This window comes from Nitrosospira sp. Nsp13 (assembly GCF_900101945.1).
Taxonomy (GTDB): domain Bacteria; phylum Pseudomonadota; class Gammaproteobacteria; order Burkholderiales; family Nitrosomonadaceae; genus Nitrosospira; species Nitrosospira multiformis_D.
Window position 1 is genome coordinate 230,687 of sequence record NZ_FMVD01000001.1, and the last position, 57,355, is coordinate 288,041.

The following is a 57,355-nucleotide window of genomic DNA, read 5'->3' on the forward strand; positions in this document are numbered from 1 at the left end:
TTATCAGCCGGAAGCCTATGTTCCTTCGCGCGACCTGTTTATCGAGAAGGATTCCAGCATTAATGAGCATATCGAGCAAATGCGCCTGTCCGCGACCAAGGCGCTGCTTGAGCGGGATGACGCCATAATTGTTGCCACCGTATCATGCATATACGGTATTGGCGACCCGGTGGATTATCATGGCATGATTCTGCATCTGCGCGAAAATGAAAAAATCACCCAGCGCGAGGCCATACAGCGCCTGATCGAAATGCAGTATGAGCGCAATGAGTTTGAATTCGGCCGTGGAACCTTCAGGGTGAGGGGCGACGTGCTCGACATATTTCCGGCGGAAAGCTCGGAAACTGCGGTGCGGGTATCGCTGTTTGACGATATCGTTGAAAGCATGATGCTGTTCGATCCGCTCACCGGGCGCACGTTGAAGCAAGTGTCGCGTTATACGGTTTATCCCTCCAGTCACTATGTAACGCCCAGAAGTACCACGTTGCGTGCCATCGAGACTATCAAGGAAGAACTGAGGGAGCGCATCGATTTTTTTCAGCAAAATCATAGGCTGGTGGAGTTGCAGCGTATCGAACAACGTACCCGCTTTGATCTGGAAATGCTCAATGAACTGGGGTTCTGCAAGGGTATCGAAAACTACTCGCGGCATCTTTCGGGGAAAAAACCGGGGCAGCCGCCGCCTACCCTGATAGATTATCTTCGCTCCGATACGCTGATGGTGATCGACGAGAGCCATGTGACCATTCCACAGACAGGCGGAATGTACAAGGGGGATCGGTCCCGCAAGGAAAACCTGGTGGAATATGGTTTCCGCCTTCCTTCCGCGCTGGATAACCGCCCGCTACGGTTCGACGAGTTCAGGCAAATGATGCCGCAAACGGTATTTGTCTCCGCAACCCCTGCGGAGTTCGAGCGGGTTCACAGCGGCCAGGTGGTGGAACAGGTGGTGCGTCCCACCGGCCTGGTGGACCCGCAGATCGAGATTCGCCCCGCAACTACCCAGGTCGACAACCTGATGTCGGAAGTCAGTCTGCGCACGGCCAAGGGCGAACGGGTGCTGGTGACGACGCTGACCAAGCGCATGGCGGAGGATTTGACCGATTATTTTTCCGATCATGGCATCAAGGTGCGCTACCTTCATTCCGACATCGATACGGTGGAGCGGGTGGAGATCATTCGCGACCTTCGGCTGGGAAAATTCGATGTCCTGGTGGGTATCAATCTGCTGCGTGAAGGATTGGACATTCCGGAAGTGTCGCTGGTGGCGATACTGGATGCCGATAAGGAAGGCTTTCTGCGTTCGGAACGTTCACTGATCCAGACAATAGGTCGGGCGGCGCGCCATATCAATGGCACCGCGCTTCTCTACGCCGATAGGATTACCGATTCCATGCGTCGCGCCATGGATGAAACCGAGCGCCGGCGCAATAAACAAATCCTGTTTAACCTCGAGCATGGCATTACGCCGCGAAGCGTGCACAAACGTGTCAAGGATTTGATCGATGGCGTTTATAACATTGAAACCGCGCAGCAACATCTAAAGGCGGCGCAGGTACAAGCCCGTTATGATTCCATGAGCGAGGTGCAACTGGCAAAAGAAATCAAGCTACTGGAAAAGCAGATGCTGGATGCCGCAAAAAATCTTGAATTCGAGCAAGCAGCTCAATATCGTGATGAGTTAAAAAGGTTAAAAAACAAGCTGTTCGTGGGATTTGTTGAACCTGAACCTGAGGTAAGCCGGGAAAAGACAGCGCCCCTCAAGAAGAGGGCGCTTAAATAACATAAAAATCAAGCATATAAACTTGAATATTAAGGTTAATTCTTATTTAACAATTGTCGCGGAATTGACGAAAATAATTTGATCGAAGGTACGATTCAGTGTGCTGCTTTTGAAATTTTTCATGACCAGACTTTGCTCGAACCGTACATGATCACCCACTTTTACCCGGGTAGTGGGCGCTGCAATCCAGAACCGTTTTTCGGTGGTGGCCAACTCCATGTAGGTATAGCCTGGCGCATCCAGGGTGGAGAGGACCTTGCCCTCATTGCTTGGCATTCCCGCTGCCACCGTTGTTGCACTGGTGTTCGCTTTCTCGGCAGCTGCGTGTAAAGGGCTTGCCAGCGCAATTCCGATAGAGAAAGCGACTGCAAAATAAGATATTTTCAAAACCGCCTCCGATAGGGGTAAATTTTCCAGACGGCATGATACACCTCAATTCCCTGAAGTTCCAATCGAAAATACCGGGTATAAATACTGAGCGTGTTGCTGGTAAAATCAAGATAATTCAATATTAGAGCATGGAGGGCTGGATCATGGAATTTGAATGGAAAGTAGTTGATGAACACCATCAGGAGGTATTTGTAGAGAAGCATATCAGAGGCCTGTTTATAGAAAAGCATGTCAGAGGTCTGCTATGGGTTACATCTGCTGGTTTCTCATTCTGGCATAGTTATCCTAACCCGGCGGTGGATCTCTCTCATGTAAAGAGTATTGACGAAGCAAAGAAAGTCGTGGAGACCGCGCTTTGTTTAGAGGAGTACTCGGCTCCCTCAGCTAACGACGGGCATTAAGGCTGCTGACACCCGAACGGGGCTCATAGGGTTAAGGTTTTCCAGTCCAGGGATCCGTTTGGGAATCTGTCCGGGAGCTAGTCCGGGAATCAGTTCCAGGAACACTCCGGGGATCAAAGACAAAAATGGAGGGTGCCGACCCGTCCAGGAATGTCGATGAGCCTGGTACGGTACGTTGCATCACGGTCACGCCCGGGCCCAGAAACGATTCCGTGGCAGGTTGTGCAGATTGTTGCGGGGATTGCCCGGCGCTGAGACCCGCCGGTTTATTTTTCTGTGCGCAGATCGCTGCGCCTTCCTCTGCACTCCTGCCCGCTTTTTGCTCCGCGGCTTCACAGGCCAGCGTTTGATAAACCGGCATGAATTTCGATGCTTCTGCGTAACGGCCGGTTTTCATCAGTTCTTGCACGTGAAGCTGGGCATCCCTGAATTTGCTTTGAGCATCTGGCGATTGATAAATTGGATTCGTTTCCTGGGCCTGTGCAGTGGCCGCAATCAGCGCCACGAAGATAGCCGCAATGATAAATTTCACGTCTTCTCCTTCTTATAAGAGGGGCTTGGCTCTAATCCCAGGAGCCATTGCCGATAGTTCTTGATAATTAGAATATTTATCCCGAAATATAGCTTAATCTTACTCTATTGGCAGATCTGCGTGGGGGAACGTGATTGCCAATTGCTAATGCCTTCTCACATTGCCGATTATCCCAAATCCGGCAATTGATCGCCATCTTTAGGTTAAGATTATGACTCACAATAGTTTTCTTGTCTTACTCGACCTTCATCTTTGATTGATGCGCGTATCGCTGCAAAAACCGTCACATAAAATTCACGTGGAATGAGTGCGCGATAAGATTATTTCCAGAAAACATATCCTTCCGCTTATTCGACGTATGGTAATGAGACGGAATTTTCGGCGGTTTTGGCTTATCCATCCCTAATAGCTGATCAGGCACATCAGGGCGAGCATTTCCGCGCCGGGAAAGAGCAAAATGAATACGCCGCAGGTAGCGAGCTCTGTAAATGAAAAACGGGAACCTGGGTTCCCGTTCCGGAGTGTTTCTTCCTGAATTAATTCATGGAAGCTTTACGGCGACGGCTTATTGCACCTATCAGCCCAAGACCCGCCAGTAGCATGGCATAGGTTTCTGGTTCGGGCACAGGTGCGGCATATATGAAATCATCCATGGCAACGACATCAATCACGTTATCCGGGCCAAAAGGGGCGCCATCATTGACTCCTGCACCCAGTGCCGTGTTTCCGCTGGTGATCTGGACATGCGAAATGATTGCGCCTTCGGTGAAGGATACCCCCAGGAATGACAAGCTCTCGGAGTCAACTGTGCCAACGGGCACATTGAAAACCCCCAGTGAAGCATTAGCAGCGTCGAAAAACTCAATCTTCGTTGAACTGGTCAGATCGACATCCGTAAATACCGACCCGAAGCCCGAAACCAGCGCAGGGGTAGTAGTGCCTGGTAAAAAGAACGAAACATCCACGACATTGCTACCCACGCCAGTAAAGAGGCGCTGCGAACTAAAAACTCGAAAATCTGATGAGTAAGTGGGATTGATATTATCGAATTCAACAGGGGCTATTCCGCTATTCGCACTCACCTGAACACCTGTCCCAGGCGCAGGCGTCGAAAACTCCGCGCCGCGCGGCGAATTGGAATTGAAGAAATTTCCCGGCAGGTTATTCGGGGCCGAAGAGCCGTCTGGCACCCCATCCCAATTTATTTCACGGCGCAAACCTCCAAACGAGCCATTCGGACCCGCCACGGTGCCGCCACCCAAATCGACACGGAATTGATCGCGGACACCGGTGATTGATGCGGGCGTAGAGTCGCCCCCGACTGAACGGACAATTGGCGTAGCTCCTGCAAGTGACGGCAACCCTAACGATACTGCCGACAAAGCTCCTAAAATCAGTTTCATTTGCATTTTCCCATCTCCCGAGAACGAAAAAGTAATTGCTGCAATTTGTTATCTACCGTTGCCGCAGTACAAAACCAGCCACAGCGTTATATGACGATACTCTTTATCCTGAGACGTTCGGTGCGCTATCTAACATAGATAGGGAATCGATGTGGATGGGCGGCGAATTGGGTACGAAGAGGAAAGCTAGGATTGAAACGGTTGGGGTGATTTGCTTTGAAACGGCGTAAAAGAGGCCCGGCAAGGAGTAGTTGGCCTGTGCCGGGCCAGTGGTATCTACTACAAGAGGGAGAAAAAAGCAGATACCAGTATGAATTATCTTCTCCCTTGATCCTGACTTCTGTACGGAGCCACACATAAAACGTATTTATCTTGCTTGATGGTCATGCGTACATTAAAACGAAATCATTTGCAGCCAGGCCAGCTGTTTCGTATAACTCAATATTTTCCCGATCCTGACTACCGGAAGCGGATGAACCGATCAAATTGACAGAGTCCCGGCATATTTAATTTGCGCATAATGTATATTATGTTAAATAGACGATAAATGGAGGCAAGCCAGCGCTGCAATCTTTTTGCATTATTCCTTCTTCTCTTCCGTAAATGCGGGCCACTTCGCAAACGCAATAACCCACAGCAGGATCAGGATACCTCCAGGGATGAGTGCGAGTAATGAAAATACGGGCTTGAAACCTGCCCGGGCGAAAATTCTCCAAAATGGCACGACAATAAAAATTGCGGCTCCTATCAGCCAAGGTACGATCTCAAATTCATCCATGTAACCTCCTGAAATAGATTGATGTTCGACAGTTATTAGCCAAGTGGAACATGTTAACGAGAATTGTCGGGCCGACTTCTTTTATATTCATACGTGAGAATGTGGACTGCATCCCTTTTTCTTTCCACAAAAAATATTAGATCGCCGGCCAGATCTTGCGCATCATGCTGTGCCCGCTTCAGTCGTTGCAAGACAGGCAGAAATCATCGGTCTGTTATGATGGACGGTAGCGAGCCAATAATATCATCCTGCTCATGCCGCATAAAAGGTCAAGAGGATACCGGGCTGACCGGGTGCTGTGCTTTATGTTTTAACGGGAACTGCGGCTATTATCGCTTGAAGGTAGCGGCCAGTTCTAATGCCCGGGTTCTTGTGCGTTGCGCGAGTGATGGTTATCGTTACGAAGACTCCCCTCCCTCCAGCGCGAATATTCCTTCTTATTCTTCTCCTTCATGAATCATCCTACAGTCAAGCGATATCTGCCTTGGGTCGTCGCTACCGCGTTATTCATGGAGCAACTGGACTCGACCATTGTCAATACCGCGATTCCTGCCATGGCGGCTAGTCTGCACGCAACGCCGCTGAGTCTAAAGGCTGTTGTTGCCAGTTATATTCTGAGCCTGGCCGTCTGTATCCCGGTGAGCGGCTGGATGGCCGACCGTTACGGAACACGGCGGGTATTCAGCATTGCCGTCATCATTTTTACATTATCGTCCATTTTATGCGGGTTGGCTGTCAATGTGCCTATGCTGATAGCGGCGCGCATTTTGCAAGGAATGGGTGCCGCCATGATGCTGCCCGTGGGAAAACTCGCCATCATACGAACCTTTCCCAAGTCCGAGCTGCTGATGGCGATGAATTTCGTAATCATACCGGCTCTGATTGGTCCGTTGCTGGGTCCTACGGTGGGCGGTCTTATCGTGCACTGGCTATCGTGGCGGGAAATATTCTTTATTAACGTTCCTGTTGGCCTGACGGCGCTTTATCTTATACATCGGCACATGCCGGATTACCGTGGTGACACGCCTCGCCCGCTGGATTTCATCGGTTTGGCTTTGTTTGGCAGTGGTGCAGCGCTCCTTTCGTGGCTGCTGGAAATATTCGGCGAGCACGAGATCGGCATGACTCCAGCCATTATTCTATTGCTCATTTCCCTGAGCTTGCTGGTTGCTTACGGCTGGCATGCCAACCATACGGCTTACCCATTGCTGCGGCTGACTCTATTTCGGGTACGCACGTTTCGCGTTGCGGTGGTCGGAGGTTTCATCACGCGTTTGGGTGTGGGCGGCCTTCCCTTCCTGCTGCCCCTGCTCTATCAGCTAGGCCTGGGCCTGCCCGCCTGGCAGTCGGGCCTTCTGATGATGCCTACCGCGGCCGCGGCCATGGGAATGAAACTCCTGTCAGGTCCGATATTGAGACGGTATGGGTACCGGCGGGTGCTGATTCTGAACACCGTAATGATGGGACTTACGATAAGCTTTTTTTCATTAGTGGATGCGGCCACCCCCATGGCATTGATCGTGGTTCTGGGATTGGCACAAGGCTTCTTCAACTCTCTTCAGTTTTCCAGCATGAATTCCATGGCCTATGCGGATATTGAAACATCAGACTCAAGCATGGCGAGCACCATTTCAAGCTCGCTACAACAAATGTCGTTGAGTTTTGGGCTTGCTTGCGGGTCGCTAATTACCAGCTGGTACCTGGGTGGATTACCACAAACCGACCACCTGGCCGTGACGAATGCGCTGCATTATGCATTTTTAACGCTAGGGGGACTCACCATTCTGTCATCCCTTTCATTCTGGACGCTGCATTCTCGAGATGGCGAGAGTGTCAGCAAGGGGAACTTGCAAGACGTGCAATAGGTTGAACACAATGTGCCTGCATGGGATTGGCTGATAATAGAAACACTTCAGGTTTTATTGAGGCATTCGCAGGAGAGTGAGCGCCTCGTCCGGACCCGGCTTTATCCACTCTTTTCCGCTTCATTGAGAGAGAAAGAGCTTCTCCCCAATTTCTCCACTTTGTTCCGTGCGCGAATATCGTGCATGTCTTTTTCGCGCACATCATATTTCAAGGATAATAACGGTGTTGACTCTGCAAACCAGGATCCCATTTTTTTCATGCACCTTTCAATTATCATTCCAGCTTTTAATGAAGAGCGTCTGATTGAATGCTGCCTACAATCCATTTCTGCATCACTCACCGCAAATGACAGGCCCGGTTTTACGTCCGAGATCATTGTGGTGGATAACAACTCCACCGATACCACGGCTGAACTGGCAAGGCAGGCAGGTGCCCAGGTCGTTTTTGAGCCAATCAACCAGATCGGCCGGGCACGTAATGCCGGCGCAGCAGTGGCGGCGGGCGACTGGTTGCTGTTTGTGGATGGCGACAGTATTTTAAGCCCCGGATTGCTTGCCGATATCTTGCAGCTGATTGAAGATGGCAGGAGTGTGGGTTGTGGCAGCACGGTAAAGATGCACGGGTTGCCATGGTGGGCACACTGGATGCTGCAACTGTGGACACGCGTATCGATTCTGTGTCGCTGGGCGGCAGGTGCACTGGTGGTGTGCCGCAGCGACGCGTTTCGGGATGTCGGGGGGTTCAATCAGGAACTCTACGCTGCCGACGAAATAGGTCTGAGTCAGCAATTAAAAAAGTGGGGGCGGCGACGCGGCCTTCAATTTGTTATCCTGACTAGGCATCCACTGGATACATCGTCGCGCAAGGTGCAACTTTACTCCGCGCGAGAGATGGCCAGTCAAATTCTGCGCGTTATCCTGCATCCACGCCGGTCCCTGCAGGATAGGACGCAGTTACCCATCTGGTATGACGGACGGCGCTAAGCTGATACGTGGTTTGCTCCGGCTATAATCGTCTCTTGTTAGCTCAATCCCCAGATCCCCAGATTCCTCAATCCCTTAAAGCGGCGCAAGCCAAACCATAGAGCAGCACCGCCAGAAGAATCACTGCGGCAAAACCCAGGTGAATAGCCAGCAAGGTGGCGAGGACAGCTCCTATCACCGAGGCAAAACCATTGATTGCCCATGCCCAGGGAATGGCGTCTTGCGCTGTGTGTGCGAGCCGCATCATACCCGTGGGAAAAGGGATTCCCATGCATACCGCCAGGGGTGCGATCAGCGCGATGGAAATAACTATTTTTACCGCATCGGGCAAATGGATGAGCGCCTGAAACACGTCTGGCAAGGCGACAAGGTAGAGTACTGCCAGGGCGCCCATTATCATTACCGCCAAGGTAACATTGCGGCTGCCGGCCATCCTGCTCTGCCACCGCTGGGCAAGCCAGCTCCCCGCGGCGGCGAACACCAGAAATGCGCATAACACGACCGCTACGGCATACAGGGGGTGAGCCAGAAACAGCACAAATTTCTGGATGAATGCGATTTCCATGAACATGAAGGCCAGGCCGATGGCAAGAAAATACAGTACCACCCGCGTGGTGGGTAATGTGTGGCGGCAACGCGACACCGCAAGTGGCATCAGAATAAGAAGGATACTTGCCACAAACGCTTGTCCCAGCGTTGCCACCAGCAGCGGATAGCTCCAGTCGAGCAGCGCCATACCGCCCTGCTCGCGCAGGGCAAATAATTCAGCGGCGGCGTTCCATTTGAATAAGCGGAAAAAATAAGGTCGATCATCTGTCGCCGGCTCGATATAGAATTTGTACCGGTCGAGAAATGCTTGCCGCTCCGTACCCAGCAGCGCAACCGCGCCCTCGAAGAAATAGGGCTGCACCAGCAAGTTGTAATGGTTCGCCTCGTCAGCGCGCATCCCGGGGTAGTAAGCCAGATCGAAAGACCGTGCACGGCTGAATTCCTTGATTGCTGCGATTTCGTTCGATGTGAAATCGCTGTTCTTCACCAGCAGCGTGACGGTTTTCCAGCCACGTATCATTGCTAGCCGCGCGGCGGGTTCGGATACACCGGCCCGTTCCAACGCAGTTACTGCTGTGGCAAACAGTTTCAGCGAATCGCGCGGCGGCAGGTTGAGCCAGCGAGTGACAGCCAGCATGCCGCCCGGAGTCAGACGGTTCAGATAGGTCTCCAATGCCTCAACCGTATAGAGATAGCTTTCGCTGAGGCCGTACAGTCCAGCGGAGGCAACACCAAATGAATCCAGCAGCGCCACCTGGATCAGGTCATAACGGTCATGGCTGATATTGACGAATCCACGCGCCTCGCCTTCATGCACACGTACGCCGGGCCGGGTGTAGGGGTCCCCGGCAAAATCATGAAAGCGGTGCTGAAGCAGATCGATGACATTGCGGTCAAGCTCCACGGCATCGATCTTGCTGGCGCCGTGATAAAGCGCCTGCAATACATCACTGCCCGCCCCTGCCCCCAGCACCAGCACGTGCGGCTGATCGTGCGGCTGCTCCAGCACATGATAAGGCAACGCCGAGGTAAGCTGGTCGAGATAGGCCAACGGCGCGAGATCGCCGTCAAATCGCGTGATGACCGCCGGACCGTTTCCGTCCACGAACACCGCCAATTGCGGTGGCGGTTCATCCGTGGCGTTGAAGCTCATTCCCGGCGCATGACGGAACGGAATTCGACTGCTTTCCACCACCGTAATCTGCCCTAGCGGACTGGAACGCTCCTCGATCACCCGCATTCCGGTAATATTCAAGGTCTGGCTCAAATCCTTGTAAAGGGAGGGTTGCGTCAGCAGCCAGTTGCCGGGCAGCGCCACAGGCGCCAGTATAGCCAGCCCAAAAAATATCTTCGCCATCCATTTCGGCCTCATTTGCAGCTCGATGACGGCCATGGCGGCGGCCAGCAAAGCCAGCGTCGTGAGGATGATCAGCACCTTGTGGGGCGGCACGATATAGAGCAGGCCGATAACGCCCAGGCTGCCCACCCCCGCACCAAAAATGTCGAATGCATAGATGCGTCCCGCGTTATCGCCGAAGTACCATAAGACCAGACCTATGCACAGTCCGCCGAAAAAGAAGGGCAACATCATCAGCAGATAAATGACGAGCAGTTTGGCGGGCTGGGTGCTATCCCACAGCAGTTCGAGTGGATTGAAGGGAACTTGTTGCGCCAGCAGAAACGCCATGGGCATCAGAAAGGCCATCCCTGCGGCGGCGATGAGATACACCGCACCGACGTGGGGCGCAATTTTTTCCTTGAGTAAGGTTAGCGCCGTACCACTTGCCCCAAAGCCCAGCATTGCCGCGCTGATGATCATATAGGCGAAGTGATGCCATAGCACGATACTGAATAAGCGTGTCAGCAGTACCTCATACGCCAGCAGGCAACCGGAGAGCAGCCCAATGGCAAAAAACGGCGGCTTCAGTATTGGCATAACCCCAGGCTACCAAGGTTCCAGATACCCGTCTAATGACCGCCAGTGAGCGGAACGAACGCCACCGGCGTAATTTGACGGCTGGTGATCGAACCATCCATATGTTTCTCCACCAGCATTAAATACTGGGTCATGAATTGTGCACCGAGCGGAATCACCATACGGCCACCTGGTTTGAGTTGTTTGATCAGAGGTGGTGGGACATGGCTCGAGGCGGCGGTCACCATGATGGCATCGAACGGAGCCGCTTCCGGCCAGCCATAGTAGCCGTCGCTCAGCCTTACTTTTACATTGCCGTAGCCAAGAGATTTCAACCGCTCGGCCGCTTCTTTTTCCAGTGGTTCAATAATTTCGATGCTGTACACCGATTCGGTTATTTCCGCCAGAACAGCGGCCTGATAGCCTGAACCGGTGCCGATTTCAAGCACCCTGTCGCCAGCCTTGACCTTTATCAGGCTGGTCATCAGTGCCACGATGACTGGCTGCGAAATCGTCTGGCCATGGCCGATGGGAAGCGGGCGATTGAGATAGGCAAACGCAGTCAGCCAGTTGGGCACGAAGCGATGCCGGGGTACCTTTTCCATCGCCGCCATAACGCCGGGGCTGAGCGTGAAACCATCGTTGGCGGCTATATCAGCCAATACTTCTTCCATCATTTTATGGCGTTTCGCGTCGAACTCCTCGCCATACGATGGAAAGGCGCAACAGAGATAAAGGAATGTGCCCAGAATGAAGTGCTTCATGTCTTCATTAAAGCAAATTCCTGGCGTGATGCCAGGAATCTCTGAATAATTCCATATCCGCCAGTTGATCGCTCATTTTCTTGCCGGGGGCTATGATTTACGAAAACTTAAAGGGAAATTAAAGTACGTTTACTGATTGTAAGCTTATGATCCCGTTTGTTTATGACCGATACCGATTTACAGGCCAACGAGGAGAATCAGATGACGATAGCTTCCAATCTCTTACATCAGCATATTCAGACGTTTGTCGCGAACAACACGCAATGGCAGACATTGATCGCCGATGATCTCTTGTGGGAGCTGCCTTATGCACCTTCCCTTGGCCATCCAGCACGGCTGACGGGACGACAGGAGGTGATGAATCATGTAACGTGGTTCCTGGAGGCAGTAGAGAATTTCCGTTTCTTCGACGCCAAGGTCTACGCCTCAACCGATCCAGAAGTGGCGATTGCCGAATTTAGTGCAGAAGGATTCATCAAGCCGACAGGACGTGTCTATATCCAGAATTACGTGCTATTTTTGCGGGCTTCAGAAGGAAAAATCATATTCCTCCGCGAATATTTCGATCCCGTGCAGGCGGCCAAGGCTCTGGATACGCCAATTCTCGGTATCGAATCCTGAGAACAATGGGTGCATCCAGGCGCGATGAATCGTCAAAAAGCATCTTCACGGTGATATGTCGATGCTGGAAGCGTACTGATCTTCACAAAAGCCATGGCCGGTTGCTGCCAGGGCTCTTGATTTCGATATTATGGATGCGACGCAAAGGCGGTTTTTGTGTTTACCCGATCGGAATTGCGGCGCGAATCGATGCTGAATGCGCCGGCTCCGAAAGCCATCACTTGAATCAAACCCCCCGTCATGGCGATATTCTTCATCAGGTGGATGAACTGATTCTGGTCGCCAATGACGTTATGAAACGCTACACCCGTGACCACGGAGAAGATCGCCAAAGCCAATGCGGTAATACGTGTTTGATAGCCCAATGCAAGCAGAAGACCGCCGATGACTTCCACGGCTACGGCGATCGCTAGCCCCAATGCTGGAAAAGGCAAACCGACGCGGGATTGCCCGCCAGCTGCCCGGAGGCTGTAAACGCATAATCCCAAGCATCCTGACGCGGCCTTTTAGCTTTGCCCAAACCGTTTTGATATTTTATACTCTAAAATCATGAGATTACCATAAGTCCCCCAGCACCCTGTTGATAATAAAAAGCACGACGGCGAGGGCAATCAAGCCCAGTAACGGCCGATTCTCTTCAATTACGTTAGTTGCCAGGTCAGATATTCGAGTAGATCGGCGGAGATAGTACAACGCAGCAATAACGCCAACTACCAGTGCCGCGTACAATAGTTCCACATACCCCGTTTCATAATACCATTCGTTGTTGTCCATGCTTAATTATCCCGGATCAGCAGTTGACCGCTCATTTATCACCGTTTTTCAGCCTGGTGCCACGATCCAGAAAATTCAGGCGGAGCGAAGCAGCTTCAGCAGCTCTTCTGCGCCAGGTCCCGAAGAGGCTGGGTTCTGGCCGGTTACCAGCTTGCCGTCCACCTGGACGTAGGGAACCCAGTTGGTAGTCTTGCTATAGATGCCCCCCCGTTCCTTTAGCCTGTCTTCCAGTAGGAAAGGTACCACCGTGGTGAGGTTCACCGCCTCTTCTTCCTCATTGGTAAATCCGGCCACACGCTTGCCTTTAACCAGATACTCACCATCTTCTCCGCGCACATTGACAAGCGCGACCGGTGCATGACATACCGCGGCCACTGGTTTACCGGCCTTTACGAAAGCTTCGATCAGTGCAATGGATGTCGCGTTTTCGGCCATATCCCACATCGGGCCATGTCCGCCGGGGTAGAAAACCCCATCGAAATCATCCGCCGATACATCAGCGAGCTTTTTCGTGCTGGCAAGTTCAGCCTGCGCGGCGGTATCCATGCGAAAGCGCTGCGTTAACTGGGTCTGATTTTCGGTTAAATCACTTTTCGGATCAAGTGGAGGCTGGCCGCCTTTTGGCGATGCCAGCGTGACCGCTACGCCGGCATCCTTCAGCACGTAATAGGGAGCGGCGAGTTCTTCCAGCCAGAAACCCGTTTTTTTGCCGGTGTTCCCGAGCTGGTCATGCGACGTGAGAACAATGAGCACCTTCATGGCGGATCCTCCTTTCTTTGAGAAACTTTTTCTGCTACTTCCTCTACTTGAGCGAGCAGCGCCTGTCGGAAAAATACAGTAACAAAGAATGGTTCAATAAACTACATTTTTATTGTGGTTTCCCGCATTGAATGGAGCTGAACCCAGATAATCCATTAGACGGCTTTCCGAGCCTACCCAAGTACAGGCAGTTAGTTTGCGGCCGTTTTTGCCGCCAGGTTATGGACTTTCTTCCAACCGGAAAAACTCCTCGCAGCCCGTCTCGCCATCACTCGCGTCCTAATGGACTATCTGGGGTCAAACCGGCTGTTTGCACCGGCGATAGAAGTGCGCGTATATCGGATTCCCAGCCCTTGAACTTTTTTGCCGCATGTTTTCTTTGTGCTGCGGTTGTGGTGCTATGGAGGTTTGCTACAAAAGCGCAGTTGTATCGCGATAATTGTTCTGTGTATTTTCGATAGTCATCATTAGGTGAGCGGTGAATACGCTCGACGTAAGCGCGCAGCATAGCCTGTGCCTTTTCCTGACTCAAGCCATTCCCCCTCAATTGACGCAGCACCTGCATGAAATCCTGCTGGCGCCGTTGACGTTCGGTATTCCATATACTGACGTCATAGGGCGAAAGGGTTACCAACCGGGTGATGAGTTCTTGTTGCGTTTTATCGAGGTCACCGTAGAAAAACTCCGCTCGTTCAACCGTGCGCTTGATCGATTTCTTGAGTCGCTGAGAGGCGTCGCCTCGCAGGTTTTCGTCCTGGAATTCCTTGTTGGACTTGGTATATCGCTGTTCGATATTCTGCATCTGCTGTGGCGTCAGCGTTGAGGCTATTTCCACGGTTGCCGGTGTGGCGCGCTCGAATGCCTCGTCCATGTAGCCGCGTACTTCGGTCCACAAGCCGCACGTACGCTCGGCGGTGATATCTTCCACTACGAGATTTTGCGCGTGAGCAAGCAGATTGGCGTATTCGGGCAAGTGCGCACGCCGATGCCAGGCAAACCATTGTGTGAGCGCCTCGCGGGTGCGCGGTTTTTGCGCATCGTTGAAATCCACAAACCCGTCAAGCCACCAGTAAGTCAGATAATCCGCCTGGTTGTAGCCAAGGCGCATTACACTGCATCCCGCAAAGGTAGACAAGACCAATGCGAGCATCACGATCATTGGCAACTTCAAAGAAGATTTAATCATGTCTATCATGTGCCGCACGGCAATCTGGATCTTATCCCGAATGTTTCATAAATTTGCGCGTCCTCGCTGGTGTTTTGTTTCGTATCGAAATTTTGTTCAGTCGAGCGTATGAATAACTACGCCACTCTTTCACAAAATCCTACTACAAAACAAGATCCTGTGCGATCATCACGCAAATTTATGAAACATTCGGGTTATATTTTCGATAGCGCTACGATACAGTCAACTCCAGCAGAAATCCATTTTCTGCTTTATTTGCTCTGACGGAAAGATGCAGGTAGGCTTTGCAAGAAATTCGGACGCTCCTGACAAGCAAATGACGGAAACCTACGACGTAGTCGTCATCGGTGGCGGCATCCACGGTGCGGGTATTGCCCAAGCGGCATCAGCGCGAGGCTTTTCGGTGATGGTGCTCGAGCAGACCGGGATCGCAAGTGGCACCTCCAGCCGCTCCAGCAAGCTCATTCACGGCGGGCTGCGCTATCTGGAAAGCAGGCAATTTTCGCTGGTGCGCGAATGCTTACGCGAACGCACCCTGTTGCTCGAGCTTGCGCCACAACTGATTGAGCTTAAACCATTTTACATTCCGGTATATCAGGATACTACGCGCCGTCCCTGGCTATTGCGCGCAGGATTGAGTCTTTATGCGGTGCTGGGTGGTTTGCATCCGGCAACGCGCTTTCGCCGCATACCGCAAGACCAATGGAAGCGCCTGGATGGGTTGGACACGGCTCACCTTGAAGCCGTGTTTCAGTATAACGATGCGCAGACCGATGATGCGGCACTGACTCGTGCGGTCATGCGCTCGGCGCAGCGGATGGGCGCGCAATTGAAAATGCCCGCCACATTTACCAGCGCCCATCTTGATGACCGGTACAACACAATCGAGTACCGGCACAACGGAACCATTGAAACATGCAGGGCGACGGTGCTGGTCAATGCAGCCGGACCGTGGGTGCGGCAGGTATTGAGCCGGATTACGCCGGCCCCTCCTCAGCTCAAAATCGAACTGGTCCAAGGCACCCACATCATGGTGCCGGGCACGCTCACGCAAGGGATCTATTATGTCGAAGCACAAGACGAACGGGTGGTATTTGTGATGCCCTGGCAAGGAAATATACTGGTGGGTACAACCGAATCCATCTATCAGGGTGACCCGGCGGATGTCAGACCGCTGCCGCAGGAGACCGCTTATCTGATGGAAACGCTCTCACACTATTTTCCATGCTATCGATCCGGGTTACCCATTCTTGAAGCCACTGCGGGTTTGCGTGTTTTACCCTCAAGCGGAGACGGAACTGAAAGTAGTGCGGTATCCGTCAATGCGCGTTTACGCGAAACAGTTTTGCAATCCGATCGGCGGAATCGCCCCCGTCTCCTTACCGTGTATGGCGGCAAACTGACAACGTATCGCTTGACCGCCGAGCGGGTGATGGCGCATCTGGCAGATGTGCTGCCGGTGCGTGAAATGGTTGCAGATACCCGTCATCTGAAGTTGACTTGAATCGATCAAGCCGTGGCGGCGAAGCCCCGGCCTGCGGTTTCTTCGTCCATAATCTACTTACGCCGGATGGACCCCAGCTCCTGGCCAATCTCGTTTACCGTCTTGATGCCTCGGAGTGCTTCCAGTACCACATTGGCCTTGAATTCATCTGCAAAATTCTTGCGCTTCATCTCACTCATCACCCGCTCTTTTTTACAGCAGGCTGCATCCCAAATTATTATCCGGAAATCGGGTCCGTTAACTGCCGGGATTTCTTATGGTGGCTGGCTATTTTGAATTTTAAGATCTATAAAACAAAGGAACAATGTTGTAAATCGCTCCTGAGTATTTGTCCACCAAGTGCTGGTTCAACCGTTATTCCCTATACTCATTCTTTTAAATTTGTTCCATGGAGAGTCTCATGTGTCTGCCTCTTTTACTACTCCCCGCAAATCGCCTGATTATCTCCGCTATGCTTTTTCTTGCGATCGCCTCCCCCACGGCGTTTGCGCAGGTACCACAACCCGCAGAGGCGCCGCAGCCCGCTGAAAAAACCATGAAAAGCATGATTTCAGCTATTCGGGCCAACTTCTTACCGGATTTCGTAGCACCCGGAGATGAAGCGTTTCAAGCTGGGATGACACGGGAAATGCTCAGTAGTATTAACCAATCCCTCGCCTCTCGTCTCACGCAGGGTTACACCACTACGTTCTTGACCAGGCTGAATCAGCAGGGATTCGAGGTTTACGTCTGGAAGTTGGAGTTCAAGGACGGCAATGATGATGTGCTTGTATTCATGGCCCTAAAGGACGGAAAAGTCGGCGGATTCTGGCTGAGGTAGTTTATCCATAAATACCTGACTCAGCAGCTCAACTATTCGTGCGAACCGGAGGCGTGAATGAAAAAGATCAAATGGATGTGCCTTGTCCTTATCCTGTTTGGATTGATTTCTGGCACTTCTGCATGGGCGCGGGGTGGTGGGGGCGGAGGCGGAGGTGGGGGATTTCGCGGTGGCGGGCACATGGGGGGCGGAGGCTGGGGGCATGGTGGTGGTGGACATCCCGGAGGGATGCATTATGGGGGTGGAGAGCATTTCGGTGGAGGCGTAGGTTATTATCGGGGCGGTGGCGTCGGTTTCTATCGTGGGGGTGGATTTGGCTACTATCGCGGCCCAAGAGGTTTCTATCGCGGTTATGGTTATGGTCTCGGATTTGGTTTTGGCGGATACGGGCTGGGATTAGGGTTAGGGTATGGACTTGGGTATAGCCTGGGTTATGGTGGTTATGGTTATGGGCCGCCTTATTACCCGTATCCACCCGTGGTAACCGTGCCTGCGGCACCGCCAGTATACATACAGCGACAAGACATGCCGCCACAAGACGATATGCAGCGCTCTATGCAGCCACCACTCAACTATTGGTATTATTGCAGAGCGTTAGAAGGCTATTACCCGTATGTCAAGGATTGCCCGAATGGCTGGGAGCAAGTGGCTCCGCAGCCGCCTGCCCAATAATAAGTAGCGGCTGCTGTAGATGGTCCTCCTCCCAACCTTCGGTCGACACACCATGCTGGCTATCGATATCCAGCACCCCGGAGGGCCGGAAGTGCTGATGCCTGTCTCACACCCGATCCCCCAACCCGCAACCGGACAGATCCTGATCAGGGTGGAGGCGGCCGGCGTCAATCGTCCTGACATTGTGCAGCGGCGCGGGTTGTATCCCCCGCCGCCGGACGTTTCGGAGATCCCGGGGCTTGAAGTTGCCGGAAGGGTTGCCGCACTTGGCCATGGAACGATCCGCTTCAAGTTGGATGAAGAGGTATGCGCACTCGTCGCGGGTGGCGGTTACGCTGAATACTGCGTCGTGCATGAAAGCAATGCACTGCCAGTGCCGCAAGGCTTCAGCATGGTGGAAGCGGCGGCCTTGCCGGAGACTTTCTTTACGGTTTGGACTAATGTATTTCAGCGAGGCAGGCTAAAGGGCGGCGAAACGGTGTTGATTCATGGCGGTTCCTCGGGCATCGGCACGACCGCTACAATGCTGTCGAAGGCATTTGGCGCGACTGTGCTGGTGACCGTGGGCTCGGAAGAGAAGCGGGAGGCCTGTCTGGCGCTGGGCGCCGATCTCGCGATCAATTACCGCACACAGGATTTCGTCGAAGAATCGAAAAAATTCACCGGCGGCAAAGGTGTCGATGTCATCGTCGATATTATCGCCGGCGACTACGTCGCGCGAAATTACAAGGCGGCTGCGCTGAATGGCCGCATTGTACAAATTGGGGTCCAGAATGGCGCTGCGAAGGAGTTGAATCTGATGACCATGCTAATCAAGCGTCTTACGCATACGGGGTCGACGTTGCGATCCCGCAGCGTTCCCGAGAAAGCCCTGATTGCGCAAGAACTGGAACGCCAGGTCTGGCCTTTGCTGAATGAGGGAAAATTAAAGCCCCTGATATTCAAGGTCTTCGGGTTGGAGGAAGCGGCCAAGGCGCATGCGCTGATGGAATCCGGCACGCATATTGGCAAAATTGTTTTGACCACTGCTCAGTATACAGATCGCGGTTTGTAATACTACGCTGAGGAATATCCCATACTCTCTATGGATTCGATGGAGCAGCCATCGATTGCCCGCGATGGACAATTATGCTCACCAGCGCCAGCCCGGCAAGCAGCATGGCATTCGTCTCGGGCTCAGGTACCGCGGTTATCTGCAAGGCAACGAACTGAGTAAATTGTGCGTTGTTGAAGTTGTTGTCCGACACGAGAATCAGAGTTTCCATGCCGTTGATTTTCGGGCCGAAGGCAATGCCTTCGATGTTGTCGAGCGCCAGCGGAGTGCCGTCGTCATGCTTCAGGTCGGATAGGTCAAGCAGCAGAGTTTTGGTCACGGCATTGATGTTTTGACCGGAAATCGATTCCAAGCCGGAAACATCGGTGGCGTTCCGCGCATCGGCGTAGAACAGGCGAATAGTATTGCCGGTGACCGGTGTGCCAGGCGTCTGGGCACCCACTGCAAAGGAGCGCTCCATCGTAATGAACTGGCGATCGCCAACCACGATAAAATCGGTCAGACCGTTGGTGGCAAACAGCCCTGCCGGAACGGGCGCGATGGCGACCGGCGACACATCATAAATATACTCGGCCTTTGATTGTCCTGTTGCAATGTCGAAGGACAGGATGCGCGAGCGGGAGCCGCTGGAAATGGATGCCGGCAAGCTGTCTTGGGTCAGACCATTCTCGGTGGCGGTATACAAGGTGTTGCCGTCTTTTGAAATAGCCAGATTCTCGAAGCCCAGGTTGTTGTGAACGCCCTTGTCACCTGCGGCAAGTCCGGCAGCAGAGCCGGAAGGATGATAGCGATGGGGTACGGCAAAATCGCGCACCTGACTGCCATCCATGTTCATTTCGCGTACAGTAGGATTCTGAAACCCAGCCCCGCTACGCTGGCCTTCATTGCTCCAGTAGATTCTGTTGCGGGCGGGATCGAAGCGTAAGCCCTCGGGGTCCACCGTGTTGGCGGCGAAGGCGCCGCCACCCGCTTTCTGAATGGTGGTAACCGTATTGAAGCTTACGCCGTCCTGGCCGGGAGCGGATGAGCGCCGAAACTTCTCAAGATCCAGGCTCAATTCATAAAAACGGGCCGGATTGATATTGCTGCGGTCATCGCTGATGGCAAGGTATCGACCCGTGCCATGATTGTAATCCAGGGAGGAGAGACCACCCACGGTGGTGCCATTGAAGGTTGTCCCGGTAGGGATGATTTGTTGACCCAGATAACTCAGTCTGGAATTTACTGAGAAATCGACTGCATGGACTGAGGCGACACTGATGGCAAATAAGCTGGCGGCAAATACGATGGCACACGTTTTTCGAATGAAATCCATTGCGGAAATCCTTGTTTCAGATTGAGACCGAACAAGTATTTTAGACCCTCCAGATGTCAGTTATATGATGGAAGCCATGTTCCAGATCAAACCGTCCAGGCAGCGGGGAGCGAGCTGTCTGACCAGATACCGCCCGTTGCACCTTCATTCAGAAAGATAATTAAAGAACTGAGGGCCGCTTACTTGACTTTTCCTAATAATTCGATGATTATAGAACTATGGAAACGAAAGAAGCAGTCATTGCCCTTGCCGCGCTAGCCCAGGAAACGCGCCTTTCAATATTTCGCCTCCTGGTACAGATAGGACCAGAAGGAATTCCTGTGGGGCAGATCGGTGAAGAGGTGAAAGTCGCGCCCGCCACGCTATCGTTTCACTTGAAGGAGCTCTATCACGCAGGGCTGATTTCATCGCGCCAGGAAGGCCGGTTTATCTACTACACGGCCAATTTCGAGCGTATGGCTGCAATCATGACCTTTCTCACCCAGAATTGTTGTCAGGGTATGCCGCAGGAGTGCCTTACCGTGGTTGAAACCGCTCTTGGAGGATGCTGTCCGCCGCAATCCAACCCTAAATCTACAAGGAGCCAATCATGAAACGTTTTCACGCTCACATTGCCGTTGATGATCTTGAAGCCAACATCCGCTTTTACTCCGCAGTATTCGGAGTGCCTCCTACGGTAGCAAAACCTGATTACGCAAAATGGATGATCGAGGATCCGCGGATTAATTTTGCTATCTCGAACCGTAGCGCAAAAACCGGGCTGGACCATTTGGGGTTTCAAGTCGATTCAGATGAGGAGCTGAACGAATTGCGCCAGAAAGTAGCCAATGCGGAGATTGCCGCGCTTGATCAGCCACTCTCGGAATGCTGTTATGCGCGTTCGGATAAATATTGGATCACCGACCCGCAGGGTATTGCCTGGGAAACCTATCATACGCTCGGCGCGGTCGAGATTTATGGGATGGATATGCCCAAAGCCGCAGAACCTGTCGCTGAACGGGCCGCATGTTGCACCCCCAGGTCCAATTCAATTAACGCCAGCCCGAAGCGCGCAAGCTGCTGCTAAAGATCATGACCATTCGCCCCCTCAACGTTTTGTTTCTGTGTACTGGCAATTCTGCACGAAGCATTCTTGCCGAAACTTATCTCAATGCGTCCGGACAAGGCCGGTTCCACGCCTACAGTGCTGGAAGTTTTCCAACGGGCAAGGTAAATCCCTATGCGCTTGAGCTTCTGGAGAAAAATCACCTTCCAACCGAAGGACTCAGGAGCAAGGCATGGGATGAATTTGCCAAGCCCGAGGCGCCGAAAATGGACATCATCATTACGGTCTGCGACCAGGCCGCAGGGGAAGTGTGTCCAGTCTGGCCTGGGCAACCTGTTACGGCACACTGGGGCGTGGAAGATCCGGCGGGAGGAGTTGGTGATAGTGATGCCAAGCGGGCCGCCTTTCTCCACGCCTTCTCGGTGCTACAGCGGCGCATTAACCTTCTTGTAAATCTCGACCCCGGCGCGGTTACCCGCATGGCTATGCGGCAGGAGCTGCAAGCGATCGGTGAAACACAATGAGGTAGCGTCGAATCCTGAAATATTACTGAATATCGCTTCTGGCAAACTCCACCCCCCGGACTCCCCGACACACCGTTTAGCCCGTTCTGTTTCAGACTCAGCTGCTAAAGCCTGCTAGTCACCGTGAGCGGTTGACCCGTTTAAAGGGAGAATGACATGCTTGTCGCCTTACTGATTTTTCTTGTCACCATTATTCTGGTGATCTGGCAACCGCGCGGGCTCGGAATCGGCTGGAGCGCTACGCTCGGGGCCTCGGTGGCGCTGCTATCCGGCGTGGTCCATCTCGCCGATATTCTAACAGTCTGGCAGATTGTCTGGAATGCAACGGCTACCTTCATCGCCGTTATCATCATCAGTCTGCTGCTGGATGAAGCCGGTTTTTTCGAATGGGCGGCCCTGCATGTGGCACGGTTGGGCGGTGGACATGGCAGGATGCTATTTGCCTTGATTGTCTTGCTCGGAGCGTCAGTTGCTGCCTTATTTGCCAATGATGGCGCGGCCCTGATCCTCACGCCTATCGTAATGGCGATGCTCCTGGCGTTGGGATTCAATCCGGGAACGACTCTCGCGTTCGTAATGGCGGCAGGCTTCATCGCCGATGTTGCCAGCCTCCCCTTCGTCGTTTCCAACCTGGTCAATATTGTATCAGCCGATTTTTTCAAGATCGGTTTCAAGGCGTACGCCGCCATCATGATTCCGGTGAATATCGCTGCCATCACCACCGCTCTGGCGGTGTTATTGCTCTATTTTCGTAAAAGTATTCCGACACGCTATGACATGAATCAGCTTAAACGGCCAAATGATGCCATTCGGGATAGAACTACATTCCGCACCGGTTGGGTGGTGCTCGTGCTGTTGCTGGTCGGATTTTTTGGCCTCGAACCGCTTGGGATACCTATCAGCGCAGTGGCCGCTGCCGGGGCCGTACTTCTGTATATCGTGGCTGCGCATGGGCATGTCATCAGTACCCGCAAGGTGCTTCGGGAGGCCCCCTGGCAGATCGTAATCTTCTCGCTCGGCATGTACCTCGTTGTTTATGGGCTGCGCAATGAGGGGCTTACCGACCATCTTACCAGACTACTCGATTACTTTGCACAAGGAGGGATATGGGGAGCCGCGTTCGGAACGGGCGTCCTTGTGGCGCTATTGTCCTCAGTCATGAACAATATGCCAACGGTGCTGGTGGGAGCGCTTGCCATTGATGCCACAAATGCAACAGGTGCGGTCAAAGACGCAATGATCTACGCCAATGTGATTGGCTGCGACCTGGGCCCCAAGATCACGCCTATCGGTTCATTGGCAACTCTGCTATGGCTTCATGTTCTGGCACGCAAGGGTATGAGGATTACCTGGGGCTATTATTTGAAGGTGGGGATAATACTTACCACGCCGGTATTGCTTGTTACACTGGCGGCGCTGGCATTACGTTTGTCTGAGCAATGAAGACGTGAGCATGCAAACCATGAGGGAGATATAGAGAAGTATCAAATAAGCATTTACTTTTGGGGGTTGGACTGGAGCCATGCCTCAAAACTCGTCGGGCCGATGCGCGCGTTATTGCCGGGGACGAGGGATTGATCATTCAACTCCGCACCGAAGTAACGTGAGTGGACGTCTGCGATTACCTTGCGTGCATCTCGCTTTGCACTCAAGAATCGCTGGGCAAGTTCGGCAAGAGGTACCCGCTCGGGACCCGCCACCTCGACGGTGCCGTTGACCGGCGCTCCCAACGTGGCGTCAGCCATCGCTGCAGCCACGTCATCCGAGGCGATGGGCTGCACAAGAGCGGGTGACAGGCGAACCGTTTGTCCATCCGTTTCCGCCTCAGCGACGATGCCACCCAAGAACTCAAAGAACTGCGTCGAGCGGACGATCGTGTAGGGAATCTTGGATGCCTTGATCAGCTTTTCCTGGGCCATCTTCGCGCGGAAATAACCATTCTCGAGAAGGCGGTCGGTGCCGACGACCGACAGTGCAACGTGATGTCCCACCCCAGCGGTCGCTTCCGCGGCCAGAAGGTTACGACCTGACGTCTCGAAGAATTCCAGAACAGCCTTGTCCTCGAATGAAGGCGAGTTCGCAACGTCGACGACCACCTGAGCGCCTGCAAGAGCTTCAGCCAGTCCCTCGCCAGTGATGGTGTTGACGCCCGAGGAGGGTGACGCCGCTACCACCTCATGGCCGTGCTGACGAAGCTTGTTCACGAGCTTTGTTCCAATGAGCCCGCTTCCGCCAATTACTATGATCTTCATGTTTAACTCCTTATTTCGTCGCCCGTAAGTCAGGGCTAGTATGTTCCGTTAAGGTTGCAGTGGATAAAATCATGGTTATCCCGTAGAACTCTGCTAAAGCCTTGGTGGCTGAACAGGCACCCATTCCACTTCGCTGTTTTAAATTTGGGTGGCTCTTTATCCATAGTCATGGAAGCTCTGGAAAACTCAATCCGATTGCTGTAGAACGTAGGTATGGATCAGCTTAGCCACGAAGAATTTAAGGAATTGCCATAAAGCGCCCGCTGACTCGCGCTTGGTAGCCGCATTGGTGGCGTGGACAGTGGTGAGCATCTTCATCAATTCGATCATACCAAGGTGCAAAATTCCTGCACCAACCACCGGCCCCGTGGAATCGATACCTTCGTGCAGCGTGCTATACAATGTGGTCGTCTCCCCCCACAGCTTCCAGAATCCACCCAGCCGTACCCGTTTTTTACCAGCCAGATAGTAGGATTTACCGCCATGTCGAAATCCCAGTTCATATACCATGTATGTCAACATCGGGTCGCCGCTAGGCATAAAAAGGCTGAATACGCCGGACTCGGCTGGAATCGCTAGACCAAACGGAGGGAAGTCAATGTGTCCAGTGAGACCAGCCTTGTGCTGGGGGTCGGCGAGGAAGATCTTAATGTCTTCAATGTGAATGGTTGCGTGCATCGTCAATAGGATAGTTGCCCGCGCCCCGATGCGTGGCTCAGTTACACCTAAAGTGAAGCTGCCAGCCATGGTTTCCCGGAAAGAAACGCCTGTACCGGATTCACACATTTGTGTTGCGCGAGGATCGAATGGCGTTGAATTCATCGCGATCTAATGTGCGATTTTTCGTCTCACTATTTGTCGTTCTTGACGATGTTTTTTTCGTTGGTATCGACGACGAAGACGGCCAGCAGGCGTGCGGGCTGAGTCTTACTATTATTTGCGCTGACGCCATGATGATCGCCAGGTAATTCGGCGAAGTTCTCGCCGGCGCGATAAACCTTTTCCGGTCCGTCATTGACTTTGCTACGAATTTCCCCCTCCAGCACTGTTGCATAGATGAAAGCCGACTTTGGATGGGTATGTGCGGGCGAGGAGCCACCCGGCTGATATTCGACAAGCACGCCTTTCATGCTCTTGCCGGGCACATTCGGAAGAACGTGATCAAAGACGACTGTTACTTTGGACTTATCACTGGGCAAGCTATCGGCTGAAGCTGCACTTACGGAAAGTGCTGCGAAGGCAACTCCGCAGAGAAATCTAGTAAACATGGTTTTCTCCTTTCGTTGATAAAAATTAGTGGATACAAGTCCACCACATGATGCCCCCCATCCCCATTTATTTAATCCGCGGATCAGAAGGCATATTCATTAATCGGGCCTGATCATGGGAAAAGTACTCTCAGGTGCGATCCGGGTTGTCGTCCTCCCTTACCGAGCCCCAGCCTCTCTCGGCAAGATAAGACTCCCATAACCGAAGGTTTTTGCTACCTTTATGGCAATTATCCAGGCATTTTTGGACAAAATGACTTTCCATTATGTTTATTGTGGTTTGAGGGTGGGGTACCCTTCGATATATACCCAGTCGGTTTGTTTTGCCGGCACATGGCAGGGAAGACAGCTTTCCAGATAACCTTTAGACGTGTTGATTTTCCGGTTTTTGGCTTCAAACAGCGCCCATCCCCAGCCTTCCCCCCAGTTGGCATTGCCTTTGAAACGACCTTTTGTATCCTTGATCATCACAAACCAGACATCTGTATCGCCTGCCCATAGCGCCGGTCCAGTGGTCAACGTACGTGAGTTGATCTTGCGGATTTCCTTGATTAAAACTGTGCCATCGGGAAATTGGCCGGTTTCAAGAAACGCCTTGACTACCTCCGGCTGTGTGTAAACATCGTGGAAACCGTAGCCGGGCGCCTTGGCATCATTAACCACCCATGAGCCTAAATGACTCCAATACGGTCTGTAGTTTTCAGGCACGCTGATTTCGCCGGTTTTATCGACATAAGTTGCATAGGTTTTGGTTGCAACATCACTTGCCTTGGATTGATAGGTAAATAGAACTCCGGTCAAGCCCAGGAATACAGCTAAAAAATAGTTCATCGTATATTTTTCCATTTTGCCTGTTAGAAGGTTAGCCATGCTTACGCCTTCACAGGATAACGGCTGGAAGTGGCAACGCGATTCCAGGCATTGATGACTATCGAAAGCCACTCGACAGCCGATATTTCATCCTTTGACAGATTGGCTGCTGCTTGCTCATAGATGGCATCTGGCACTTGCCCGTCAGAGATCAGTGTTATTGCTTCTACCAGTGCCAATGAGGAACGTTCCTTTTCTGTGAAATACCCAGCTTCCCGCCAAGCTGGCAAGACGCTTATGCGATCGCTTGACTCGCCACTGGATAAGGCATCTCGAGTATGCATCCTCACACAGAATGCGCACTGGTTGAGTTGGGATGCACGAAGGCGCAATAGATGTGCAAAACCAACCGGGATGCCTGCGGAAGCAACGGCCTCAACCGACAGCTTCTCAAGGCCCATGACTGCCTGGTAGAGGGCTGGAGCGGACTTACCAAGATTGATTCTTTCTGACATGGCATCTCCTTACGTGTATGTACAAGGCTAACGAATAAGCTCATCGGCCCGGCCGCTCAACACCTGCGTGATAACGACAAGCCGCCGAGCAGAGCGGGCTACAAAATAAGCGGTGTCAGCTTTCGTCATCGTCATCATCTTCATGGCCATGACTCTCATCATCGCAACAGGCGTCGATACCCTGGGCAATACAAGATCCATCATGGTGCTTCTCGCAACACCCCTTACGGCAATCGCTGCACTCGCAATCGCTCCAGATCGTGTAAGCCATAACATCGAGCGTTTTCACAGGGATCTCTGGATCATCGCTCATGATGACCAGTTCGCAGCATCTCGGGCATTTCTCAGTTGCCTTGTACCGGATCAAGACGCTCAGGCACGAACCGGGCACTAGCGTCGCCGGGAAGGGATTATTGATCAGCTTCCAGTGCTTGCTTTTGCGCTTGAATGCAACGCTTGTCACGTATAGTTTGCAGTCGCCTACGTTGCAGATGGAGATGGTACGCTCGCCGAGGCAACATGCCTTCACGCCCCCGATGCATGTAGAGCCGGTGACGACGAGCTTCCCGGAAGGCGCATTCCCGGAGACGGCGACGGTCTTTGCGCCTGCTGGATTGTCACTTTTGATTGTGATCATGGCCGCCCTTGGGCCGAAGCTATTCGGTTCAAACCGAATAGGCACCTGCAAGGAACCGCCAGCCGCTATAGCGATTGGATACGCCAGAACGTTGGGGGCAAGGAACTCGGCAGAAGAGGAAGTGATGCTGGTTATTGTGAGTGTGCAATGGCCGCTATTGCTTAAGGTCACCATCTCATCGACAAAAGATCCGATGCATGCATTACCAAAATTGCCTGCATTCGCGATTATCGCAACCAACCTTGGCGCCCCTACCGCTCCTGATATCTCCACCGATTTCGGACTGTTTGGATCGTTGCTGAACACAGTAATAGTTTCCGCTTTTGGACCGGGACTATTCGGTTGTAGCCGGATGGGTACTTCAATAGCGTCCCCTGCCTCAATGGTGACGGGATATGACAATACGCTCGGAACAAGGAACTCAGCGGAAGAGGAGGTAATGTTGGTTACGGCAAGCATATTGCCACCGCTGTTACTCAAGCTCAGGACCATATCCTGAAAGGCCCCGATGCATACCTCGCCAAAGTTACCGCTATCTGCGATCACCGTGACCAGTCTCGGTAGAATTGTTTCAATTATTGAACGTAAATCTGGCATCACACCAATGTTGCCAGGTACACCCCCACCTTGGGCAGTACCCGTAGCTGAATCTGACAACAGTGCGCGCATCTCGAGAGGCGATAGCGAATAACCATTATTTGCCTTGTTCATGCCCTGAACAATGAGCGCCGCTCCTGAAATAATAGGCGATGCCGAGCTAGTGCCATTAAAGCCCGCGGTATACGTCTTATCGTTATCACCACCGCCATTGTCGAGATCCCCATAACCTGCAGTTACAACGTTTTCACCCCAGGCATAACAGTCGACGCGGCTGCCAAAATTCGAGAAATTTGCGCGATTGTGAGGCAAAGGTGAAAGAGCGGCGCCCACCACGATTGCCCCTGATTCCTTGAAATCAGCGCTCCCTCGATTAAGTACGAAATTACCGCCTCCATCTGTATAGCTGTCCAGATCAAAAGAACCATTCCCCCCTGCTTCCACTACAACGATTCCGAGAGCCACGGCGAGCCGTATCGCGTCGAAATCTGCGGCATCGGTTTCAGTAGGTAAAAGACCTTTCTGAATCTCCAGCAATAATACGTCACCAATCTGCAGCGTCGGCAGAGCACCCGCAATCGCGTCAGCTACGTGCCCTGACGAGCTGCTGGCGGTATCCCAGTGACTTGTTACATTGACCGACGCTACCGAGGGTGCGATTCCGACAACACCCACCGTATTATCGTCAGCAATCACTTCGCCCAGCACTGCAGTTCCGTGATTACCTACATACCCATCCACGCCGTCGTGGTTATCACCGTACAAAAGAGTGGGTGATTTACTTGAAAAATCTTCGTGATTCAGAAACCAGCCTTGTTCCAAGTCAACAAATCCAACACCATTGCCTTCCCCGTTCGGTTGAGTCCAGGCCCAGCGTGCGTCGATTCCAACAGGAGCTGCGTCCTGGTAATTTTGATTGGCATTATAAGGATCGTCAGCCGGGTTAACCGCAGGATCCGTAGCCTCCAATTCGCGATATGCAACGTCCACTTCATTGAGGGCACTGAAACGTTTTACGATCTCTTCTGATTTTTCGGGAGAATGGCGAACATCGAGTTTCCAGTAAGAAGTGAGGCTATGTAATGGCGGTAGTTCGGTTTGAGCCGCCTGTTTTTCGAGTTCAAGTATCTTTTTTGGTGGCAACGCGCGTATCACTGGCCGTGTTTCTTTGATTTCATACAAATCAAGCAGTTTCTCGATACCATGCAATTTGCACTCAGCGGCAAACGATCGTAACGATTTTATCGACTCACTCGCAGAAGCGGCTTCCTGTGCGATTCGAATGACGATAAATCCGCTATAGCGAGGGGGGTAGACCTTTCCTGTTTCCATGTCGAACTCCTTTTAGGGATGCTGAAATCCAGCGGAATGAAAACGCTGAAGGGTTAATACCACCTTAGATCATCAATACAAATTGTCAATGAAGCGTATCCAAGAATCAGTCAAGGAAAGCGCAATCATGCCATTCGCCACCTTGTTCTATCACGCATTGCAACGTGCAGAACTCTGCTCCTGGTCAAGGATTTCAGGCAAGAACGGTGAGGTGTTGGCGCAGCCTTACCAGCAAAGCAGGTTCACACTCCGCGAATATGCTGCGTTGACTCCGCGGATGTGGGAGCACGTGAACCCATATGGACGGTTTGATCTGGACATGCATGTACGATTGGCTCTGTTGTGACCGTAATGGTGGCTGATGGCACGACTGTTGGCATACCCCTGATTGCGGAGCATGAAGATAATTTCTATCCCCTACTTCGCACTTCTTCAGAAAATGATAGTCAAAGTTCTTTAAGGAGGGGGATTTTAAGTACGGAGGTCATCATGAAAACGATGCTAGAGATTTTGATGACGGCACCGCCGGAACAAGTGACGCGATGCAAAATAGCTTTGGTGGAAATTGCGCACGGTCACTGGGATGCCGCCGCCTCGACAATGGAAGACGCGATAGATGAATCCGAAGTGGGAGAATGGGCGCTTGATTGCATGGAAATGCGGGATTTTTGCCTGACCATGGATAGAGTGAAATCCCAGGGGCTCACCGCCATAGAGAGGGCTGGATCAGACAGGGTTTATTTAGTAGTCTGAAAGCGTAAGCCAAGGAGTCGAAAGGATAAATGTTGTGCTTCGGTAGTTTTTCTACCGAGGAGAGGGATTCTTCGGAATCTCTTTTTTTATGCTTAGTGAAAATCGGCAACGGTGGCATCGTGGAATGTCCTGCCGCTATTAGCCGCCAGTCGTCGAGATACGAAACTCGCGAACCATTTCCAGCGTACGCAACGCTTCTGCAAGAGCGGATGCATTGTCAGGATTGGTCGTTCGAATATCCATGCAATATTCGAATAATCCGGCTTGGGTAATGCGATAACTTGTATTTGCAACGGTAAATCCATGATTAATCAGAAGGTTCTTAACTTCTTGCTCCGGCATCACGTTGTTCCTGTCGAAGCTGACGTAATATTGGGCATATGACTGCAGGGGAACCCGATCTTCAATCAGCTGAAACAAAGTGAGAATACCGAGTGTGAGAATGGTTCCTACAATGGCCGGAAAATAAAATCCTATACCCATCAGTATGCCAATCGCGGCCGTGATCCAGATGGAAGCGGCGGTTGTCAATCCGCGGATGCTTAAACCTTCCTTGAAAATCACTCCAGCGCCAAGAAAGCCTATGCCTGTCATGATTCCCTGGGCCATTCGGGTCGGATCTGTCCGTACGCTCCCTGCCGGCATGCCGGGAAGCCACATCCATTCATACAGCGCCACCAGCATCAGCAGACTGGACGCAAGACATACGAGCGCGTGAGTTCGGAAACCGGCGGGATGACCGTGGAGGCTTCTCTCGAAGCCGATGATCCCTCCCGCAATGAGTGCACCCACCAGATGCAGGGTGATGATGGAATATTCAGCACTCATACCAGCCTCCAAGTTATTGGACCCGGTGGCCTAGCAGCCTGTCGGACTTAAAGAAAATCGGCTGCAAAAGCATCTGACCGATCCATATTTCGCCGCTTTTTCAGTCAATAGAACAACTATGGGTCTTCAAAATCTACCCTCGTTCAGCCATTTTTTCGCTTCGATTCTTTAAGTCCGGCAGACTGCTAAGGTAATAAAACGTTACGTTTTCGGATAAGCGCTATTTTTTTCACCAGACAGCAATAGGGATTCCCGCAAATTCTTTTTTCTACGATTCAGATCTGGCGAGCCGATTTCGGATCACGCCACTCCGCCACTGGCGCTGATGTTCTGTCCCGTAACCCAGCCGGCGTCGTCACTTACCAGGAAAAGGACTACCCGGGCTATGTCTTCCGGCTCCCCCACACGGCCAACAAATGACATGCCCGCCATGCGCTTGATCGTTTCCTCGCTTTTGCCGGTGGTAAACATTTCCGTATTCACCGGCCCTGGCGAAACAATATTGGCGGCAATACCACGTCCGCCCTGCTCCTTCGCGAAGACGCGTGTCAATTGCTCCACGGCGCCTTTGCTGGCTGCGTAAGCACCATAATTTGGCAGCATCAGCCGGGTAACAGTACTGGACAGGCTGACCACCCGGCCGCCATCCGCAAGCCGCGTTGATGCCTCGCGTAAAGCATAAAAAACGCTCTTGACGTTGATATTCAAAATCCGGTCAAAGTCCTCATCGCTGATCTCGGCCATGTTCCTGGAAATAAGCACGCCCGCATTGTTGACGAGAATATCCACGCGGCTGAAGTGTTCGATTGCAGCATCGAAAAGTTTGCGCATTTCAGCCGAATTGCTGACGTCCGCCCTGACCGGAAGCGACTCGCCCCCTGCTTCCGCTATCGTGGCGCAAACGGCTTCGGCAGCCTTCCGGTTGCCAAGATAGTTGACAATGACTTTCGCTCCCGCGCCGGCCAGCGTGCGTGCAATCTCGGCGCCGATGCCACGCGACGAGCCGGTGATAATGGCAACTTTATCCTGAAGTGGTTTCTTCATTTCAGTGACTCTGGAGGGCATCTTGCCGAATCAACGCACTCAACATTTTTTTACGTTCCTGCATGATGGCAGATGCTGGAACCTTGTTCCCTTCCTACTCCCTTATACCTATGCACGTTGTTTCTTCGCAATCTCCGCCACATGCCTTCCCTGAAAACGGGCAATTTTCAACTCATTTTCCGAGGGCTGGCGCCTGCCGTCGGCACCAGCCAGTGTCCCTGCACCGTATGGCGATCCGCCGGTAATTTCATCCATGTTAAGCAGTTCCTGACAGGTATAGGGAACGCCCACAATAATCATGCCCTGATGCAGCAAGGTGCTATGAAAAGACGTAATCGTGGTTTCATGCCCCCCGTGTTGCGTGGCCGTGGAGGTGAACACGCTGGCGATCTTGCCGGCCAGACCGCCACTTAGCCACAACCGGCCGGTCTGGTCGAGAAAATTACGCATCTGCGCACACATGTTGCCAAAACGGGTGGGTGTGCCGAAGATGATGGCATCGTACGTAGGCAATTCGTCTACCGTGGCAATAGGTGCCGTCTGATCGAGTTTGGCGCCTGCTTTTCGCGCCACCTCTTCCGGTACCAGATCGGCCACGCGCTTGATGGTAACCTCAGTACCCTCCACACCGCGCGCGCCTTCGGCTACCGCTCCCGCCATGGTTTCGACGTGACCATACATACTGTAATAAAGAACAAGAATTTTTGTCATGTCATGTCTCCGTTTTAGAATGTACTGATGCATTGAGTATGGTCACAAGAAATAGAAGTATCAGAAGGTCCTCTCGGCAAAGTTCAATTCCACGCCGTTTCCTGCCGGATCTTTAAGGAATAATTGAGTGATCCCCATCGAGGGTACCTGGCCTGCCGTAAATGAAATGTTATTCCGTTTCAGGTGCGCTTCCATTTCTGCGCGGTTGGTGCAGGTGAATGCCACGTGATCAAAGGTGGTGGATGTGTGTGTGAGGCGCGTTTCATCCGGCTTTGTCTGGCTCAGGTGAAGAACGCATTGATTACCGGCGTAAAGCCAGTAGCCAGGGGTCCCAAGATCCGGCCGCTGGCCTTGTTCGAGGCCCACTATGTCGCAATAGAACGCTTTAAGTTCATCCATGAGTTCACGCGGGGCGCGCAGATTGAAATGGTTGAAGCCGATTGTGGTCATAGGGATTCCCGATAGTTGCGCCCAAGACGAAAAAGTCATTATTATGCCTATGCACCATTCATGTGGCGCCGGTTGGTAAGCTTAATCCCGGCAATCACTTACGGTCTGCTTTTCGTTGATTTATCGTCGGGTTACGCTTTGCCAACCCGACTTACTTCAACCAAAATGTCGGCATGATTGCTGCTGCAAGAGGTTTGCAGGCAGCCCAGTGATGGGCTGCGCTTTTGTTCTATTCATCATATGGAAAATCGGCCAGAGCCATTATTCGCTATTCCTTGGCTCCGCCGCTTTTCAGTAATTCGGCGGCGTTAAGATATTCCCTGCTCACCGCCCATTTCAGCGCGGTTCCGCCCGACTCATTGCGGATATTGGGGTCTGCTCCGTTTTTCAACAGGACTTTGATGGTGTCGGTGTGATTTCCCCTTGCTGCCATCATTAATGCGGTTGTCCCGTTCTCGGATGTGGAATTGATCGCCACGCCTCCATCCAATAATAACTGGATAATTTTCGGATGCCCGGTGGTTGCGGCATACAGCAAGGGATTCCATCCCGTATGATTGATCTCGGCACCCTTGACATAAAGTTTCTCCACGATATTGTAAAGGCCATTGTAGCTGGCAAGCATGATGGCGGTTTCACCATACTTGTTGCGCAGATTGAGCCGGGCGCCGGCGTCGATCAAAAGATCGACCAGCTTGGCATTTTTATGCCGGACGGCTACCATCAGCAGCGTATTCCCCCGCTCATCGGGTGTGTTGGGATCGGCGCCCCGGGCCAGCAGCTTTGCTATTTCCGAGGTTTGATCGTTTTCCACTGCCGAGCGCAAGTCTTCATAGGCTCCCGCCGCGGCAACCGGCGGTTGGCACAAACTGGCGGCGAGCAGAATGCAAGCCAGGGAAAAGGGTTTTCTTGACGCGTTCCTCATTCAGGCCGCCTTGAAAAGGTTGAAAAAATTAGCTGAAGTGGCGGAAGCGACTTCAGCCACGCCGATATTGCGCAATACCGCTATTTCTTCCGCAACGTGCCGTACAAAGGCGGGTTGATTCATCTTGCCGCGATGAGGCACGGGCGCGAGATAAGGCGAATCGGTTTCTATCAGCATTCTCTCCAGTTTGATTCTTTTGGCGACATCCTTGAGAGCAAGGGCATTCTTGAAAGTGACAATGCCCGAAAAAGAAATATGGAAATTCATTTCCATCGCTTGTTGCGCCACTTCCCAGCTTTCCGTAAAGCAATGCATCACCCCGCCGACGCTATCCGCGCCCTCCTCCGCCATGATGCGCAGTGTATCCGCCGCGGCTTCGCGGGTATGTATGATGAGCGGCTTGCCGCATTGTCGTGCCGCACGGATATGTTGACGGAAACGCTCTCGCTGCCACTCCAGATCACCTTTCATACGGAAATAATCCAGTCCGGTTTCACCGATGGCGATGACTTTGGGGTGATTAGCCAGAGATGCCAGTTGCGCTGCTTGCGGCTCGGCCAGGTTTTCATAATCGGGATGAACGCCGACAGAGGCAAACAGGTTGGAATGGGCTTCCGCCAGCGCCAGCACGCGGGGAAAATCTTCCAGATTAACGCTCACGCAGAGAGCGTGGCTGACATCGTTCTCCCGCATGTTATCCAGCAGTTCATTGAGATTGCCGGCAAGATCCGGAAAATCAAGATGGCAGTGGGAATCAACAAACATGGTTTATCCTAAGCAAATATCGCAAGTATCCGGGCAACCGGCGCATTCCCTTGGACAATCTCTCTCAATCACGATGCCTGCTTTGGCCGGGAGACGCGGGGGCAATCGACATCACGTAGGAAAACAGCATTTCCTCCAGAAATAACCTGGGGTTGAGGGGATGGCGCGCCAGCCGTTGCGTTGCATTCAAGGTGCGCAAGTAGGCTGCCAGCGCGCGCGGGTCGATTTCCAATGACAGTGATTTTATGGTGACAAGCATATTCAGATGGTAGCGGACTTTTCCGGTGGTACAAAAACTCATCAAATCATAGCACCATTTCTGCAGCCAGTTGACCAGCGTGGGCAAATCCAGCTTTTGCATTTCCTCGGCCAGCATGATCGGGTTAAAGTTTCCCGGTACGCTGATTTGCCTGATGAATGCCTCATGCCGCGCAAGATAATCGTCGTCGTTGAATTCCAGCGCGGCCAGCGGTGCGTAGCCTGCGGAAGCCAGACACGTCGCGGGGTCTTTGACCCCCTGCTGTTCAAGCCAGGCAGCCGCGGTTGCGGGATCAGGCGCTGGCATGGGAATTTGACGGCACCGGCTGCGCAGGGTCGGCAGCAAATGTTGCGCGTGGTGCGTTACCAGAATGAACAATGTCAGCGACGGCGGCTCCTCCAGATTCTTCAGCAACGCATTGGCGGCGGCAGGGTTCATTGTTTCTGCCGGATGAATCAGGATAACTTTGTAGCCGTTCTGGTGGCTGGATATATTAATGAAATCGGTAACGTCACGAACTTGCGCAACACTGATTTGTTTGCTGGGTTTCTTCCTGGATTTCGCACTGCCGGATTCCCCGGCGGAGGCTGCGAGGGGTTCCATTTCAGCACCTATCCCGGCGTCGGCGTTGTCCTCACCTGAACCGCCATCGGACGATTCCGCCATTGCCGTCATCGCTTCAGGTTCTATCAGGCGAAAGTCCGGATGACTTCCCTGCTCAAACCATCTGCAGCTTTGGCAATTTTCGCACGCATACCCTTCAATCGACGGATTCTCGCATAGCCAGAATTTTGCCAGCTGGCGTGCAAATACAAGCTTGCCAATACCTTGCCTGCCCCTTAGCAATAAGGCATGGCCCAGGGACGCGCTGTCTTGCGTCAATATTCGCCATGTCTCTTTTTGCCATGAGTAAATATTATTCATTAACAAATTGTTGAGATGATTTTATCAAGTGATTTCTTAACTTCTTCCAGAGGCTGATTTGCGTCTATAATGCTTATGCGCCGGGGAAACTTATGCGCCCTTTCCAGATAAGCGTCTCGTACTTTCCGGAAAAATGCATCGTGTTCTTTTTCGAACCGGTCAGCCGGCTTGATGGCACTTATCCGTTGCCTGCCTAATTCGACGGTTACATCGAAATAAAATGTGAGGTCAGGTTGAAATTCTCCCTGCACCCATTGTTCCAGACTGTCGAGCTTCTGCATAGCCAAACCTCTACCTCCTCCCTGGTACGCAAAGCTGGCATCGGTGAAACGATCTGAAATCACCCAGTCGCCCCGAGCCAGAGCCGGCAGAATCACCTTGTCCAAATGCTCCCGCCGGGCCGCGAACATCAGCAGCGCCTCCGTTTCGGCGTGCATTGTCCCATTATTGTCGAGCAGGAGTTCGCGTAACGCCTCACCCAGAGGGGTGCCTCCCGGTTCGCGCGTCACGACGACGGTTTTTCCCCTGCTCCGAAAAATGTTTTCAAGCCAGCCGAGATGGGTACTTTTGCCCGCGCCGTCTATGCCTTCGAGCGTGATAAATTTACCGAGGGTCATTCTTGAAGCCGTGCTAATAGTCATTGCTGAATGGCAGGAAGTCGTTCCAGACGATCATAGGTAATGTCTGCCCGTGTTATCTCTATGCACTGCGGTAACCTAAACTTAGGTTGCTGCAGTGCTGTTCCGTAGCTCTTCCGTCGAAAAATTTCTCGTTACCTTGACATTATCAAAATCATCATCTAAGTTAAATTTACAATGGGTCTTGGTATCGATTCTTTTCTAAATTCATGATTTTTTTCAGGACACAGCTTTTTATCCAGGCGGGGTTCATAGTTATTTGATAACTACGATTTGCTAAAAGATTATTCGCGTTCTTCCTGTAGTTGTACAAAACGCATCCACACTCTGTTTCCGATATAGGAATTTACTACAATTAAGCTCCATCAGGTAGCCAGCGTAGGTTTTAGTCGAAATATTCTAGTTCTTTTTAATAGCATTCTCATTCACTGCTGGTTTGATTTGGCCGGAAGGCTGAAACAGCTTTCTTTGGGGGATTGACTCATGTCTGTAACTGTAAGCTATCCTGGGGTTTATATACAGGAGGAAGCATCCGGCACCCGCGCGATTTCCGGTGTCGCAACTTCCATAGCGATGTTCGTCAGTATGGCCGAGCGTGGCCGTATGAATTTGCCGATCCGTCTCTTTAGTTTTGCCGATTTTGAGCGTGAATTCGGGGCGAGCACGAAGGGCGAATTGGCGGTCCAGGTGAGGCAGTTTTACCTGAATGGCGGCGGTGAGGCATGGGTGATGCGGATTGCAAAAGCTCCAGTGCACGCGACAGTGACACTGAAGGATCAAAGCGGGAGTGATGCCTTTACGGTGATTGCGCGCGACCCTGGGCTTGAGGGGAATCTGCTGCGGGTCGAGATCGACTACGACACTGCGAGTCCTGAAGAGACCTTCAACCTTACTGTCTTCCGTAGCCGTGTTCAATCCAACGGAACATACATCCGCGAAGCCGAGGAGAAGTATGCTGGCCTCTCGATGGACTCGAACTCTGCATTTTACGTGCAGAAAGTGATCAATGGTGTCAGCAGCTTAATCACAGTCGACGAGGTCAGCCCTCCTTCTGTGCCCATCAGGGGTATTTCGATAGCGGGCTTGGTATTGCCGTCGGATCAGGTGGAGGCTATTGCTCGTCTCCGCGCAATCGTCGAAAGAACAGCTAGCATTCGTGTTGTCATCGGCACAAACCCACCGGAAACGATAACTCTTTCCCGCATCAGTGACACCACTACTACCCTTGGGGATGTCGGAGATCTATGGGAAAGGAACATCACCGATGCGCTGATGAGTAGAGGCATTGCCTCGTCAATCACGGTCCAAATAAGCGACGTTGGGGCAGTCAATAGGGGGGTTCAGGGAGGACGGCTGTTAAGTATAGTCAGCGCAGATGCTTCGGTCAGGATCACTCCAGCTGCGGATGCCGATGCCTCGGTGCCACTGATGCTTGGCGCCGCCTCGGGAGGTATTGAGGGCTCATCCTTTGGGGATATTCGCCCCGCCCCGACAGGCCTAGTAGGCCGCAATGGAACCTCCGCGGATAATTTCCCGGCGCTGCGCCAATTTGCGGGAATTTTACGCAATGCTCTAATAAACTCCTCGCTGGAAGATGATCGTGGTGACCCGGTCGGTACGTCTAGCATTCCGCTCGGCAGTGAGGTTTTCATGTATGAGCATGGTGCCACGAAGACACTGAGTAACGTCCGTCAGGCGTTGGACGTGTTGGTGACGACGTTGAATGAAAATACTAATAGGCGCTGGCAGGCATTTCGCCACGGTCTAAGGCTCGCACTTAGGCCACGCTACGGTGACCACAATACGGGATTGGATGCGAAACTAACCACATCAACCTACAATATTGGGGGCCTCCAACAACCCTTTAATAATGAGGCATCTTTCAAAGCTTATAATGTGGCAGCCTATACGGTAGGCAAGATGGGAGGCGCCGGTGGACTCGGACCATTCCAAGCCGGCACGACAGCAACTCCGGGTGGAGATGGCGATGTTCCTACTATGAGAGAATACGCCAACGCCTATACGATCATTGAGCGCGAGGTCGGTCTCATCAATCTGATGGTGTTGCCGCGAGCGGAAGGGCAGACCGACGATCAACGAAAAGCACTCTGGGGGCCAGCTAGCGCATTTTGTGAGCGCAAGCGCGCTTTTCTGCTGATCGACCCAAGCAGTGGCTGGAACGACATCCGCAGCGCGGAAGTAGGGGTCGACGACATCCGCATCGGCGTGGAAACCCGCAACTCCGCTGCCTATTGGCCGCGGTTGCGCATCGCGAATGGTACGCCAGTCGGCAGGGACATCGATCCCTCAGGTTCGATAGCGGGTCTCATGGCGCGCATCGACGGTAATCGCGGTGTCTGGAAGGCTCCTGCGGGGCTCGAGGCAACAATTCGCGGTGTCATTGGCGTAAAACAACACATGACCGATCCAGAGAATGGTGTGATAAATCTCAAGGCGCTGAATGCAATTCGGGTTTTCCCTGCCGGAGTGGTGAGCTGGGGTGCACGCACCCTGGTCGGTTTCAATGATTCGGGCAATATCGACGACAAGTATATACCGGTCCGCCGCACCATGCTTTTCATTGAAGAGAGCCTCTATCGCGGTCTGCGTTTCGCGGTATTCGAGCCGAATGACGAACCACTCTGGGCTCAAATCCGTCTCGCCGCAGGGTCCTTCATGAATGGTCTTTTCCGGCAGGGTGCTTTTGCCGGGGGGAAGACGTCCGATGCGTATTTTGTCGTTTGCGATAGCACCACAACCACGCCGAACGATATCAATCTAGGCATAGTTAACGTCATTGTCGCCTTCGCGCCTCTGAAACCAGCCGAGTTTGTGGTTTTGACGGTCAAGCAGATCGCCGGCCAAGTCCACGTCTAGCTACTCATCGATAGGAGGAGTTACGCATATGTCACAGTTTACGGTTAATACTACTCGCATCGATCCTTATAAAAACTTCAAATTTCGGGTCGTTTGGGATGGCCAGCCGGTTGCCGGTGTGAGCAAGGTTAGCGGACTTAAGCGCACGACCGAGCTTGTCAGCCATCGTGATGGCGGCGATCTTTCGACAAAACACCATTCACCGGGGGTGTCCACCTTCGAGCCCATTACCATCGAACGCGGCATCACGCACGATACCGCCTTTGAACAATGGGCGTCCAAAACCTTTTCGATTGCCGGTGACGCTGCGGTTTCACTGAGGGATTTCCGTAAGAACATCATTATCGAACTCTACAATCTACAAGGGGTCAAGGTGCGCAGCTGGAATGTATTTCACTGCTGGGTATCGGAATTTACCGCGCTGCCCGAACTCGACGCAAATGCTAACGCCATTGCCTTCGAAACCATCGTAATACAGAACGAAGGCTTTGTTCGTGACGGGCAGGTGAATGAGCTACCCGAGTTTTAAGGACAAGTCTTCAAGGAAGCAGCATGCGCACTGTAGACCTTTCTGGAGACAATCGCGGGCCGCTAACCGTCCATTTGCGCCCCGTGACCGGTGCGGACGAATGGCTGGTATCGAGTGCGGAGCCTGCAGTTGTATTGGTCTTGCTGGGTAGGCTGGTGGTGAATACGGATCTTGCCGCACTAACCGTTTCCCAGGTTGACCGGTTGTTAGCCGCTGTCTATGACATGCTTTATGGAGATCGCGCAGAGTGTCAGGTGCGATGCAAGGCTTGTCGTGAAGGTTATGAGTTTACCCTCTCCCTTTCTACCATAATCGCGGCGCAAGACGCGGCATGGATTGGGCCGCCAGCTGCGGATGGAACCTGGACCCTATCCGATGGGAGGCGGCTGCGTGCTCCCAAACTCGGCGATCTCGAGGCCGCTAAACAGCAGCCCGAGGCATTGTTCGCACGGCTGGTGGTAGCGGGCGATCCCACCACCAGACCGGAGCTGGTCACGGAGTTTCTCGATCGTGCAGCGCCACTGCTATCATTTGATCTAAGTGCTCCCTGCCCCCATTGCGGTAGCGAGGAGATCGTTTACTTTGATCTATCTCGTTATTTATCGCAGCGGCTTGCGGGGGAGCGTGTATTGATGCTGCGTGAAATACACTTGATCGCATCCCGATATGGCTGGTCTCACAGCGAGATCATGCAGCTCTCGCGCGACGACCGCCGAGGCTATGCTGGGCTGATCGGAGCTGAACGCGCCAGTGGTCTGGGGCAGAGGGCAGGATGACCGGCTATCTTCAGCGATTGTTTGACCGTACCGTGCCTGCTTCCACTTCACTGGCGCAAGTAGTGCCTGCGGGGATATCGCTCTCGCCAGTCGCCGATGCGGATCAGCGTCTGAATGATCCTGCTATTGCTGGGCAGTTCGGGTTCATAACCTTAGCGGAACAGGCAGAGGAGTCAACCGTCGCAGAAGAATTACTCAGTCCTTATCCACTTCGAAGTCAGTTCTTGCCGCCTTCGTACCAGTCGTCGGTCAAGGAGCCGTCTACCGCCACCTCTGCACAGGTAGCCGCTGCTTCGACATCGGCCGCTGTACCGTTGGAGATGATAAATTTTACGCCGCCCTTCATGAGTAGCATTTCTCCTGAAGATCTACTTCTACCAGACGTGAGTGACTCCACCACACCCCTGCCGTCTGAGCCCCCGCGTTTCCCTAAATCTGAGGGTGTCGAACCGCCGCCATTAAGGCCGCATTTCCCGGAGCTGCAAGCTCGCAGGCTTGTATCCGAGCCCATTCAGAAGGTGTCAGTCGCCCTTGACCCGGCGACGGCCGCGCCGGTAATCGAGCCAACGCGGCCCATCCCCGCCATTCAAGTCGCGGACCCCGTACCTTCGGTGGCTAATAGGGAGCAAATCAAGAAACCGGCCAAGAAACCGGCAGGGTTGTCCTGGAATGTCGCCTTGACGTCCGAGCTGCGCAACCCAACAGAGCTGATGCCGCCGCCCGTTAGCATGCCACCATTGCCTGGCTCAATGGAACCGGATACGAACGCCCTCTCTTCTTCTCAGCCGATAAAAGCCGCTGAAAAGGCGGCTCGCCAATCCCGGCGGCCGACAGCCCTTCCCATCTCAGAGGCATCCCGCTCACCCCTTTCCGACACCGCCACCGAGATATTCCGTTCCAGTGTTACCGACGAGGCGCGCCGTTCGCCTCGACCGATGACTGCCGCTGCAGCCTCGGTAATCGGGCCGCTCGCGCCGCGACGCAGAGCGGTGACACTGTTCGGCTTGCGGAGAAGATAAAGATGGCGACCACAAATCTTTTCCTGGTCACGCAGACATTGATACGGCTCCTCGACTTCAATGTCCGGGCACTGCTGCGGCGGGAGCTGCCGCCCTCCGCCCCGCTGCCGGCGATTACGGTAACGGCAATGCCTCCGGAGAAAGTGGGTGCCGTTCAAAACACATTGAATTTGTATCTTTATCACGTAATAGAGGACGCCTATTTCAAGAATCTTCCACCCCCCGGCCGCGGAGCGGAGGCAGCGGTCTCTCGGCAACCGCTGTCGCTTGCGCTTTACTATATTCTTACCGCGCACCATGAGATCAACGATATCTTTGATGCGGAGGCCCAGCAGCATTACTTTGGCTTGGGAATGAAGTCTTTCCACGATAATCCGGTGATCGATGACGATTTGGCGATTTCTCCGGATGGCGGTCTTGCACAGACAGTCATGGCATCCGGGCTCCAGGGAAGGGGAAATCGAATCGAGATTTCGCTTCGTCCATTGACGGCAGAGGAATCTCTCACCTTTTGGTCGGCCGAGCAAACCGCCACGACTCGACTCTCGGCCTACTACGAAGTGCGCACAATCTTTCTGGAGCCCGAAGAACCGAGCGGAGCGCATGGCACCGTTTTCGACCTGGGGCTCTTCCTTTCAGCTGGACAGGCGCCTGTGCTGGAGCGAGTTTCGGCGTTGACCTACTTCAATCCCCCAGTTGAGACCGGCTTGGGCCCGCAGATCATCGAGACAATGCCGGCGCGCGCAACCCTTGCCCCCGGAATGGTGCCTGAGGTAAGCAGAGTACGGCTGGCAGGAATGGCGCTTCGGGGCGACGGCAGGGTTGGATCGGCGCGGATCGTGCTGCGCACGTCCGCCTGGCGTGAGCGCATGCCGCCAGTACGTTCTGCCGGGATCGATCCAGCCCTGAATCCTGGATGGGGAATCGCATTGACAGAGTACGCAGGCCAATTCGATCTACAAGGCATACTCGTGATCGATACCGGCGACGGCCCGGTATCCATGGAGGTAACCCCAGGCATTTACGCCGTTTCGGTGGAAACGACCCGGCGGATGGAGACACCAGGCGGAGTCGCTCGCTTCACGTCGTCCGAAAGCAATCAGATCGCTTTTTCGGTGGGTGCACGAATCGAGGGTGTAGACCCACCGAACGGTTCTGGCCGAATGATGCTCAAGGTCTTCAATCTGTTTGATATGACCGCGGGGCTGGATGTGCAGCTCGCTATTGACGGCATCCGCTATGCCGAGCTCGAGACTGCCGATTTCGCCAATATTCCGTCTCAGGACCGGGGGTTCTTTGAGCGGCAGCCAGGACAAATCGAGTTTCATCCGCTGTTCGATCCTCTGCTATCAGCATCCCATCCTGTCCGGTTGATCATCAACGGTGCCGAATCCCAGCCTTTCTGGATAGAGACGCCATGATCCCCCTGCATGCCGATAATAAAACCCGGATGATGATGTCCGCCGCCGAGCTGATTGCGTTGCGGACGCGCACCCTCATCGAGCGCCGAATGGGTGGGCTTCCGGATCCCGGTGCCGGCCAATCCGAAGAGGAGCTGGCGTGCAACGTCACCGATTCCGAGTTTGACCAACGGCTGGCGGGCCTGGAAGGCCGGGCTTGGGCGCGGTTGGTCAAGTTATTTGCGCTATCGCCTGTCGAGGCGGACCTCCTGCAACTGGCTGTTGCAGTAGCCGTAGAACCCGCACTCGGCCCGCTTATCGCCCGCGCGCAGGGAGCGGAAGGCCGCTTTCTGCCAACCGAACCGTTGGTCAAACGGCTCCATGGACATCCTGGACGACCGATTTGGCGTCCGACCAGTGCTCTTTCCATGTGGCGGCTGGTGATATCAACGCGTTATGGTCCAGGGGAGCCTGCCGGTTTTGAGGCCGACCCCCGAATCGTAGACTGGCTATTTGGCACGCTAGCGCTGGATGCAACGCTGTTGCTGGCGATAGATGCGGCACGGCAAGATCCGCTACCCCCCGAGTGGCCCGTGCAAGAGACTGCCGAGCGGCTGGACCATGCCCTGAAGTCGGGCACCGAAGTCAGATTAGTGGTTCGGGGACGTGCTGGCACTGGGCGCCGCGCATTTGCCGCCGCAATCGCCCGGTCGCTTGGCCGGGATGCGCTGGTGGTTGATCCGGCAATGATTCCAATCTCGGACTGGATCGACTCCTACATACGGGTGCAACGTTTTGCTCTTTATGCGGATGTCGCGCTGGTCTGGCGGGAGGGTGGGTCCATCTGGCCTGCCAAGATACCCATGGCGCCCATTCAAATCGTTTGCAGCGATGAAGTCCTCCCCCCCGTCCGGGATGGCGCTGCTGACCTGGAAATAGTGTTGCCAGAGCCGGGCTTGGCCGCCAAAGCTGGAATCTGGAGCGCGCTTGTTCCCGCCCTGGCTGCTCACAGCATGCAGCTGGCTGCAATCCCGGGGTTGTCCCTTGGCGACCTAAAGGAGGTAGGCCGGGCCGCCCCCCGCACACTAGCGGAGGCCGCCGCCCATCTGCGAGTCAAGGGACGCGCTCGCATGCGGGAGGTGGGCCAGGTGATCGATCCTCGCTTCGACTGGAACGACTTGATTCTTCCAAGCGATTTGGTTGTTCAGCTTCGCCGTATTACCTTCGAAGCACGCACCCGGCCCACACTGATGGAGAATCCTGAGACCGCGCGACTTTTCGAGGGAGCGGCCGGGCTCTCTGCGCTGTTTGCCGGGCCGCCGGGAGTAGGCAAGTCGATGGCAGCGCAAGTCATCGCACAGGATCTGGGCGTGAATCTTCTGGTGATCGACCTTGCCGTCACGACAAGTAAATTCATTGGAGAGACAGCCAAGAATTTATCGAACGCTTTTGCCAAGGCTCGCGCCGCAGGCGCTGCACTGATCTTTGAGGAAGCTGACGCCTTCTTTGCCCGGCGGACAGATGTCAAAGACTCGAACGACCGCCATGCCAATGCCGATACCAACCACCTCTTGCAATTGCTGGAGACGCATGATGGATTGGTCATTCTCTCCACCAATCGGCGCTCAAACATTGACCCAGCCTTTATCCGACGACTGCGCCATGTCGTGGAATTTCCGAAACCCGGCCCCGGCGAGCGACGGTATCTGTGGAAAACCATGCTGGCAGCGCTTGGCATCGATCCGACGGCTCTACTCGCAACACTTGATAGTCTTGCGAATAGCTACGACCTTTCGCCTGCCCAGATCAAAAGTGCGGCGCTGAGCGCCCGCTACGCCGCGCTGGAAACTGGGAGCACCGTTACCGCCGCAGGCCTGGAAGCAGCGGCTGGAGCCGAATTGACCAAGGAAGGCCGATCAGTTCCAGTCTCGGCTCACTCACCGCGACGTCAGAGGAGCATGCTTCATGGCTGAAACAGGCAATCCGCAGAGCCCTCAAGTGCTGCGAGGCGCAATTATTCAGCTGATGGAAGATCTCGGGATCATCACTCCCAATATTATTCCTTTTCAATACAATCCCGCAACGATGACCCGAAACCTCAGGCCCTGGAACCCATTTGAAGTCGATCAGGCGAATCGGGGCGCACAAGCGCCGATGGTGCAGCCTTATGATCCAGAGGAAACCTACAGCTTTACCCTTGATCTGGACGCCACCGATGATCTGGAGGATGGCGATCCCATCGCTGTGAGCACAGGAGTCGCCTCGCGAATTGCGGCCATCCAGAAGCTGATCGAACCATCAAAGGGGCTCTTCGGCGATTTGATCGCGAGCGCGCAATCTCTTGCCGGTGATATCGAGCGACAAGCAGCAAGGGCCTCGGTCCCGATCGCACTATTTGTCATGGGGCCAGGGTTGATTTTGCCCATTCGTGTCACTTCGCTCTCTATTGAAGTCAAGGAATTTACACCGGCACTCTATCCCCACATGGCGGAGATTCAACTTGAGCTGCGCGTGCTCACGCCCGAAGTCTTCAAATGCAGGCGCGGTGCTGCGATCGATTTGGCCATTGCTGCCTATGATCTGACACGCCTGCAAGAAGACGGGCTCGCAATCGCTAATTTTGCGAACTCGCTGAAGGCCGCGCGTTCGATGCTACCGTTCTGAGAGAGGCCATGTCTATATTTGATGCAAAAAGCCGTTACGTAAAGTATGCCCTAATTACCACCGCGGTCGACCGGTGTGGACGCACTGTCGTATGCGTCACCCCGGCTGAAATGCATCCCCAGGCCGAACTGGGACGGCACAAGTTAAGGCAGGGTCAACGGCTTGATCATCTTGCCAGCCATTACCTGGGTGACCCCGCGGGTTTCTGGCGTATAGCCCAGATCAATGATGCGATAACGGTGGAAGCGGTGTCAAGGAAGTACCTTGTGAGTATTCCAACCAAAGGCTGAGCCATGGGTTTCGGACTTGTTATAACATCAGGTGATGATCATGCCCAATTGCCGGAGTCAATCGCGCAATGGCTGGTCGAAGTTCGGGTAGAGATGGAACTTTCCCGAGCCACGCGCTTTGCGCTTCGTTTTGAAGATGATATCTGCGGAGAACAACCGGCTGTCGAGGGGAGAGATGAGCTGGCGGCGAACCGCAAAATCGGCATCTTCGTCCCGCAAAACGATACGCTGGAATGTCTTGTCCATGGTCCGATAACAGAGGTCAGATCCTCATCCACGTTAGGCGGCGTCGGATCATGGGTCGAAATCCATGGCGAGGATCGTCGAATAGAGATGGGACGGGTCGGCATCCAGGAGACCTATACCGGGAAAGCGTCGGCCGCTGCCGAAACGATACTGTCCGCCTATCAATTCACCCCTGATACTCAGGATACGCTCATCGAATATGATGAGCAGCAAATTCAACTGAGCCAGCGTGGGACCGATCTGGCGTTCCTTGAAGAGATTGCGCGCAGGAATAACATGGAGTTCTGGATCAGCTATGAGGCGAACCGCGCGCCGATGGGCGGTACCATTACTCTGACTGAAACGGCGAACCTCCGCACTTCGCCGCCTCGGACGCAGCCGGGGGGAAGGAACACAGCTCCACAAATTCCGATTTTGACGCCGATGCCCGCAAGGTCGCTGCCGGTCAGTCCGCCGCCCCGAAGATGTCCAGGGGTCAATAAATTCCAGGCCAGAATTGATTACGAGAAACCGACTGCCGCTTTGGGCTTCGCCATGAATATCGATGGCGAGAACAAAATAATCGAGCAGATCGTAAGCCCAGCAGAACCCAACCCGGATGACCCAACACGGCTTGGGCGCCAAACGATAACGCCCCCCGAAGTAACAGCCGAGGAAGCGTTTCTCGCCAAGGATGGGATCGTTTTCGAGCAGAGCTGGTTTGTCGAGGTTGAATGCTCCACCACGTTGGAACAAGCCGGGTTCGTAATCTTACCCCATCAGATTATCGATTTTAGTCATGCGGGGGACCGGCTCTCGGGCGCCTATCAGGTAATGAAAGCAATACATGTTATCAACGCCACCGACCATCTTATCGATTTTACGGTACGCGCCAACGGATTGGGAGGTGCCAGCTAATGGCCGATATGGAAATGGAGCGGCTTTTCGAGGAATTGGAAAGCCGTTTTTTTGGCAAATTTCGGGGATTCGTCACCGCCAATGACGACCCCCTTGGTCAAGGCCGAATCCAGGTAAAGGTACCCGGCGTTTTGGGAGAGAAGACCTTATGGGCGCTGCCTTGCATGCCTTATGCGGGCCCGGATATTGGCTTTCTGGCGCTTCCGCCCGTCGATGCGAATGTCTGGGTCGAGTTCGAGGGTGGCGATCGCAGTCACCCTATCTGGGCAGGCTGTTTCTGGGGTGTAGATGAGCTGCCCGCTGATGTTAGTCCCTCGGTAGTAATTTTCCGAACTCCTGGAGCAACAATTCGGATCGAAAACACCGGAACTGTGGAAATTGAAACAACTGCTGGCAACAAGATAGTAATAACAGACGACGAGATTAAGCTGGAAGCACCCTCGATCCAGCAATCGGCCAATGGCGGCGTCACAGAAGTCAGCGCCAGCGGCTTCGATGCCATGAACGGTGCGCTTAAAGTAGTGTAAGGAGGTGTGATGGCAAATTTTGTTTCGGTCAGGGCCTTAAAGACACAGAATAGCGATACGCAGGTGATGGCCGTCGATATCAATCAGGATGCGGATTGCCGTCGTGGCTTCCCAAGGAGGTGATGCATGTCTGAGATCCTGCACGCGTTGAAATACCCATTCAGCATTGATGGCGGGGGAGGAAGAGTAGCTGGAGAGGAAAATTACGAGGCTTATATTCGTCAGTTGATTCGTCAAGTACTTCTTACCGCGCCGGGAGAGCGTATCAACCGCCCGGATTTTGGCGCCGGCATCCGGAGAATGGTCTTCACGCCAAATTCGCCCGCTGTGGCGTCCCTGGCCCAGACCTTTGTTTATGAGGCGCTGACGCGCTGGCTTGCGACTATCATTAAGGTCGAGCACATCAGTGTGACCGCCGAAGGCGAGAAGCTGCTTATCAATGTGCGTTACCTGATACTTCAGCGCGGTGAGACGCGGGTATTGAACGAAGAGGTTACGCTCTGATGGCCGGTAGCGACCGCAAATCCCTGCTCTGCGAGCAGACACGACTGACCGGCATCGACTTCATACAGATAGTCCATCCCACGGTACAGACCGTGCTGCGAGTTTTCTTTTGCGTCGAGCCTTCGGTGCTCGATGAACCGATGGTCGAGCGTTCAACGTTATTTCCTCCTATATCTCCGCAGGAAGCGGGACCGCCGGTTGCCGACTCCGGCCTGGTCGTGCATATTGTTTCGGTCGAGAGCGGGCGGGAGATCAAAGTTACCGGCATTGATTGGCGATTGGTTCATGCACCGGCAGGTGTAAGACTGGCACTGGAGGTGACTGTTGCCGAACCCGGCGATTTCTCCATCCACCGTCTGACAATAGAACATCCTCTGATCGATCCTTTTTTCAATGGGGTAGTTTTCAGCTTCAAGCAAGGGTGCCCTTCAAGCTTCGATTGCCGTACGGACTGCGAGCCGGAGATACCGGAAAGTTCCGACTATCCCGTCGATTATCTTGCGCGTGATTTCTGGTCGTTCCGTCGGATGCTGCTGGACTTGGCTGCGGCACGCTATCCGATGTGGTCCGAACCGATAGAAGCTGATCAGGCAGTGATGATGTTTGAGATCATGGCTGCCCTTGGCGACGAGTTTGCTTACACCCAGGACCGCTACGCCTGCGAGGCGTCACTGGAGACAGCGACGCAGCGAAATAGCCGCTCCACACTTGCACGGCTGGTGGACTATATTCCCGATCCAGGTACCGCAGCCGAGACCGAATTAGCAGTTTGGGTCACGGCAGGGGGCGCAGAGGCGGTTGTCGGCGCACGCGTCTGGGCGATGCCAGAGGGGCACGCACCGATCCCGTTCTCAGTACGCGTACCGGTATGGCACCATGCTGCATGGAATGAAATTTCTCTACATGTTCCCGACAGCGATGCGGCTTGCCTGCCTCAAGGCTCTGTAGCGGCGTATCTGGCAACGACGGCACCGACAATTGATCAGCTACCTTCAGCCAGCGGGATGGCCCCGGATGAGTTCTGGAAGGGCCGACGCGCCATTCTACGAAGCCATCCGAATAATCCCGCCGAGCCTGAACGCGCGTTCGCTGTTACCCTAACCGGTGTTTCAGCCATGCGGGACGAATTGACGCCCCATCCTGGCCCACCGACGGAAATAATACGCATCACCTGGACCGAGCCGACTCCTTGGCCGCTTCCGCTGGCCGACACATCGGTGTTGCTTAATATTGTTACGGTTGTTGCAGGTGAAGAGATTGTCGAACGTTTCCGCATTGGTTCCGACAGCGCCATCGCCGACCGCTTCCCTGGTCTCAATCCTGATCAGTTGAGTAAAGCGCTGGCATTGCCGCGCGCGATCGAGCGCGAGGGTCCGTTCGAGATTGATCGTCACGCCCGCAGCCGCATCCTGCGTTACGGATTGCGTGACTCTGAAATGCGTGGCCTGGGCTGGACTGGTGCGCGTGATCCGCTGGGCATCGGCAGCCAGAGCGATCAGAAACCAATGCTCACCCTGGCCGAAGTCGTGCCTCCTGACTATAACGTGGATCGAACCGGAGCGAACTGGATTTTCTTTCATGACCTGCTGGGAGCTGACCTCGATACCTACGGCTTCACATTGGATGAGGGGATGTGGTGTGAGGTGACGACTCATCAGACACCCTTTGAGGATGTTGTGTTCCAGGACTATGCTGGCAACGCCGGCTGGACCCTGCGATTTGGCGATGGGGCCTTCGGCCGGCCGCCGGAGAATGGCGCAGTCATGGAAGCGCGTTACTTCACTGCCCCCGGTACCTCGGCCAATCTCTCACATGACAGCATCACCCAATTGAAGCCACCACCGGGGGCTTCGCCTGGAGCATTGCTGGATTATGCCAGTGCGGTAACGAATCCGCTGCCAATCACCTCGGGCACAGACGAGGAAACAGCCGAAAATATCCGCATCAATGCGCCTGAGGCATTTCGCGCCCTGCCCCTGAGGGCAGTACGGTCAGAAGACTATGGCGCCATCATCGAGCGGCTGGACTGGGTGCAGCGGTCCAACTCAAAAACGCGTTGGACAGGCAGTTGGTCTACCGATTTTGTCGCCGCGGATCCTGTGGATGGGTTTGCGCTGTCTACTTATCAACGAACGAAACTCGTGCATGTAATCGACTGCGTTCGCCAGACGGGCCGCGATGCGCGCGTCGCGGATGCCGACTATCTCGATATCGACCTGGAAATCGAGATTTGCGTCAGCCGTTATGCTTATCCTGGCGAGGTCATACCCCGGGTTGAGGTGGCGTTGGCAGCGCCTGGTTTCTTTGCCCCCAATAATTTCACCTTTGGTCAACCGCTCCGCCGCTCGGCCATCGAAGCAGCCCTTCAGGCCATGCCTGGCGTCGAAGGGGTCGAGGACATACGTTTTCGTGTGCGCCGTCAATGTGATTGGCAAGCATTCATCCAGCCTGAACTTGCGGTCGAGCCCTGGCAGATTATCCGGCTCCAAAATGACCCGCGGTTTCCAGGCCGCGGGTCGCTGCGAGTGCGGGCGCATGGAGGTGCCGCATGAGTGACCATGATGACAAAAGTTGCGGTTGCGGGTATCCGCCCCATCCATCCCTGCCGGATATACCTGCGGGGTTGCGCACGCTTGCAGCCCGGCAAATAGCGGGATTCCCGGAATATCGGGCGGCAATGCTCTCTGCGATTCCCGACTACCCGGCACTGGAAGGCTGGCGTGCGCGCGGCTTGAATGATCTGGGAATAATGCTGATCGAGGCTTGGTCCGCAATACTGGATGTCACCGGTTTCTATGATGCTCGCATTGCTGAGCGTAGTTATTTGCCCACCGCACCTGATCCAGCCAGTGCGCGGCGCCTCGCAGCCCTGATCGGTCATCGCATGCGCCCAGCGATGGCCGCCAGGATTCGGCTGGCAGTCGAAGCGGATGGAGCTGATCCGATACTATTGCCCAAGGGGACGGCGTTCCGCTCGGCGCCATTTGACAACCAGCCGCCGCAGGTTTTTGAACTCGCCGCCGACACGGTGATCTGGCCCGAGCGTAACCGCTGGAAACTTGCCCCGGTGCGCAAAGACGTCTTCGATGGAACACTCCGCTTCATGCCCCGCCGCGCGCCAAGCGCGGGCGCGATAGTGGTATTGTGGACCACGACACAGGCAGCCGCAGTACGGGTCATTGCAGTCGAGTCCGAGCGGGCTCAGGATGGGGCAACTTATCAGCGCGCGATACTGGACGCCAGCAGTGCCACGGGTATTCGGCCGCTGATCGGCCAACCGCTTAGTAGCCTGAACATGGCGCTCACCCGTCAGTCTGTGGGGGAGAATCGCTTTATGAAGGGAACCGGCAGTGAAATACTTCCAGGTAATATGGGGAGGGTAACATTCGAGGGGTTTCATCACCACATACGTCCGCAGGACCGTGCCGTAGTTGAGATCGATTCGATGCTGTTCCCTGTAGTAATCAATTCAGTTGCATCGGTCACCATGCCCACAAGTTCGACTACGACGACCGTTACTACGCTACCTGATGGAACAGAGGAGAGAAGAACTTTCGACGCCATGGTTGCGGCCGGGTCTGTTGCGACGCAGGTGACTTTCCAGCCTCCGCAATTCTGGGCTCCCGGGCGTCGCTTTACTCTCCATATGAGCCCTTTTTCGCTCGGCTCGCCGACGCAGCCGGCCAAAACCGAAATTGCCCTTTCCGATCTTCAGGCCAGCGGGTTCTTGGTTCCACCGGTTTCCCTCGGTGCCGCCCCATCCGCTGGTAACACGATTCTTCAGGGCGCGCGCAAGAAGGGCGAGCTAATTTCGGGCACAGTAGTAGCAGGACCACACGGCTCCATGCGATTTCGACCCGATGCAAGTGTTGGTTCATTCAGTAACACCCTGGCTGCGCCATTAATCCTTTGGGGCAACATAGTCGAGGCGGTACGTGGGCAAACAGTAGTTAGTGAAGTGTTGGGTTCAGGCGATGCGGGGCGCCCTTTTGTCAGCTTTATGCTGAAGAAGAAACCCTTGGCCTGGGTCGAAGACCCTGCTCAGCCTGCCGGGCGCCGTCCAGAACTGGCGGTGCGCGTAAATAATGTGACCTGGAAGCAGGTCGACAGTTTTTTTGGCCGGGGATCGCAGGAACAGATCTACACTGTACGAACCGAGCCGGACGGCGCCACCCGGATCACATTTGGCGATGGGCAGCGTGGTGCTCGGCCCGCGACTGGAACAAACAACGTCCGGGCTGATTATCGCTTCGGCGCTGGCGCAGCCAAACCGCCCCCTGGTTCCGTCGCCCAGATCGCGGCTCCGGTGCGCGGGCTGGCGTCGGTCCGCAGTCCTCTGGCTGCGACTGGCGGCGCAGACTCTGAAACTACGGCGGAGTTACGTGATTCCGCCCCAGCGGGTGCCATGACTCTCGGCCGTGCGGTGTCGCTCGTGGATTTCGAGGCATTAGCGCGGAGCTTTCCCGGCGTGGTTAATGCCACCTCGGCTTGGATCTGGGATGAGCGGCGGCAGCGTGCCGCAGCCAAGCTGTGGATCATTCCCAATGGGGGAGATCCGAGCAGCAGTTTAACCCCCTGGCTCGCCGCGCAGGCTGCACCCGACCTGACCGTTGTCGTCCAGGTGGCTGGGACTGCGCCTTTCTCGACGCTTTCGATTACGTTGGCAATAGCTTCCGGATATGACCCTATCCAAGTTCGGGCCGCAGCATGGATGGCACTTTTCGATCCGGCTACTGGCTTCCTTATGCCTGCAAATACCAGGATTGGAGCCCCGCTGTTTCGCAGTGCGCTGGCCCATCAGCTGCATCAAGTGGCTGGCGTCTCCGCGGTAGTCTCCATGCTGCTTGACGGACTTGCAATGCCATACGCGGTTGGCCCGGGGCTGGGCAAGTGGTTCGATTTGCAAGCCGGTACCACGGTGAGATAGTGATGAGCGGTCCCAACAATAATTCTTCGATCCGTGTAGATGATGGTTTTGAGCGTCATTATGCCGAGAAGATCTGGGCGCTGATCCCTGAGGTTTATCGCAATGAGGACGGCGTGGCGGTGCGTGCTGGCCAGCTCCGCGCCTTGGTTGAGATTCTGGCGAAGCAGGCTGCAATTGCCCGCCGCTCGGTCGACCGGCTTCGCGCCGACACCCGAGCGGATGAGGCGGACGATTGGGCGATTCCCTATATCGGAGCCCTGATTGGAGCCCGCCCCGTGAGCGCCCTAAACCGCCCAGGTCAACGGGCGAACCTGGCACGAACCATACTTTATCGCCGCCGGCAAGGGACAGTCCGGTTGCTTGAATTGCTGGCCGACGACATCGCGGATTGGGATGGGGTAGCTTCCGAGTCCTTCAAGCGGCTGCTGCGCCATTGGCATATGCTGGATGGCGGACCGCCGATAGAGGGGACTATTACCCGCTCACCCCAGTGGGGCTATGCCGATCTGCGTAATGTGCGAATCGGAGAGGCACTGAACAGTGCCCACGACGATTTGTCACACGCTGCCGAGTTCCGGCGGCATCGTGGAGTTTTGGGACGTTACAATATCCAAAAGGTCAACCTCCATCTATTTCGGCAATACGCTTTTCCACTTTCGGGTATCACGCCTTTTCCTTTCGGGGATGGTTATTACACGCTGGACCCTTCCGGGCGTGATATACCGCTTTTTCAGGTGGGTGGACGAGAAAGCAGGGATTGCACCGCAGCTCGCGAATGGGAGATGCGCGCACCAATTCCCTGTCACCGTCTGAATGCGGCCAGCTTCCGGCCTGAACGGGCGCACGCCCCGGTGGAGCTGACGGATCTGCTGGAACCGATTTATGGGCGGCACTTTACAACCGAGGCTGGGCTGCTGGAAGCTGCAAATGCGGCGCTCACCGTTAATCCGGCAATGCCAAACACACTTTCTGACGCCCAGGTCGCAGCCCTGATCCAGGCTGCGATGGAACTGGAAACGCCACGTCATCATCTTTTGCCCGGAGGAGATCCCGCGACATTATCGATTGCACTGTCGGTGGCGCCTGATTTCTCCGGACCAGCGTTGGGCCCGCAACATCTCTATGGCGCCAATCTCGCCGAGTGGGCCGCCGATCACGGCATCCCTTCCTGGGTGAGGGCACTGGTTGATCCCCAGCGAGGGCGGGTGCGACTGATGGCACCATTGACGATCGCTCAGGTACTGCATGTTCAACGGATTTATTATGGTATTTTCTGGCCGATTGGAGCAGGGACTCATGATCGTGCCTCCGGGCTTGCCGCCGAAGGTTTCACTCCGCTCGCGCTGAATGAGCCTGATTTTACCGAACCCATCTCCGGCGAATTTCGTTTCATGGATAGCCGCACTTATCGTCCGTTGATTGCTGCAAACGGGGTAATCGAAACGAATGGCAATCTGTTTTTGACCGCCGCGAATGGCCAGCGCCCATATGTTGTGATCAATACCAGGGTGAATAATTCGGTCACGCTGCATTCCACCGGCGAGGACGCTGAATTGGTGATCGATGGGCTGTGGTTGGCTGTTATTGGAACAGATTCGGGGGACACAGAGTTGCGAATCGAGGGTGCCTGGCGGAAAGTTACACTGCGCAATATCACTATCGATCCGGGGGGGGAACGCGCATCCGGATCAGCCGGGCCGATTCCGGCCGTCACACTGGTTTTCGGAGGTGCGATTGATGATATCGTTATCGATAGCGCCATTACGGGTCCCATTGCCGAGGCCGTGACGTCCCTGGATCCAGGCGCAACCGACACCGTAAGCATTCGCAACGCGATCGTCTTCAGTGAAGGAGGCACTCCGGCGCTGCTGTTGCGCAACGCCCAGCTTTCTCTGGACAATGCAACGGTGTTTGGAAATCTTGTCGCCGGACGGCTCATCGCCAGCCAAGTGCTGGTCGATGGCCAGGTTCTGGTCGAAGACGGACAGTCAGGGTGCTTCCGTTTCTCGGCTGCCTCTGCGGGCGGACGAGTGCCTCATCCTTACGAGAGCCACTTCTTCCCGGATGGCCTTCCGGCTGGAACTTTCGTGTCGCGCCGGTTCGGCGACCCTGGTTACGCGCAAATCACGGAAATTGCGCCGCCTGAGATTCGCACCGGAGGAGAAAATGACACCGAAATGGGCGCTTTCAACCGCGCGCTTGATCCCATCAAGCGTGCCGATCTCGCGGCTAAGCTTGAGGAATTCATGCCCATCAATGCCATTGCTCAACTTGTCTTCGAAACATAAGTATAAAGGGGGAATCAATCATGACTGCGGATATATCGCGCCACTCACTGCGCCCTAACCAGAAATTCACGGGTGTCGTTCGTCAGCAGGGACGATTGCCTCTTGATGCCGATGAAACCGAAGCAGGTGATATCGCCACCCTGATGCTGCGTCAGGCACTTGTCGAAACGATATGCACCAAGGGTAGCCCGGATGACGGTTTTTCCGTCGCTCGTGTTGTGGTAACGACAGAAGGAGCGCTTAATTTCAGCTTGATGCCGGGTAGTTTCTATCTGGGCGGCGTTCGCATCGCTACTGAAGAAATGAAATACGCTTTTCAACCGGACTGGCAGACGTTTGTGCTGGATGCTGCCGAATCTGATGTTCCTAGCGATGGCACGCGCACTGATCTAGTCTGGCTCCATGCCTGGGAACAAACGGTGACCGCAACCGAGGATGCGGAGTTGTTCGAGCGGGCACTTGGTGGCGTGGACACTACCGCAAGGCGCCGCGTTATGTTTCGCGTCCACGTACTGCCGGATGTTCCTGACACCTGCCAGGAAGCCTTAACCGCCCTGATCAGTCGCGAATTCCCAAAAGGCACACTTGAGGCGGATGGTTGTACAGTGGTCTCGAATACGCGGCTCACCATCGATTTCACGCAGCTGGCACCACTTGAAGACTTATGCCGCCCCTCTGCCCAAGCGGGCTTCTTGGGAGCGCGTAACGAGAGTTTTCGCATCCAAATAACCGCGCCAGGGCGGTTTGTATGGGGACGCGACAACGCGGCACCCCTCTATCGCGTGCAGATCGAAGCCCATACGGATAGCAGGCGCCGCAGGATCATCTTCCTTACACTGCCGCGGGACGAATTTGGCTGGCCGCTGGCGGGAATGACGGTCGAACTGCTCCGCTGGGGTGCCCTGCTTGATAACGGTGAAAAGGTGGCGGAGCCGACCGGTCTGTTGCTGCGAGTTATGAACGGATTCGATCCAGCCGATAGCTCGATTCTGGTCTCTGGCGATGTCCCGATAGCCTGGGATGAGTGGTTCACGACGGAAGCGGGCGAGGAAGCAATTAACTCGCGCGACGACGCGTCGGTCAATAAATATTTTTTCCTTCGGGTCTGGACCGGCGGCGGCGATGCCGATGTGGTCGATTATCCGGTTGTCGTGGGTACGCCGGTAGAGCTTGGGGATACCGGACTGACTGCTGAATTTTCCGATATAGGGATGCAAGGAGATTACTGGATCGTCTCGGCTCGACCGAATACACCGACTGAGGTTACGCCCTGGGCGCTGCTCGCTAAAGCACCGCCGGCAGGACCGCTTCGACTGATTGCCCCGCTAGCATTGTTGCCCTGGACAAAGTCTACTCCGGGTTCTCCTCTGGATTGCCGCCATCGATTCCGGCCGCTTTGCAAGGTGGGCGGTTGCTGTCTGGTGACTGTGGGCGACGGGCGGATCAGCCACGGTGACGTAACCTCGATCCAGGAGGCGGTACGGCGTCTGCCGCCGGAAGGCGGTGAGATCTGTATATACCCAGGGGACTACAAAGAGCACATCACGATTACCGGCCGACGCAATATCAGCATCACCGGCTGCGGACGCGGTACCCGCTGGCGGCGAGGCGAGACCGAGAGCGAGTCTTCCCTTCCCCTGCTGCATATCATTAATTCTTCCGGAATCACTGTGCGGCGGCTCGGAATAACCGGTTCCGACGCGGACTGCGTGCGTGCGGAATATCAAGCCACTGAAGATGCGCGTCCAGAGCAACCAAAAATGGAAAAACTGCTGCTTGAGGACCTGGAATTTACCATCTCGGATGCCGGGGGAGTTGCCGCCTTCGAGGTTAAGGCGGTTACCATTCGCCGCTGCCAGGTTGTGTTGCAAAAGATGTCCACGAAACTGAGTGATAGCAACATCATTGGCCGGGCTGCGGCGTTTTTTCTGGCTGGGACAGATCTTACCGTCGAGCATTGCCGGATCGAGAAAATCGAGACGAGGAGCGAGGATAGCAGATTAGACTTTGCTGTCGGTGGAATCCATATAGGCGGCGGTTCTGAGTATGTGATCATTCGTGACAA

General features: G+C 54.2%; 55 protein-coding genes and 1 pseudogene (2 of these 56 cut by a window edge). 30 read left to right on the plus strand and 26 right to left on the minus strand.

Annotated elements, in window-relative coordinates:
- A protein-coding gene (gene uvrB, locus BLO43_RS01100; RefSeq protein WP_090905225.1) for an excinuclease ABC subunit UvrB crosses the window boundary here: on the plus strand, positions 1-1,783 show its 3' portion. 299 nt of this gene lie to the left of the window's left edge; the window shows 1,783 of its 2,082 coding nt (coding positions 300-2,082); the start codon falls outside the window, past its left edge; it ends in the stop codon at positions 1,781-1,783.
- Between the two features lie 42 nt (positions 1,784-1,825).
- On the opposite strand, the gene BLO43_RS01105 is transcribed toward uvrB, so the two are convergent.
- Positions 1,826-2,170: an NrfJ-related protein gene (locus BLO43_RS01105; protein ID WP_175443810.1), complete on the minus strand. Its 345-nt coding sequence runs from the start codon at positions 2,168-2,170 to the stop codon at positions 1,826-1,828.
- A 146-nt stretch (positions 2,171-2,316) separates the two neighbouring features.
- Here BLO43_RS01105 and BLO43_RS16280 point away from each other — a divergent pair, with 146 nt between their 5' ends.
- The gene (locus BLO43_RS16280) at positions 2,317-2,574 is read left to right on the plus strand and encodes a hypothetical protein (protein WP_107797661.1); all 258 of its coding nucleotides are present in this window, start codon (positions 2,317-2,319) and stop codon (positions 2,572-2,574) included.
- Positions 2,575-2,605: 31 nt separating this feature from the next.
- On the opposite strand, the gene BLO43_RS01115 is transcribed toward BLO43_RS16280, so the two are convergent.
- From BLO43_RS01115 to BLO43_RS01125, 3 genes are all read right to left on the minus strand, one after another.
- Positions 2,606-3,106 (minus strand): hypothetical protein, encoded by a 501-nt coding sequence (locus BLO43_RS01115; protein ID WP_090905231.1) that lies wholly within the window; start codon positions 3,104-3,106, stop codon positions 2,606-2,608.
- 536 nt (positions 3,107-3,642) lie between these two features.
- Positions 3,643-4,509 carry a PEP-CTERM sorting domain-containing protein gene (locus tag BLO43_RS16965; RefSeq protein WP_090905820.1) on the minus strand — a complete coding sequence of 289 codons (867 nt, stop codon included), beginning with the start codon at positions 4,507-4,509 and terminating at the stop codon, positions 3,643-3,645.
- Positions 4,510-5,089: 580 nt separating this feature from the next.
- The gene (locus tag BLO43_RS01125) at positions 5,090-5,287 is read right to left on the minus strand and encodes a hypothetical protein (RefSeq protein WP_090905233.1); all 198 of its coding nucleotides are present in this window, start codon (positions 5,285-5,287) and stop codon (positions 5,090-5,092) included.
- Between the two features lie 452 nt (positions 5,288-5,739).
- Between BLO43_RS01125 and BLO43_RS01130 the strand changes: the two genes are divergently transcribed.
- A complete protein-coding gene (locus tag BLO43_RS01130; protein WP_090905235.1) occupies positions 5,740-7,152 on the plus strand; it encodes a DHA2 family efflux MFS transporter permease subunit in 1,413 nt (470 codons plus the stop codon).
- A 258-nt stretch (positions 7,153-7,410) separates the two neighbouring features.
- Positions 7,411-8,136, plus strand: a complete 726-nt coding sequence (locus BLO43_RS01135) for a glycosyltransferase (RefSeq protein ID WP_090905237.1) — start codon at positions 7,411-7,413, stop codon at positions 8,134-8,136.
- Between the two features lie 67 nt (positions 8,137-8,203).
- Here BLO43_RS01135 and BLO43_RS01140 read toward each other — a convergent pair whose 3' ends face one another.
- A complete protein-coding gene (locus tag BLO43_RS01140) occupies positions 8,204-10,621 on the minus strand; it encodes a spermine/spermidine synthase domain-containing protein (protein WP_090905239.1) in 2,418 nt (805 codons plus the stop codon).
- Between the two features lie 32 nt (positions 10,622-10,653).
- Positions 10,654-11,364, minus strand: a complete 711-nt coding sequence (locus tag BLO43_RS01145; protein WP_090905242.1) for a protein-L-isoaspartate(D-aspartate) O-methyltransferase — start codon at positions 11,362-11,364, stop codon at positions 10,654-10,656.
- 201 nt (positions 11,365-11,565) lie between these two features.
- On the opposite strand from BLO43_RS01145, the gene BLO43_RS01150 reads away from it, so the two are divergent.
- Positions 11,566-11,985 carry a nuclear transport factor 2 family protein gene (locus BLO43_RS01150; RefSeq protein WP_090905821.1) on the plus strand — a complete coding sequence of 140 codons (420 nt, stop codon included), beginning with the start codon at positions 11,566-11,568 and terminating at the stop codon, positions 11,983-11,985.
- A gap of 128 nt (positions 11,986-12,113) precedes the next feature.
- Here the strand turns inward: BLO43_RS01150 and BLO43_RS01155 are convergent, their stop codons facing one another.
- The 4 genes from BLO43_RS01155 to BLO43_RS01170 form a co-directional block, all read right to left on the minus strand.
- Positions 12,114-12,419: a DoxX family protein gene (locus BLO43_RS01155; protein WP_217628003.1), complete on the minus strand. Its 306-nt coding sequence runs from the start codon at positions 12,417-12,419 to the stop codon at positions 12,114-12,116.
- A gap of 121 nt (positions 12,420-12,540) precedes the next feature.
- Positions 12,541-12,759, minus strand: coding sequence for a hypothetical protein (locus BLO43_RS01160; protein WP_074632109.1), 219 nt, complete (start codon positions 12,757-12,759; stop codon positions 12,541-12,543).
- Positions 12,760-12,834: 75 nt separating this feature from the next.
- Positions 12,835-13,518, minus strand: a complete 684-nt coding sequence (locus BLO43_RS01165; RefSeq protein ID WP_090905246.1) for a type 1 glutamine amidotransferase domain-containing protein — start codon at positions 13,516-13,518, stop codon at positions 12,835-12,837.
- 268 nt (positions 13,519-13,786) lie between these two features.
- Positions 13,787-14,704 (minus strand): DUF6279 family lipoprotein, encoded by a 918-nt coding sequence (locus tag BLO43_RS01170; protein WP_090905248.1) that lies wholly within the window; start codon positions 14,702-14,704, stop codon positions 13,787-13,789.
- Between the two features lie 316 nt (positions 14,705-15,020).
- Here BLO43_RS01170 and BLO43_RS01175 point away from each other — a divergent pair, with 316 nt between their 5' ends.
- Complete coding sequence (locus BLO43_RS01175; RefSeq protein ID WP_090905822.1) at positions 15,021-16,208, plus strand: glycerol-3-phosphate dehydrogenase/oxidase; 1,188 nt, start codon at positions 15,021-15,023, stop codon at positions 16,206-16,208.
- A 60-nt stretch (positions 16,209-16,268) separates the two neighbouring features.
- Here BLO43_RS01175 and BLO43_RS16970 read toward each other — a convergent pair.
- Positions 16,269-16,387, minus strand: a pseudogene (locus BLO43_RS16970) (IS3 family transposase); the annotation flags it as partial.
- A gap of 221 nt (positions 16,388-16,608) precedes the next feature.
- Here BLO43_RS16970 and BLO43_RS01180 point away from each other — a divergent pair.
- The 3 genes from BLO43_RS01180 to BLO43_RS01190 are packed head-to-tail and all read left to right on the plus strand — an operon-like array spanning position 16,609 to position 18,754.
- Positions 16,609-17,028: a hypothetical protein gene (locus BLO43_RS01180; protein ID WP_090905250.1), complete on the plus strand. Its 420-nt coding sequence runs from the start codon at positions 16,609-16,611 to the stop codon at positions 17,026-17,028.
- A 57-nt stretch (positions 17,029-17,085) separates the two neighbouring features.
- On the plus strand, positions 17,086-17,700 hold the full coding sequence (locus BLO43_RS16625) for a hypothetical protein (protein ID WP_175443811.1): 615 nt from the start codon (positions 17,086-17,088) through the stop codon (positions 17,698-17,700).
- A gap of 19 nt (positions 17,701-17,719) precedes the next feature.
- The gene (locus tag BLO43_RS01190) at positions 17,720-18,754 is read left to right on the plus strand and encodes an NAD(P)H-quinone oxidoreductase (protein WP_254773261.1); all 1,035 of its coding nucleotides are present in this window, start codon (positions 17,720-17,722) and stop codon (positions 18,752-18,754) included.
- Positions 18,755-18,782: 28 nt separating this feature from the next.
- Here BLO43_RS01190 and BLO43_RS01195 read toward each other — a convergent pair whose 3' ends face one another.
- Entirely contained in the window at positions 18,783-20,069 is a 1,287-nt protein-coding gene (locus BLO43_RS01195; protein WP_090905252.1) for an esterase-like activity of phytase family protein, read from the minus strand.
- Between the two features lie 218 nt (positions 20,070-20,287).
- Between BLO43_RS01195 and BLO43_RS01200 the strand changes: the two genes are divergently transcribed.
- From BLO43_RS01200 to BLO43_RS01215, 4 genes are all read left to right on the plus strand, one after another.
- Positions 20,288-20,662, plus strand: coding sequence for an ArsR/SmtB family transcription factor (locus tag BLO43_RS01200; protein ID WP_074632116.1), 375 nt, complete (start codon positions 20,288-20,290; stop codon positions 20,660-20,662).
- Entirely contained in the window at positions 20,659-21,135 is a 477-nt protein-coding gene (locus BLO43_RS01205) for an ArsI/CadI family heavy metal resistance metalloenzyme (RefSeq protein ID WP_090905257.1), read from the plus strand. The genes BLO43_RS01200 and BLO43_RS01205 overlap by 4 nt, the downstream gene beginning before the upstream one ends.
- 5 nt (positions 21,136-21,140) lie before the next feature.
- A complete protein-coding gene (locus BLO43_RS01210; RefSeq protein WP_090905258.1) occupies positions 21,141-21,638 on the plus strand; it encodes an arsenate reductase ArsC in 498 nt (165 codons plus the stop codon).
- A 156-nt stretch (positions 21,639-21,794) separates the two neighbouring features.
- Positions 21,795-23,081 carry an arsenic transporter gene (locus BLO43_RS01215; RefSeq protein WP_090905259.1) on the plus strand — a complete coding sequence of 429 codons (1,287 nt, stop codon included), beginning with the start codon at positions 21,795-21,797 and terminating at the stop codon, positions 23,079-23,081.
- Between the two features lie 53 nt (positions 23,082-23,134).
- Here the strand turns inward: BLO43_RS01215 and BLO43_RS01220 are convergent, their stop codons facing one another.
- The 6 genes from BLO43_RS01220 to BLO43_RS01245 all read right to left on the minus strand — a co-directional run bounded on the left by BLO43_RS01220 (position 23,135) and on the right by BLO43_RS01245 (position 29,049).
- Positions 23,135-23,890 carry an SDR family oxidoreductase gene (locus BLO43_RS01220; protein WP_090905262.1) on the minus strand — a complete coding sequence of 252 codons (756 nt, stop codon included), beginning with the start codon at positions 23,888-23,890 and terminating at the stop codon, positions 23,135-23,137.
- Between the two features lie 186 nt (positions 23,891-24,076).
- Positions 24,077-24,712 (minus strand): hypothetical protein, encoded by a 636-nt coding sequence (locus tag BLO43_RS01225; RefSeq protein ID WP_139149207.1) that lies wholly within the window; start codon positions 24,710-24,712, stop codon positions 24,077-24,079.
- Between the two features lie 29 nt (positions 24,713-24,741).
- Complete coding sequence (locus tag BLO43_RS01230; RefSeq protein WP_090905266.1) at positions 24,742-25,158, minus strand: cupin domain-containing protein; 417 nt, start codon at positions 25,156-25,158, stop codon at positions 24,742-24,744.
- Between the two features lie 270 nt (positions 25,159-25,428).
- A complete protein-coding gene (locus BLO43_RS01235; protein ID WP_254773262.1) occupies positions 25,429-26,028 on the minus strand; it encodes a cytochrome P460 family protein in 600 nt (199 codons plus the stop codon).
- Positions 26,029-26,030: 2 nt separating this feature from the next.
- Positions 26,031-26,483, minus strand: coding sequence for a carboxymuconolactone decarboxylase family protein (locus BLO43_RS01240; protein WP_090905268.1), 453 nt, complete (start codon positions 26,481-26,483; stop codon positions 26,031-26,033).
- 115 nt (positions 26,484-26,598) lie between these two features.
- A complete protein-coding gene (locus BLO43_RS01245; RefSeq protein ID WP_090905270.1) occupies positions 26,599-29,049 on the minus strand; it encodes a choice-of-anchor D domain-containing protein in 2,451 nt (816 codons plus the stop codon).
- A gap of 127 nt (positions 29,050-29,176) precedes the next feature.
- On the opposite strand from BLO43_RS01245, the gene BLO43_RS01250 reads away from it, so the two are divergent.
- The gene (locus BLO43_RS01250) at positions 29,177-29,395 is read left to right on the plus strand and encodes a hypothetical protein (protein WP_139149208.1); all 219 of its coding nucleotides are present in this window, start codon (positions 29,177-29,179) and stop codon (positions 29,393-29,395) included.
- 143 nt (positions 29,396-29,538) lie between these two features.
- A complete protein-coding gene (locus BLO43_RS01255; protein WP_090905274.1) occupies positions 29,539-29,802 on the plus strand; it encodes a hypothetical protein in 264 nt (87 codons plus the stop codon).
- Between the two features lie 138 nt (positions 29,803-29,940).
- Here the strand turns inward: BLO43_RS01255 and BLO43_RS01260 are convergent, their stop codons facing one another.
- From BLO43_RS01260 to tmk, 8 genes are all read right to left on the minus strand, one after another.
- Positions 29,941-30,630 (minus strand): MgtC/SapB family protein, encoded by a 690-nt coding sequence (locus BLO43_RS01260; RefSeq protein ID WP_090905276.1) that lies wholly within the window; start codon positions 30,628-30,630, stop codon positions 29,941-29,943.
- Between the two features lie 300 nt (positions 30,631-30,930).
- Positions 30,931-31,674 (minus strand): SDR family oxidoreductase, encoded by a 744-nt coding sequence (locus BLO43_RS01265; RefSeq protein WP_074634241.1) that lies wholly within the window; start codon positions 31,672-31,674, stop codon positions 30,931-30,933.
- A gap of 108 nt (positions 31,675-31,782) precedes the next feature.
- Positions 31,783-32,385, minus strand: a complete 603-nt coding sequence (wrbA, locus tag BLO43_RS01270; RefSeq protein ID WP_074632124.1) for an NAD(P)H:quinone oxidoreductase — start codon at positions 32,383-32,385, stop codon at positions 31,783-31,785.
- Between the two features lie 60 nt (positions 32,386-32,445).
- Positions 32,446-32,835 carry a VOC family protein gene (locus tag BLO43_RS01275; RefSeq protein WP_090905278.1) on the minus strand — a complete coding sequence of 130 codons (390 nt, stop codon included), beginning with the start codon at positions 32,833-32,835 and terminating at the stop codon, positions 32,446-32,448.
- Between the two features lie 268 nt (positions 32,836-33,103).
- Positions 33,104-33,760 carry an ankyrin repeat domain-containing protein gene (locus BLO43_RS01280; protein WP_090905280.1) on the minus strand — a complete coding sequence of 219 codons (657 nt, stop codon included), beginning with the start codon at positions 33,758-33,760 and terminating at the stop codon, positions 33,104-33,106.
- Positions 33,761-34,525, minus strand: a complete 765-nt coding sequence (locus BLO43_RS01285) for a TatD family hydrolase (RefSeq protein WP_090905282.1) — start codon at positions 34,523-34,525, stop codon at positions 33,761-33,763.
- Positions 34,526-34,589: 64 nt separating this feature from the next.
- Entirely contained in the window at positions 34,590-35,708 is a 1,119-nt protein-coding gene (gene holB / locus BLO43_RS01290) for a DNA polymerase III subunit delta' (protein WP_090905284.1), read from the minus strand.
- On the minus strand, positions 35,708-36,325 hold the full coding sequence (tmk, locus tag BLO43_RS01295) for a dTMP kinase (protein ID WP_090905286.1): 618 nt from the start codon (positions 36,323-36,325) through the stop codon (positions 35,708-35,710). Before tmk ends, holB begins: the two co-directional genes overlap by 1 nt.
- Before the next feature lie 504 nt (positions 36,326-36,829).
- Between tmk and BLO43_RS01300 the strand changes: the two genes are divergently transcribed.
- From BLO43_RS01300 to BLO43_RS01370, 15 genes are all read left to right on the plus strand, one after another.
- The gene (locus BLO43_RS01300; RefSeq protein ID WP_090905288.1) at positions 36,830-39,223 is read left to right on the plus strand and encodes a phage tail sheath family protein; all 2,394 of its coding nucleotides are present in this window, start codon (positions 36,830-36,832) and stop codon (positions 39,221-39,223) included.
- A 28-nt stretch (positions 39,224-39,251) separates the two neighbouring features.
- Positions 39,252-39,752, plus strand: coding sequence for a phage tail protein (locus BLO43_RS01305; protein ID WP_090905290.1), 501 nt, complete (start codon positions 39,252-39,254; stop codon positions 39,750-39,752).
- A 23-nt stretch (positions 39,753-39,775) separates the two neighbouring features.
- Positions 39,776-40,528: a hypothetical protein gene (locus BLO43_RS01310; protein ID WP_090905292.1), complete on the plus strand. Its 753-nt coding sequence runs from the start codon at positions 39,776-39,778 to the stop codon at positions 40,526-40,528.
- Positions 40,525-41,547 carry a hypothetical protein gene (locus tag BLO43_RS01315; protein WP_090905294.1) on the plus strand — a complete coding sequence of 341 codons (1,023 nt, stop codon included), beginning with the start codon at positions 40,525-40,527 and terminating at the stop codon, positions 41,545-41,547. The genes BLO43_RS01310 and BLO43_RS01315 overlap by 4 nt, the downstream gene beginning before the upstream one ends.
- 2 nt (positions 41,548-41,549) lie before the next feature.
- Entirely contained in the window at positions 41,550-42,968 is a 1,419-nt protein-coding gene (locus BLO43_RS01320; RefSeq protein ID WP_090905296.1) for a Pvc16 family protein, read from the plus strand.
- Positions 42,965-44,920, plus strand: coding sequence for an ATP-binding protein (locus BLO43_RS01325; protein WP_090905298.1), 1,956 nt, complete (start codon positions 42,965-42,967; stop codon positions 44,918-44,920). The genes BLO43_RS01320 and BLO43_RS01325 overlap by 4 nt, the downstream gene beginning before the upstream one ends.
- Positions 44,913-45,611, plus strand: a complete 699-nt coding sequence (locus BLO43_RS01330; protein WP_090905299.1) for a hypothetical protein — start codon at positions 44,913-44,915, stop codon at positions 45,609-45,611. The genes BLO43_RS01325 and BLO43_RS01330 overlap by 8 nt, the downstream gene beginning before the upstream one ends.
- Before the next feature lie 8 nt (positions 45,612-45,619).
- Positions 45,620-45,901 (plus strand): hypothetical protein, encoded by a 282-nt coding sequence (locus BLO43_RS01335; protein WP_090905301.1) that lies wholly within the window; start codon positions 45,620-45,622, stop codon positions 45,899-45,901.
- 3 nt (positions 45,902-45,904) lie between these two features.
- Positions 45,905-47,044 (plus strand): hypothetical protein, encoded by a 1,140-nt coding sequence (locus tag BLO43_RS01340; protein ID WP_090905303.1) that lies wholly within the window; start codon positions 45,905-45,907, stop codon positions 47,042-47,044.
- Positions 47,044-47,571: a phage baseplate assembly protein V gene (locus BLO43_RS01345; protein ID WP_217628004.1), complete on the plus strand. Its 528-nt coding sequence runs from the start codon at positions 47,044-47,046 to the stop codon at positions 47,569-47,571. Before BLO43_RS01340 ends, BLO43_RS01345 begins: the two co-directional genes overlap by 1 nt.
- A gap of 126 nt (positions 47,572-47,697) precedes the next feature.
- Positions 47,698-48,075, plus strand: a complete 378-nt coding sequence (locus BLO43_RS01350; RefSeq protein ID WP_090905305.1) for a GPW/gp25 family protein — start codon at positions 47,698-47,700, stop codon at positions 48,073-48,075.
- Complete coding sequence (locus BLO43_RS01355; RefSeq protein WP_090905307.1) at positions 48,075-50,627, plus strand: baseplate J/gp47 family protein; 2,553 nt, start codon at positions 48,075-48,077, stop codon at positions 50,625-50,627. The genes BLO43_RS01350 and BLO43_RS01355 overlap by 1 nt, the downstream gene beginning before the upstream one ends.
- Positions 50,624-53,002, plus strand: a complete 2,379-nt coding sequence (locus BLO43_RS01360; protein ID WP_090905309.1) for a baseplate J/gp47 family protein — start codon at positions 50,624-50,626, stop codon at positions 53,000-53,002. Before BLO43_RS01355 ends, BLO43_RS01360 begins: the two co-directional genes overlap by 4 nt.
- Before the next feature lie 2 nt (positions 53,003-53,004).
- Positions 53,005-55,290, plus strand: coding sequence for a hypothetical protein (locus tag BLO43_RS01365; RefSeq protein WP_090905311.1), 2,286 nt, complete (start codon positions 53,005-53,007; stop codon positions 55,288-55,290).
- A gap of 20 nt (positions 55,291-55,310) precedes the next feature.
- Positions 55,311-57,355, plus strand: partial view of a DUF6519 domain-containing protein gene (locus tag BLO43_RS01370; RefSeq protein ID WP_090905313.1) — the 5' portion only. It continues 1,522 nt past the right edge of the window; only the first 2,045 of its 3,567 coding nucleotides appear in the window; it begins with the start codon at positions 55,311-55,313; the stop codon falls past the right edge of the window.

Excerpts from the sequence above, each read along its gene's own strand:
- BLO43_RS01200 (WP_074632116.1), top strand. The coding sequence starts at position 20,288 with ATGGAAACGAAAGAAGCAGTCATTGCCCTTGCCGCGCTAGCCCAGGAA.
- wrbA (WP_074632124.1), bottom strand. The coding sequence starts at position 32,385 with ATGACAAAAATTCTTGTTCTTTATTACAGTATGTATGGTCACGTCGAA.
- BLO43_RS01135 (WP_090905237.1), top strand. The coding sequence starts at position 7,411 with ATGCACCTTTCAATTATCATTCCAGCTTTTAATGAAGAGCGTCTGATT.
- BLO43_RS01255 (WP_090905274.1), top strand. The coding sequence starts at position 29,539 with ATGAAAACGATGCTAGAGATTTTGATGACGGCACCGCCGGAACAAGTG.
- BLO43_RS01360 (WP_090905309.1), top strand. The coding sequence starts at position 50,624 with ATGAGTGACCATGATGACAAAAGTTGCGGTTGCGGGTATCCGCCCCAT.
- BLO43_RS01330 (WP_090905299.1), top strand. The coding sequence starts at position 44,913 with ATGGCTGAAACAGGCAATCCGCAGAGCCCTCAAGTGCTGCGAGGCGCA.
- BLO43_RS01310 (WP_090905292.1), top strand. The coding sequence starts at position 39,776 with ATGCGCACTGTAGACCTTTCTGGAGACAATCGCGGGCCGCTAACCGTC.
- BLO43_RS01365 (WP_090905311.1), top strand. The coding sequence starts at position 53,005 with ATGAGCGGTCCCAACAATAATTCTTCGATCCGTGTAGATGATGGTTTT.
- BLO43_RS01235 (WP_254773262.1), bottom strand. The coding sequence starts at position 26,028 with ATGGCTAACCTTCTAACAGGCAAAATGGAAAAATATACGATGAACTAT.
- BLO43_RS01275 (WP_090905278.1), bottom strand. The coding sequence starts at position 32,835 with ATGACCACAATCGGCTTCAACCATTTCAATCTGCGCGCCCCGCGTGAA.
- BLO43_RS01175 (WP_090905822.1), top strand. The coding sequence starts at position 15,021 with ATGACGGAAACCTACGACGTAGTCGTCATCGGTGGCGGCATCCACGGT.
- BLO43_RS01195 (WP_090905252.1), bottom strand. The coding sequence starts at position 20,069 with ATGGATTTCATTCGAAAAACGTGTGCCATCGTATTTGCCGCCAGCTTA.
- BLO43_RS16965 (WP_090905820.1), bottom strand. The coding sequence starts at position 4,509 with ATGAAACTGATTTTAGGAGCTTTGTCGGCAGTATCGTTAGGGTTGCCG.
- BLO43_RS01305 (WP_090905290.1), top strand. The coding sequence starts at position 39,252 with ATGTCACAGTTTACGGTTAATACTACTCGCATCGATCCTTATAAAAAC.
- BLO43_RS01245 (WP_090905270.1), bottom strand. The coding sequence starts at position 29,049 with ATGGAAACAGGAAAGGTCTACCCCCCTCGCTATAGCGGATTTATCGTC.
- BLO43_RS01325 (WP_090905298.1), top strand. The coding sequence starts at position 42,965 with ATGATCCCCCTGCATGCCGATAATAAAACCCGGATGATGATGTCCGCC.
- BLO43_RS01280 (WP_090905280.1), bottom strand. The coding sequence starts at position 33,760 with ATGAGGAACGCGTCAAGAAAACCCTTTTCCCTGGCTTGCATTCTGCTC.
- BLO43_RS01340 (WP_090905303.1), top strand. The coding sequence starts at position 45,905 with ATGGGTTTCGGACTTGTTATAACATCAGGTGATGATCATGCCCAATTG.
- BLO43_RS01350 (WP_090905305.1), top strand. The coding sequence starts at position 47,698 with ATGTCTGAGATCCTGCACGCGTTGAAATACCCATTCAGCATTGATGGC.
- BLO43_RS01335 (WP_090905301.1), top strand. The coding sequence starts at position 45,620 with ATGTCTATATTTGATGCAAAAAGCCGTTACGTAAAGTATGCCCTAATT.
- BLO43_RS01250 (WP_139149208.1), top strand. The coding sequence starts at position 29,177 with ATGCCATTCGCCACCTTGTTCTATCACGCATTGCAACGTGCAGAACTC.
- BLO43_RS01130 (WP_090905235.1), top strand. The coding sequence starts at position 5,740 with ATGAATCATCCTACAGTCAAGCGATATCTGCCTTGGGTCGTCGCTACC.
- BLO43_RS01145 (WP_090905242.1), bottom strand. The coding sequence starts at position 11,364 with ATGAAGCACTTCATTCTGGGCACATTCCTTTATCTCTGTTGCGCCTTT.
- BLO43_RS16625 (WP_175443811.1), top strand. The coding sequence starts at position 17,086 with ATGAAAAAGATCAAATGGATGTGCCTTGTCCTTATCCTGTTTGGATTG.
- BLO43_RS01345 (WP_217628004.1), top strand. The coding sequence starts at position 47,044 with ATGGCCGATATGGAAATGGAGCGGCTTTTCGAGGAATTGGAAAGCCGT.
- BLO43_RS01210 (WP_090905258.1), top strand. The coding sequence starts at position 21,141 with ATGACCATTCGCCCCCTCAACGTTTTGTTTCTGTGTACTGGCAATTCT.
- BLO43_RS01165 (WP_090905246.1), bottom strand. The coding sequence starts at position 13,518 with ATGAAGGTGCTCATTGTTCTCACGTCGCATGACCAGCTCGGGAACACC.
- BLO43_RS01205 (WP_090905257.1), top strand. The coding sequence starts at position 20,659 with ATGAAACGTTTTCACGCTCACATTGCCGTTGATGATCTTGAAGCCAAC.
- BLO43_RS01215 (WP_090905259.1), top strand. The coding sequence starts at position 21,795 with ATGCTTGTCGCCTTACTGATTTTTCTTGTCACCATTATTCTGGTGATC.
- BLO43_RS01125 (WP_090905233.1), bottom strand. The coding sequence starts at position 5,287 with ATGGATGAATTTGAGATCGTACCTTGGCTGATAGGAGCCGCAATTTTT.
- tmk (WP_090905286.1), bottom strand. The coding sequence starts at position 36,325 with ATGACCCTCGGTAAATTTATCACGCTCGAAGGCATAGACGGCGCGGGC.
- BLO43_RS01260 (WP_090905276.1), bottom strand. The coding sequence starts at position 30,630 with ATGAGTGCTGAATATTCCATCATCACCCTGCATCTGGTGGGTGCACTC.
- holB (WP_090905284.1), bottom strand. The coding sequence starts at position 35,708 with ATGAATAATATTTACTCATGGCAAAAAGAGACATGGCGAATATTGACG.
- BLO43_RS01150 (WP_090905821.1), top strand. The coding sequence starts at position 11,566 with ATGACGATAGCTTCCAATCTCTTACATCAGCATATTCAGACGTTTGTC.
- BLO43_RS01170 (WP_090905248.1), bottom strand. The coding sequence starts at position 14,704 with ATGATTAAATCTTCTTTGAAGTTGCCAATGATCGTGATGCTCGCATTG.
- BLO43_RS01225 (WP_139149207.1), bottom strand. The coding sequence starts at position 24,712 with ATGAATTCAACGCCATTCGATCCTCGCGCAACACAAATGTGTGAATCC.
- BLO43_RS01315 (WP_090905294.1), top strand. The coding sequence starts at position 40,525 with ATGACCGGCTATCTTCAGCGATTGTTTGACCGTACCGTGCCTGCTTCC.
- BLO43_RS01190 (WP_254773261.1), top strand. The coding sequence starts at position 17,720 with ATGGTCCTCCTCCCAACCTTCGGTCGACACACCATGCTGGCTATCGAT.
- BLO43_RS01220 (WP_090905262.1), bottom strand. The coding sequence starts at position 23,890 with ATGAAGATCATAGTAATTGGCGGAAGCGGGCTCATTGGAACAAAGCTC.
- BLO43_RS01265 (WP_074634241.1), bottom strand. The coding sequence starts at position 31,674 with ATGAAGAAACCACTTCAGGATAAAGTTGCCATTATCACCGGCTCGTCG.
- BLO43_RS01285 (WP_090905282.1), bottom strand. The coding sequence starts at position 34,525 with ATGTTTGTTGATTCCCACTGCCATCTTGATTTTCCGGATCTTGCCGGC.
- BLO43_RS01180 (WP_090905250.1), top strand. The coding sequence starts at position 16,609 with ATGTGTCTGCCTCTTTTACTACTCCCCGCAAATCGCCTGATTATCTCC.
- BLO43_RS16280 (WP_107797661.1), top strand. The coding sequence starts at position 2,317 with ATGGAATTTGAATGGAAAGTAGTTGATGAACACCATCAGGAGGTATTT.
- BLO43_RS01160 (WP_074632109.1), bottom strand. The coding sequence starts at position 12,759 with ATGGACAACAACGAATGGTATTATGAAACGGGGTATGTGGAACTATTG.
- BLO43_RS01320 (WP_090905296.1), top strand. The coding sequence starts at position 41,550 with ATGGCGACCACAAATCTTTTCCTGGTCACGCAGACATTGATACGGCTC.
- BLO43_RS01140 (WP_090905239.1), bottom strand. The coding sequence starts at position 10,621 with ATGCCAATACTGAAGCCGCCGTTTTTTGCCATTGGGCTGCTCTCCGGT.
- BLO43_RS01230 (WP_090905266.1), bottom strand. The coding sequence starts at position 25,158 with ATGTTTACTAGATTTCTCTGCGGAGTTGCCTTCGCAGCACTTTCCGTA.
- BLO43_RS01240 (WP_090905268.1), bottom strand. The coding sequence starts at position 26,483 with ATGTCAGAAAGAATCAATCTTGGTAAGTCCGCTCCAGCCCTCTACCAG.
- BLO43_RS01300 (WP_090905288.1), top strand. The coding sequence starts at position 36,830 with ATGTCTGTAACTGTAAGCTATCCTGGGGTTTATATACAGGAGGAAGCA.
- BLO43_RS01355 (WP_090905307.1), top strand. The coding sequence starts at position 48,075 with ATGGCCGGTAGCGACCGCAAATCCCTGCTCTGCGAGCAGACACGACTG.